The organism is Streptomyces silvae, from assembly GCF_016745505.1.
Classification (GTDB): domain Bacteria; phylum Actinomycetota; class Actinomycetes; order Streptomycetales; family Streptomycetaceae; genus Streptomyces; species Streptomyces silvae.
This window is the reverse complement of the sequence record NZ_JAERUC010000016.1, coordinates 57,672-114,513: the sequence shown is the minus strand read 5'-3', so window position 1 is coordinate 114,513 and position 56,842 is coordinate 57,672. Positions and strand designations below refer to the sequence as shown.

General features: G+C 72.2%; 50 protein-coding genes and 1 pseudogene (1 of these 51 running past the window's edge). 21 read left to right on the top strand and 30 right to left on the bottom strand.

Annotated features, from left to right (window positions below; translation table 11 throughout):
- Positions 1–702, top strand: the 3' portion of a protein-coding gene (locus JKV81_RS02870; protein WP_202074842.1) for a coenzyme F420-0:L-glutamate ligase. 621 nt of this gene lie to the left of the window's left edge; the window shows 702 of its 1,323 coding nt (coding positions 622–1,323); the start codon falls outside the window, past its left edge; its stop codon occupies positions 700–702.
- A gap of 21 nt (positions 703–723) precedes the next feature.
- On the opposite strand, the gene JKV81_RS02865 is transcribed toward JKV81_RS02870, so the two are convergent.
- From JKV81_RS02865 to JKV81_RS02855, 3 genes are all read right to left on the bottom strand, one after another.
- Positions 724–1,734 (bottom strand): DNA-3-methyladenine glycosylase family protein, encoded by a 1,011-nt coding sequence (locus JKV81_RS02865; protein WP_129263758.1) that lies wholly within the window; start codon positions 1,732–1,734, stop codon positions 724–726.
- Between the two features lie 107 nt (positions 1,735–1,841).
- A complete protein-coding gene (gene manB / locus JKV81_RS02860) occupies positions 1,842–2,933 on the bottom strand; it encodes a mannose-1-phosphate guanylyltransferase (protein WP_099177222.1) in 1,092 nt (363 codons plus the stop codon).
- 78 nt (positions 2,934–3,011) lie between these two features.
- Positions 3,012–4,469, bottom strand: a complete 1,458-nt coding sequence (locus tag JKV81_RS02855) for an N-acetylmuramoyl-L-alanine amidase (protein ID WP_129263760.1) — start codon at positions 4,467–4,469, stop codon at positions 3,012–3,014.
- Between the two features lie 140 nt (positions 4,470–4,609).
- Between JKV81_RS02855 and JKV81_RS02850 the strand changes: the two genes are divergently transcribed.
- The 4 genes from JKV81_RS02850 (at position 4,610) to JKV81_RS02835 (ending at position 10,563) form a co-directional block, all read left to right on the top strand.
- Entirely contained in the window at positions 4,610–5,362 is a 753-nt protein-coding gene (locus tag JKV81_RS02850; protein ID WP_202074841.1) for a TIGR03089 family protein, read from the top strand.
- Between the two features lie 186 nt (positions 5,363–5,548).
- A complete protein-coding gene (locus tag JKV81_RS02845; protein ID WP_202074840.1) occupies positions 5,549–6,910 on the top strand; it encodes an LCP family protein in 1,362 nt (453 codons plus the stop codon).
- 223 nt (positions 6,911–7,133) lie between these two features.
- The gene (locus tag JKV81_RS02840) at positions 7,134–8,837 is read left to right on the top strand and encodes an LCP family protein (protein ID WP_202074839.1); all 1,704 of its coding nucleotides are present in this window, start codon (positions 7,134–7,136) and stop codon (positions 8,835–8,837) included.
- 49 nt (positions 8,838–8,886) lie between these two features.
- Entirely contained in the window at positions 8,887–10,563 is a 1,677-nt protein-coding gene (locus JKV81_RS02835) for an LCP family protein (protein WP_129263768.1), read from the top strand.
- 69 nt (positions 10,564–10,632) lie between these two features.
- Here the strand turns inward: JKV81_RS02835 and JKV81_RS02830 are convergent, their stop codons facing one another.
- Complete coding sequence (locus JKV81_RS02830) at positions 10,633–11,655, bottom strand: glycosyltransferase family 2 protein (protein WP_099177228.1); 1,023 nt, start codon at positions 11,653–11,655, stop codon at positions 10,633–10,635.
- A gap of 141 nt (positions 11,656–11,796) precedes the next feature.
- Here JKV81_RS02830 and JKV81_RS02825 point away from each other — a divergent pair, with 141 nt between their 5' ends.
- The gene (locus tag JKV81_RS02825) at positions 11,797–13,353 is read left to right on the top strand and encodes an LCP family protein (protein WP_443742733.1); all 1,557 of its coding nucleotides are present in this window, start codon (positions 11,797–11,799) and stop codon (positions 13,351–13,353) included.
- Between the two features lie 26 nt (positions 13,354–13,379).
- Here JKV81_RS02825 and JKV81_RS02820 read toward each other — a convergent pair whose 3' ends face one another.
- Together JKV81_RS02820 and JKV81_RS02815 are read right to left on the bottom strand one after the other, a co-directional pair.
- Positions 13,380–14,807, bottom strand: a complete 1,428-nt coding sequence (locus tag JKV81_RS02820; RefSeq protein WP_129263772.1) for an MFS transporter — start codon at positions 14,805–14,807, stop codon at positions 13,380–13,382.
- 5 nt (positions 14,808–14,812) lie between these two features.
- A complete protein-coding gene (locus JKV81_RS02815) occupies positions 14,813–16,066 on the bottom strand; it encodes a M20 metallopeptidase family protein (protein WP_129263774.1) in 1,254 nt (417 codons plus the stop codon).
- 59 nt (positions 16,067–16,125) lie between these two features.
- Here JKV81_RS02815 and JKV81_RS02810 point away from each other — a divergent pair, with 59 nt between their 5' ends.
- Positions 16,126–17,253, top strand: a complete 1,128-nt coding sequence (locus JKV81_RS02810; protein WP_129263775.1) for an Lrp/AsnC family transcriptional regulator — start codon at positions 16,126–16,128, stop codon at positions 17,251–17,253.
- An 87-nt stretch (positions 17,254–17,340) separates the two neighbouring features.
- Here JKV81_RS02810 and JKV81_RS02805 read toward each other — a convergent pair whose 3' ends face one another.
- Entirely contained in the window at positions 17,341–17,889 is a 549-nt protein-coding gene (locus JKV81_RS02805) for an acyl-CoA thioesterase (RefSeq protein WP_099177233.1), read from the bottom strand.
- Between the two features lie 119 nt (positions 17,890–18,008).
- On the opposite strand from JKV81_RS02805, the gene JKV81_RS02800 reads away from it, so the two are divergent.
- Positions 18,009–19,280, top strand: a complete 1,272-nt coding sequence (locus JKV81_RS02800) for an LCP family protein (RefSeq protein ID WP_129263777.1) — start codon at positions 18,009–18,011, stop codon at positions 19,278–19,280.
- Positions 19,281–19,360: 80 nt separating this feature from the next.
- Here the strand turns inward: JKV81_RS02800 and JKV81_RS02795 are convergent, their stop codons facing one another.
- Both JKV81_RS02795 and JKV81_RS02790 read right to left on the bottom strand, forming a co-directional pair.
- Complete coding sequence (locus tag JKV81_RS02795) at positions 19,361–19,912, bottom strand: ferritin-like fold-containing protein (RefSeq protein WP_124277285.1); 552 nt, start codon at positions 19,910–19,912, stop codon at positions 19,361–19,363.
- 175 nt (positions 19,913–20,087) lie between these two features.
- Positions 20,088–21,245, bottom strand: a complete 1,158-nt coding sequence (locus JKV81_RS02790; RefSeq protein WP_099177236.1) for an acyl-CoA dehydrogenase — start codon at positions 21,243–21,245, stop codon at positions 20,088–20,090.
- A gap of 220 nt (positions 21,246–21,465) precedes the next feature.
- Here JKV81_RS02790 and JKV81_RS02785 point away from each other — a divergent pair, with 220 nt between their 5' ends.
- Positions 21,466–22,809, top strand: coding sequence for a UDP-glucose dehydrogenase family protein (locus JKV81_RS02785; protein WP_202074838.1), 1,344 nt, complete (start codon positions 21,466–21,468; stop codon positions 22,807–22,809).
- 54 nt (positions 22,810–22,863) lie between these two features.
- Here the strand turns inward: JKV81_RS02785 and JKV81_RS02780 are convergent, their stop codons facing one another.
- Genes JKV81_RS02780 through JKV81_RS02770 form a run of 3 tightly spaced genes read right to left on the bottom strand, consistent with a single transcriptional unit; the run spans position 22,864 to position 25,739 of the window.
- Entirely contained in the window at positions 22,864–24,057 is a 1,194-nt protein-coding gene (locus JKV81_RS02780; protein WP_129263781.1) for a dipeptidase, read from the bottom strand.
- 9 nt (positions 24,058–24,066) lie between these two features.
- Positions 24,067–24,603 (bottom strand): 5-(carboxyamino)imidazole ribonucleotide mutase, encoded by a 537-nt coding sequence (gene purE / locus JKV81_RS02775; protein WP_124277288.1) that lies wholly within the window; start codon positions 24,601–24,603, stop codon positions 24,067–24,069.
- Positions 24,600–25,739 (bottom strand): 5-(carboxyamino)imidazole ribonucleotide synthase, encoded by a 1,140-nt coding sequence (locus tag JKV81_RS02770; protein WP_129263783.1) that lies wholly within the window; start codon positions 25,737–25,739, stop codon positions 24,600–24,602. The genes purE and JKV81_RS02770 overlap by 4 nt, the downstream gene beginning before the upstream one ends.
- Before the next feature lie 177 nt (positions 25,740–25,916).
- Between JKV81_RS02770 and JKV81_RS02765 the strand changes: the two genes are divergently transcribed.
- Complete coding sequence (locus tag JKV81_RS02765) at positions 25,917–26,438, top strand: GtrA family protein (RefSeq protein WP_129263785.1); 522 nt, start codon at positions 25,917–25,919, stop codon at positions 26,436–26,438.
- A 25-nt stretch (positions 26,439–26,463) separates the two neighbouring features.
- Here JKV81_RS02765 and JKV81_RS02760 read toward each other — a convergent pair whose 3' ends face one another.
- Positions 26,464–27,732 carry a sensor histidine kinase gene (locus JKV81_RS02760; RefSeq protein WP_129263787.1) on the bottom strand — a complete coding sequence of 423 codons (1,269 nt, stop codon included), beginning with the start codon at positions 27,730–27,732 and terminating at the stop codon, positions 26,464–26,466.
- 14 nt (positions 27,733–27,746) lie between these two features.
- Positions 27,747–28,424, bottom strand: a complete 678-nt coding sequence (locus JKV81_RS02755; RefSeq protein ID WP_031098784.1) for a response regulator transcription factor — start codon at positions 28,422–28,424, stop codon at positions 27,747–27,749.
- 487 nt (positions 28,425–28,911) lie between these two features.
- Here JKV81_RS02755 and JKV81_RS02750 point away from each other — a divergent pair, with 487 nt between their 5' ends.
- Positions 28,912–30,402, top strand: a complete 1,491-nt coding sequence (locus JKV81_RS02750) for an oligopeptide:H+ symporter (RefSeq protein ID WP_129263789.1) — start codon at positions 28,912–28,914, stop codon at positions 30,400–30,402.
- A 110-nt stretch (positions 30,403–30,512) separates the two neighbouring features.
- On the opposite strand, the gene JKV81_RS02745 is transcribed toward JKV81_RS02750, so the two are convergent.
- The gene (locus JKV81_RS02745) at positions 30,513–31,004 is read right to left on the bottom strand and encodes an ATP-binding protein (RefSeq protein WP_124277291.1); all 492 of its coding nucleotides are present in this window, start codon (positions 31,002–31,004) and stop codon (positions 30,513–30,515) included.
- A gap of 199 nt (positions 31,005–31,203) precedes the next feature.
- Complete coding sequence (locus tag JKV81_RS02740) at positions 31,204–31,572, bottom strand: STAS domain-containing protein (RefSeq protein ID WP_099177246.1); 369 nt, start codon at positions 31,570–31,572, stop codon at positions 31,204–31,206.
- Between the two features lie 294 nt (positions 31,573–31,866).
- Between JKV81_RS02740 and JKV81_RS02735 the strand changes: the two genes are divergently transcribed.
- The 3 genes and pseudogenes from JKV81_RS02735 to JKV81_RS02725 all read left to right on the top strand — a co-directional run.
- On the top strand, positions 31,867–32,850 hold the full coding sequence (locus tag JKV81_RS02735; RefSeq protein ID WP_202074837.1) for an RNA polymerase sigma factor SigF: 984 nt from the start codon (positions 31,867–31,869) through the stop codon (positions 32,848–32,850).
- Positions 32,851–33,047: 197 nt separating this feature from the next.
- Entirely contained in the window at positions 33,048–34,196 is a 1,149-nt protein-coding gene (locus JKV81_RS02730; RefSeq protein ID WP_129263791.1) for a DegT/DnrJ/EryC1/StrS family aminotransferase, read from the top strand.
- Positions 34,189–35,502 (top strand): annotated as a pseudogene (locus JKV81_RS02725) (lipopolysaccharide biosynthesis protein); the annotation flags it as partial. The gene JKV81_RS02730 and the pseudogene JKV81_RS02725, both read left to right, overlap by 8 nt.
- A 7-nt stretch (positions 35,503–35,509) precedes the next feature.
- On the opposite strand, the gene JKV81_RS02720 reads toward JKV81_RS02725, so the two are convergent.
- From JKV81_RS02720 to hutU, 10 genes are all read right to left on the bottom strand, one after another.
- Positions 35,510–36,622 (bottom strand): glycoside hydrolase family 26 protein, encoded by a 1,113-nt coding sequence (locus JKV81_RS02720; protein WP_241748461.1) that lies wholly within the window; start codon positions 36,620–36,622, stop codon positions 35,510–35,512.
- Positions 36,619–37,041 (bottom strand): DUF1616 domain-containing protein, encoded by a 423-nt coding sequence (locus JKV81_RS02715; RefSeq protein ID WP_241748462.1) that lies wholly within the window; start codon positions 37,039–37,041, stop codon positions 36,619–36,621. Before JKV81_RS02715 ends, JKV81_RS02720 begins: the two co-directional genes overlap by 4 nt.
- 31 nt (positions 37,042–37,072) lie before the next feature.
- A complete protein-coding gene (locus JKV81_RS02710) occupies positions 37,073–38,962 on the bottom strand; it encodes a hypothetical protein (protein WP_307820479.1) in 1,890 nt (629 codons plus the stop codon).
- A gap of 131 nt (positions 38,963–39,093) precedes the next feature.
- Entirely contained in the window at positions 39,094–39,876 is a 783-nt protein-coding gene (locus JKV81_RS02705; RefSeq protein ID WP_307820481.1) for a polysaccharide deacetylase family protein, read from the bottom strand.
- 26 nt (positions 39,877–39,902) lie between these two features.
- Complete coding sequence (locus JKV81_RS02700) at positions 39,903–41,195, bottom strand: glycosyltransferase family 2 protein (RefSeq protein ID WP_372444057.1); 1,293 nt, start codon at positions 41,193–41,195, stop codon at positions 39,903–39,905.
- Between the two features lie 87 nt (positions 41,196–41,282).
- A complete protein-coding gene (locus JKV81_RS02695; protein ID WP_307820480.1) occupies positions 41,283–42,365 on the bottom strand; it encodes a GNAT family N-acetyltransferase in 1,083 nt (360 codons plus the stop codon).
- 143 nt (positions 42,366–42,508) lie between these two features.
- Positions 42,509–43,690, bottom strand: coding sequence for an imidazolonepropionase (gene hutI, locus JKV81_RS02690; protein WP_129263797.1), 1,182 nt, complete (start codon positions 43,688–43,690; stop codon positions 42,509–42,511).
- 161 nt (positions 43,691–43,851) lie between these two features.
- Complete coding sequence (locus JKV81_RS02685) at positions 43,852–45,222, bottom strand: formimidoylglutamate deiminase (protein ID WP_202074834.1); 1,371 nt, start codon at positions 45,220–45,222, stop codon at positions 43,852–43,854.
- Positions 45,213–46,424: an allantoate amidohydrolase gene (locus JKV81_RS02680; RefSeq protein ID WP_236055077.1), complete on the bottom strand. Its 1,212-nt coding sequence runs from the start codon at positions 46,422–46,424 to the stop codon at positions 45,213–45,215. Before JKV81_RS02680 ends, JKV81_RS02685 begins: the two co-directional genes overlap by 10 nt.
- A gap of 17 nt (positions 46,425–46,441) precedes the next feature.
- On the bottom strand, positions 46,442–48,106 hold the full coding sequence (gene hutU, locus JKV81_RS02675) for a urocanate hydratase (RefSeq protein ID WP_124277296.1): 1,665 nt from the start codon (positions 48,104–48,106) through the stop codon (positions 46,442–46,444).
- Positions 48,107–48,233: 127 nt separating this feature from the next.
- Between hutU and JKV81_RS02670 the strand changes: the two genes are divergently transcribed.
- The 5 genes from JKV81_RS02670 (at position 48,234) to JKV81_RS02650 (ending at position 51,959) form a co-directional block, all read left to right on the top strand.
- Positions 48,234–49,592, top strand: a complete 1,359-nt coding sequence (locus JKV81_RS02670; protein WP_147984876.1) for an APC family permease — start codon at positions 48,234–48,236, stop codon at positions 49,590–49,592.
- Positions 49,593–49,793: 201 nt separating this feature from the next.
- Positions 49,794–50,198 carry a hypothetical protein gene (locus tag JKV81_RS02665; protein ID WP_124277298.1) on the top strand — a complete coding sequence of 135 codons (405 nt, stop codon included), beginning with the start codon at positions 49,794–49,796 and terminating at the stop codon, positions 50,196–50,198.
- A complete protein-coding gene (locus tag JKV81_RS02660) occupies positions 50,195–51,001 on the top strand; it encodes a helix-turn-helix domain-containing protein (RefSeq protein WP_129263805.1) in 807 nt (268 codons plus the stop codon). Before JKV81_RS02665 ends, JKV81_RS02660 begins: the two co-directional genes overlap by 4 nt.
- 38 nt (positions 51,002–51,039) lie before the next feature.
- Positions 51,040–51,507, top strand: a complete 468-nt coding sequence (locus JKV81_RS02655) for a roadblock/LC7 domain-containing protein (protein WP_124277300.1) — start codon at positions 51,040–51,042, stop codon at positions 51,505–51,507.
- Between the two features lie 77 nt (positions 51,508–51,584).
- On the top strand, positions 51,585–51,959 hold the full coding sequence (locus JKV81_RS02650; RefSeq protein ID WP_099177260.1) for a hypothetical protein: 375 nt from the start codon (positions 51,585–51,587) through the stop codon (positions 51,957–51,959).
- Positions 51,960–51,969: 10 nt separating this feature from the next.
- Here the strand turns inward: JKV81_RS02650 and JKV81_RS02645 are convergent, their stop codons facing one another.
- Positions 51,970–52,509, bottom strand: coding sequence for a hypothetical protein (locus JKV81_RS02645; RefSeq protein ID WP_129263807.1), 540 nt, complete (start codon positions 52,507–52,509; stop codon positions 51,970–51,972).
- Positions 52,510–52,645: 136 nt separating this feature from the next.
- Positions 52,646–53,494, bottom strand: coding sequence for a MurR/RpiR family transcriptional regulator (locus JKV81_RS02640; RefSeq protein ID WP_124277303.1), 849 nt, complete (start codon positions 53,492–53,494; stop codon positions 52,646–52,648).
- 153 nt (positions 53,495–53,647) lie between these two features.
- Here JKV81_RS02640 and JKV81_RS02635 point away from each other — a divergent pair, with 153 nt between their 5' ends.
- Positions 53,648–54,229: a thioredoxin domain-containing protein gene (locus tag JKV81_RS02635; RefSeq protein WP_202074833.1), complete on the top strand. Its 582-nt coding sequence runs from the start codon at positions 53,648–53,650 to the stop codon at positions 54,227–54,229.
- Between the two features lie 31 nt (positions 54,230–54,260).
- Here JKV81_RS02635 and JKV81_RS02630 read toward each other — a convergent pair whose 3' ends face one another.
- A complete protein-coding gene (locus tag JKV81_RS02630) occupies positions 54,261–54,743 on the bottom strand; it encodes a MarR family winged helix-turn-helix transcriptional regulator (protein WP_129263811.1) in 483 nt (160 codons plus the stop codon).
- Positions 54,744–54,870: 127 nt separating this feature from the next.
- Here JKV81_RS02630 and JKV81_RS02625 point away from each other — a divergent pair, with 127 nt between their 5' ends.
- Complete coding sequence (locus JKV81_RS02625; RefSeq protein WP_202074832.1) at positions 54,871–55,986, top strand: epoxide hydrolase family protein; 1,116 nt, start codon at positions 54,871–54,873, stop codon at positions 55,984–55,986.
- Positions 55,987–56,011: 25 nt separating this feature from the next.
- On the opposite strand, the gene JKV81_RS02620 is transcribed toward JKV81_RS02625, so the two are convergent.
- Complete coding sequence (locus JKV81_RS02620; protein ID WP_129263815.1) at positions 56,012–56,815, bottom strand: maleylpyruvate isomerase family mycothiol-dependent enzyme; 804 nt, start codon at positions 56,813–56,815, stop codon at positions 56,012–56,014.
- Positions 56,816–56,842: the final 27 nt, after the last annotated feature.

The window sequence follows — 56,842 nt, the reverse complement described above, 5'->3', positions numbered from 1 at the left end:
GTGGTGCGCGGACTCCCCCATGTGGTGGCGGACGCGTCCGGGGACGAGGGCGCCCGCGCGATGGTGCGGGTCGCGGCCGACGACATGTTCCGGCTGGGTACGTCCGAGGCGGTGCGGGAAGCGCTGAACCTCCGGCGCACGGTGCGGGAGTTCACCGACGAACCGGTCGACCCCGGCGCCGTACGACGGGCGGTGGCGGCGGCCGTGACGGCTCCGGCTCCCCACCACACCACCCCGTGGAGGTTCGTCCTGCTGGAGTCGGAGGAGTCGCGACACCGGCTGCTGGACGCCATGCGGGACGCGTGGATCGCCGATCTGCGGCGCGACGGCCGCAGCGAGGAGTCGGTCGCCAAGCGGGTCCGGCGGGGCGACGTCCTGCGCAACGCGCCGTATCTGGCGGTGCCGTGCCTCGTGATGGACGGCTCGCACCACTACGGGGACGAGCGCCGGGACACCGCGGAGCGCGAGATGTTCGTGGTCGCGGCCGGTGCGGGCGTGCAGAACTTCCTGGTGGCGCTCGCGGGTGAGCGGCTCGGTTCGGCGTGGGTGTCCTCGACGATGTTCTGCCGGTCCGTGGTCCGTGAGGTGCTGGACCTGCCGGAGTCCTGGGACCCGCTGGGCGCGGTGGCCGTGGGACACCCGAAGGGGACTCCTCCGCCGCGGCCCGCCCGGGACGCGGGCGCCTTCATCGCGGTGCGCTGAGGCGGGCCCCGCGGCCGCCGGTCACAGCCGGGCGATGTTCCGGGGCGTCATCCGGGGGGCCCGGCGGGCCGGGGTGCGGCCCGAGAGCATGATCAGGCGGGTCGCTCGGTGGCGCTGGCCCTCGTACGGGGCGAGGAGCGCGAGCATCTCCTCGTCGTCGGCGTTCCTGTTGTCCGCCAGGGCGTGGCCGACGATGCCCGGCAGGTGGAGGTCGCCGACCGTCACCGCGTCCGCCGCGCCGTTCGAGCGCTGGAGGGTCTCCGCCGCCGTCCAGGGGCCGATGCCCGGGATCAGCTGGAGCCGGGCCGTCGCCTCGGGGAGCTCCATGGCCGCCGCCTCCTCCATGCGCCGGGCCACCCGGACCGCGCGCAGGATCGTGGCGGAGCGTTTCGCGTCCACGCCCGCCCGGTGCCACTCCCAGGACGGGATCAGCGACCAGGTCCTGGCGTCGGGCATGACGTACAGGCCGTACGTGCCGAACGTCACGTCGGCGGGGCCGGGCGCGGGGGTGCCGTAGGTGCGGAGCAGCAGCCGCCAGGCGCGGTAGGCCTCGTCGGTCGTGACCTTCTGTTCCAGGATCGACGGGATCAGGGACTCCATGACCAGCCCGGTGCGCAGCAGCCGCAGCCCGGGCCGGCTGCGCTGGGTCAGGGCGAGCAGCCGGTGGCGCGGGCGGAAGTCCTCAGGGGTGTCGCCCGCGCCGAGCAGCGCCGGGAGCCCGTCCAGGAGCCACTGCGCGCCCGGCCCCCAGGCCGCCGCCGAGACGCTGCCGCCGGAGGACGCCGAGACGCGCAGGGTGCCGGGGCCCGCCGGGGTGCGGGTCGCCCGCCAGAAGGATCCGTCGGGCAGCGCACGGTAGGCCGGGTCCGCGGGGCCGCGCCGCAGCGGGCTCAGGACCAGCCGGAGGTCGAGCGGGCCCGGCGGGGTCCAGGTCCGGGTCCGGGGCGGGCCATCCGTCGGACCGGTACCGGCACCGGTCCCCGGATCCTGCCGGGGCACAGCGGTGGTGCGGGGTACGAAGCGTCCTGCCACGGGTGAGGTCCTCGGTCGTCGGGGTGCCTAACGAGGGTAAGGCCGACAGGGACCTTTCCGGCGCCGCAGGTGCACCGGGTCACCGGTCGCGGGTCACCGGTCGCGGGTCACTGGTCGGAGGAGAAGCGGACCGAGGCGTCCGGCAGGACCGCGCCGCACCAGACGCGGATCCCGTCCCGCAGTTCGTTGTCGGCGCCCACTCGGGCCCCGTCGCCGATGACCGCGCCCGTGAGCACGGACCGGGCCCCGATCCTGGCACCGGCTCCGACCAGCGAGTCGGTGATCACCGCGCCCGGCTCCACGACGGCGCCGTCCAGCACGGTGGAGCCGGAGATCCTGGCGCCCTCGCCGATCAGCGCGCCCTCGCCGATGACCGTGCCGCCGGTGAGCTTGGCGTCGGCGGCCACCGAGGCGGTGGGCAGGACGAGCCGGTCGCCGCAGCGGCCGGGGACCGCGGGCGACGGGGCGCGGCCGAGGACCAGGTCGGCGGAGCCGCGGACGAACGCCTGCGGGGTGCCGAGGTCCAGCCAGTACGTGGAGTCCACCATGCCCTGGAGATGCGCGCCGTCGGCCAGCAGCCCGGGGAAGGTCTCGCGCTCCACGGAGACCGGCCGGCCGGCCGGGATCGTGTCGATGACCGACCGGCGGAAGATGTACGCCCCCGCGTTGATCTGGTCGGTGACTATCTCCTCGGGGGTCTGCGGCTTCTCCAGGAAGGCCGTCACCCTGCCGGTGGCGTCCGTCGGCACGAGACCGAAGGCGCGCGGGTCCTCCACCCTGGTGAGGTGCAGCGAGACGTCCGCTCCCGAGGTGGCGTGCGCCCCGACCAGGGCCCGGATGTCGAGGCCGGTGAGGATGTCCCCGTTGAACACGATGACGGGTTCGTCCGGGCCCGAGGCCAGGCGGGACGCCACGTTCCGGATGGCTCCGCCGGTACCGAGGGGTTCGTCCTCGGTGACGTACTCGATGGAGAGGCCGAGCGACGAACCGTCACCGAAATACGGTTCGAACACCTCCGCGAGGTAGGACGTCGCGAGCACGATGTGCTCCACCCCGGCCGCCCTGGCACGCGCCAGCTGGTGCGTGAGGAAGGGCACCCCCGCCGCCGGGACCATCGGCTTCGGGGTGTGCACCGTGAGCGGGCGCAGCCGGGTGCCCTTGCCACCGACCAGGAGGATCGCTTCTTTTGCCTCTGTCACAGCACCGTCTCTGCTTCCTGCTGGGGCCGGGCCTCGTTTCGGCTGGCCAGTGTATGCAGACCGTTCGGAGCCTCCCGGTCAGCGGCCCTGCAGCTTCGCCGAACTGGTCCGGGCCGTGCCGAGCTTGTTGTAAAGACGGATTCCGGGGCATTCGGTTGCGAACCCGTCGCGGTGCCCGGAGATGACGTTGAGTTTGGCCTTCGCACCCTTCTTGTACTTCCCGCTGCCGCCGGAGACGAGCGTGACCTTGCCCTTGGGGTTGCGGCCGAACAGGCCGAGCTTCCAGGCGGTGAGCTTGGCGATGGCGGTGACCGCCGCCGCGGGCGGGTTCTTCGAGCTGTACGTCCCGAGTACCGCGATGCCCATGCTGTTCGTGTTGAAACCGAGGGTGTGGGCGCCGAGGACCGCCTTCGTCACGCCTCCGGCGCGCCCCTCGTAGATGTTCCCGCACTTGTCGACGGCGAAGTTGTAGCCGAAGTCGCGCCAGCCGCTGCTCTTGACGTGGTAGCGGTAGATACTGCGCAGGACGGAGGGCGCCTGGGCGCAGGTGTAGTTGTTGCCGGTGGCGCTGTGGTGGATGAACGCGGCCTTGACCGTCGAGGTGTACGCGAAGGCGCGCTCACGCAGGCTCTCGTCGGCGCCCCAGCCCTTGCGGGTGACGATACGCGGGCGCGGCCCCACGAACGGCTTGGCGCCCGCCGCGACGACCGCCTGCTCCTCCGACTCGGCCTTGCTCAGGGCGGGGATCTCGGCGGCACCGAGCGGTGCCAGGTCGGCGTTGACCGCAGAGCTCTCGGCGGCGGCCGTGCTGAGGGCCGGGGCCTCCGGGAGCGCGCCGGGCTGGGCGGCCGAGGCGGGCGTCGCCGTCGCGGGGGTCGCGGTGCCCGCCGAGGGAGTGACGGCGGACGGGGCGCCGGTGGCCGGGGTGGCCCCGGCGGTTTCCGGCTCCGGGTCGTCGCCCGGGTCGACCAGCTCCACCTGGAGGCCCTTGGGGAGGGGCGCGGTGTCGGGGGCGCCGCTCCGCGGTCCCGCGGTCTCGGACCGTACGCGCACCTCGACGCCGTCCGAGTCGCCGACCCAGAGGGGGGCGGTGGAGCCGCGCACGGTGCCCGACTCGCGTTCGGGGCTGCCCGCGTCGGCGGCGTGGTCGGTGTTGTGGGTCTCCAGGGACTGCCAGCCCGACCACTTGGTGGTGCCGGTGGCCCGGGTGCGGACCTGGACGGTGCCGTGCAGTTCGGTGTCGGCGTCGTCCCAGACCACGCCGACGAGCGAGAAGCGGTGCGAGTCACGCCGCAGCAGCCCTTGTGCGGCCGAGGGATTCAGGGATTCGGTGGGTTTGCCGGTGGACCGCGGGACCGCGTCGGTGAGCGGCCGCAGGGGCAGTGACTGGGTCGAGCCCGCGGGTTCGGCGGGAGCGGCCGCGGGCGCCTGCGCGACCGGGGCCTGGGCGGGGGCGGCGGGAGCGGGCGCGGCGAGCGGGAGGGTGAGTGCCGTCGCGCAGGTGACGCCGATCGAGGTTGCAAGAAGTGCACGCATACAGGAAATCCTTGACAGAGTCCGGCATTCCCGGCTACTGGAGTAAAGCCGCCAGCAGTTGACGCACCGTCTGCCGAACCGGTGTACGGGCCACTCGTCGCACCCGCCCGGGCCCGCGCGCGCCGCGTACCCTTGCGCGGATGAACGCCAGTGATCGCACCCCCGCCGACCTGCTGCGATCCGCGCTCGCCGCGGACCCCGCCCGTCCCCTCGTCACCTTCTACGACGACGCAACCGGAGAGCGCGTCGAACTGTCGGTGGCCACCTTCGCCAATTGGGTGGCCAAGACCGCCAATCTGCTCCAGGGCGACCTGGCCGCCGAGCCCGGCGACCGGCTCGTGCTGCTGCTCCCCGCGCACTGGCAGTCGGCCGTCTGGCTGCTCGCCTGCTCGTCGGTGGGGGTCGTCGCCGAGGTGCAGGGCGACCCGGCCTCGGCCGATCTGGTCGTCAGCGGGCCGGACACGCTCGACCGGGCGCGCGCGTGCCGTGGTGAGCGGGTCGCGCTGGCCCTGCGTCCGCTGGGCGGCCGGTTCCCGCAGGCTCCCGAAGGGTTCGCGGACTACGCGGTCGAGGTGCCCGGCCAGGGCGACCGCTTCGCCCCGTACGCCCCGGTGGACCCGGCGGCCCCCGCGCTGTCGGTGGGCGGCGCCGTCCTGACGGGGGACCAGCTCGTCGCCCGCGCCCGCGAGGACGCGGTGGAGCGGGGACTCGGCCCGGGATCCAGGCTCCTGACGGGCCGTACGTACGACACCTGGGAGGGGCTGTCCGCCGGACTCCTCGCGCCGCTGGCCGCCGGGGGCTCCGTGGTCCTCTGCCGCCACCTGGACCGGCTGGACGCGAACGGGCTGGCCAAGCGCGTCGAAAGCGAGCGGATCACCGCCACCGCGGTATGACAAGCGCTCCGAGCGCCACCCGTCCGGCCCACGGCGGGCCGAGCCCCCGGGACTGTGCACCGGCGGCGGTACATGATCGGGCGGTACGAAGCACCGCCGAGAACGCCGCCTGAATGCACAACCAAGCGTGAGGTTCAGCCGTCTACTTCTGCGACCGGCGGCCCATCGCGCCGCCGAACGTGAAGGATGGACGCAGACGTGAGCGACAGCCCCGGCACCCCGGCCGACCCGGACCGCCCGGACCACTCGGCCGGGGGCGGACCTGCGGACGAGCCGCAGGACGCGTCCGGGGCGGCCCCGCGGGACGACGCCGCCGGGACCCCGAAGGACGAAGGCGACGGACCGGAGGCGGACGGCGACGGCGGGCGGGCGGACGGCACCTGGAGCGCGCGCCCCGCGCGCGGCCCCCGGGGCCGCGGACGCCCCTGGCTCCGCTGGACCGCCCTCGCCGCCTCCCTGGTCGTGCTGGCCGCCGCCGGTGTCGGCTGGTGGCTGTACAGGAAGCTCGACGGCAACATCACGACGGACACGAGCGCCGCCGCCGAACTCAGGGCGTACGAGAAGGAGCGCCCCCGGCCGATCGCGCGGGACGCGCAGAACATCCTGCTGATCGGCTCCGACACCCGCTCCGGCGAGAACAGCGCGTACGGGCGGGACGACGGCGGCAGCCAGCGCTCGGACACCACGATCCTGCTGCACCTCGCGGCCGATCGCGGGAGCGCGACCGCGGTGTCCATCCCGCGCGACCTGATGGCCGAGATCCCCAGCTGCCACACGGACGACGGCAAGGCCACGACGAAGCGGTTCGGCCAGTTCAACTCGGCCTTCGAGCTCGGCGGCACGGCCTGCACGATCCGTACGGTCGAGAAGATGACGGGCATCCGCATCGACCACCACATGGTCATCGACTTCAACGGCTTCAAGGACATGGTCGACGCCGTGGACGGCGTGGAGGTCTGCCTCAAGGAGCCGGTCGACGACGCCGACGCCCACCTCAAGCTCCCCGCCGGCCGCCAGAAGCTCGACGGCGAGGAGGCCCTGGGATACGTGCGGGCCCGTAAGTCGATCGGGAACGGCAGCGACACCGAGCGCATGGACCGTCAGCAGAAGTTCCTGGGGGCCCTCGTCAACAAGATGCAGAGCAACGGCGTGCTGCTGAACCCGACGCGGCTCTACCCGGTGCTGGACGCGGCGACGAAGTCGCTCACCACGGACCCCGGCCTCGACTCCCTGCGGGACCTGTACGACCTGGTGCGCGGGATGCGGAACGTACCCACGGAGAAGGTGCAGTTCCTGACCGTGCCCCGCCGGTCCTACCCGTCCGACCCGAACCGCGACGAGCTCGTACAGCCCGCCGCGGGCCAGCTGTTCACGCAGCTGCGCAAGGACGAACCCGTCACCGTGGTCCCCCCGGAGGAAATCAAATCCGGGGATGCACAGGCAGACCACAGCTCCGGGAACGAGACATCGGGCGATACGACCGCGAGCCCGACGCCCGCGCCCACCTATTCGGGGTCGAATGCCGCGGATGACCTGTGCGGCTCGTAAAGCAATTCCCAAGAGATGGACGGCAATCGGAGCGGAATAGGCAGAATGCCCGGTTGTAAAGAGCGTGGAATGTGTCACGCGCGCCCCCTGTGGCCGATTCCGCCGGATAGTGTGACGCGATCCGGTGCTCGCGGCGCTCAGACCGCGCACGGCCGGACCGGACAACCGAGCGCCCTGCCGGGGGAGGCGCCTCGCGTGGCACCGACGGAGGATTCAGGAAACCGTGGACGCGCATAGCCGTGGGCGGGCGGACGAAATCGATCCCGCCGACCAGTGGGTGCTCAACCCGCGGACCGGTAATTACGAATTGCGACTGAACCACTCCGGAACAGAGTCGTCCAGCCCTTCCGGCCCCCCGAATCCCGTCGCCGGCCGGGGCGAATCCCGCGTCGCGGTACCCGCTCAGCGAAGCCGCCGCACGACCGGGGGCGGCAGGGACGGCGGTGACCGGACGCCGCCGGCCGCCCGCCGGGGAGGCAAGCCGCGGAAGTCACGGCGGAAGAAGGCCCTGCTGTGGACCGGCGGGGTCATGGCCTTCGTGGTCGTCGCCGGATCGGCGGGGGCCTACGCGCTCTACCAGAAGTTCAACGGGAACCTCGCCACCGTGGACGTCGGTGACGCCGGCAGCAAGAGCGTCGCCGCCGACGGCCCGCTCAACATCCTGATCATCGGCACCGACAAGCGGACCGGCGAGGGCAACGAGGGGTACGGCGACAAGGGCAGCACGGGCCACGCCGACACCAACATCCTCTTCCACGTCTCCGCCGACCGCACCAACGCGACGGCGATGAGCATCCCCCGGGACCTGATCACCGACGTCCCCGACTGCACCACGAAGCAGGCGGACGGTTCGGAGACGTCCATACCCGGGTCGCAGAACGTGCGCTTCAACGTCAGCCTCGGCCAGGAGGGCCGCGACCCCGGGTGCACGATGCGCACGGTCAAGGAGATCACCGGCCTGTCGGTCGACCACTTCATGATGGTCGACTTCAACGCGGTCAAGACGCTCTCCACGGCCGTCGGCGGCGTCACGGTCTGCCTGGACAAGGCGGTCAAGGACCCGGACTCGCACCTCGACCTGCCGGCCGGCGAGTCCACGATCCAGGGCGAGGACGCACTGGCCTTCGTCCGCACCCGGCACAGCTTCGGGAACCAGAGCGACCTGGACCGGATCAAGGTCCAGCAGCAGTTCATCGGCTCGATGATCCGCCGGATGAAGTCCGACGACACGCTGACCGACCCGGCCAAGCTCTTCAAGCTCGCCGACGCGGCGACCAAGGCGCTCACCGTCGACTCCGGCATCGGGTCGATCAAGAAGCTGACCTCGCTCGCCAAGGAGCTCGGCAGGATCGACACCAAGAACATCACCTTCGTCACGATGCCGGTGAAGGACAACCCGGCCGAGCCGACGCCGGTCACCGTGGTCGTGGACCCGCAGAAGTCGCAGCAGCTGTTCTCGATGATGCGCTCCGACACCTCCCTCACCGAGGTGAAGAAGAAGGAGCAGGCGGCCAAGGACAAGCAGGAAGCGGTCCTCCGGGGCAGCAGGGCCGAGGCCGCCGACATCCGTGTCGACGTCCTCAACGGCGGCGGCATCACCGGCGCGGCGGCGGAGACCGTCACCTGGCTCCAGGGCGAACAGGGCGTCACGGGTGCCACGAACAAGGCGAACGCCCCGGCGAAGATCGACCGTACGACGCTGGCCTACGCGCCGGAGCAGGCCGACCAGGCCCGCGCGCTCGCGGACATCATGGGCCTGCCCGCCACCGCGCTCAAGCAGGGAACGGCCAGCAGCGAAGGGCTCCAGCCGATGGTGCTGACCCTGGGGGCGGACTTCGAGGGCGCGGGGGTACCCGTCACCGGTCCGGCGAAGGCGCCGGAAGACATTCAGAGAGCAAGCGCCGACAAGGCGGAATGCGCGAAGTGACGACGGGTCCTCGCGCCACAGCGGAATTCATAGGAGCAGGGGGGTCCTGGTGGGACGGAGCAGTACGCGCGGGGAGGGGACACGGTCACGTGGCCGGCACGACGGGCCGCCGGGCCGCAGCGGTGGTGAGGCGTCCGACGGCACCAGGCCGAAAAGCCACGGCCGACGGGAGCGCTCCACCCCCGCGGGGAGCGGCCGGGGACCGGCACGTGCCGACCGGCGGCGCGCCGCCGGCAAAGGCAAAGGCGGCAAACGGCGTGTCCTGCGCTGGGTGGCGTCCGTACTCGCCCTGCTGATACTCGGCACCGGCGGCGCCGGTTATCTGTACTACAAGCACCTCAACGGCAACATCAGGAAAGAGGACCTGACGCTCGGCGACAAGGCGATGGCCGACCACAAGGCCAACGCCGCCGGTCAGACACCTCTGAACATCCTGCTCATCGGCTCCGACGCCCGGGACTCCAAGGCCAACCAGGAGCTGGGCGGAGCGAAGGAGACCTTCGGCGGCACGCCGCTCGCCGATGTGCAGATGCTGCTCCACCTCTCCGCGGACCGCAGCAACATCTCGGTCCTCAGCATGCCGCGCGACACCATGCTGAAGATGCCCAAGTGCACCGACCCCAAGTCCGACAAGGTGTATCCGGCCAGCACGGTCGACGTCCAGACCAACGAGAGCCTGGGCCGCGGCGGCCCCGGATGCACGGTGGCCACCTGGTACGAGCTCACCGGCATCACGATCGACCACTTCATGATGATCGACTTCGAGGGCGTCGTCTCCATGGCCGACGCGGTCGGCGGTGTCCCCGTCTGTGTCGACGCCAACGTCTACTCGCACACCAGCACCGGCAAGGGATCCGGGCTGAAGCTGAAGGAGGGCACCACCTCCGTCCAGGGCAAGCAGGCCCTCCAGTGGCTGCGCACCCGGTACGGCTTCGAGGACAACACCGACCTCGGCCGGACCAAGGCCCAGCACCAGTACCTGAACTCGATGGTCCGCGAGCTGCGCAAGGGCACCAAGCTCACCGACCCCGGAAAGCTGATGGACCTCGCCGAGGCGGCCACCGGCGCGCTGACCGTCGACAAGGGCCTCGACACGGTCAAGAAGCTGTACGACCTGGCCGAGGAGCTCAAGAAGGCGCCGACCGACCGCATCACCATGACGACCATGCCGAACGTCTACGGCACGGGGCAGTTCAGCGGCCGGGTGTACCCGAAGGCCGAGGAGGCCGAGCAGGTCTTCCGGATGATCCGTGAGGACATCCCGCTCGACGGCAAGGCGTCCAAGCGCAAGACGCCCGTCGTCAAGGACCAGGCCGCACCCACCGCCGAGATCGCGGTCAGTGTGCGCAACGCGACCTCCACGGACACCCTCGGTCCCGCCCAGGGCCGTGCGACCACGGTCAAGGACCTGCTCACGGACGCGGGCTTCGCCAAGGCGACCATCGACTCGCAGAACGTCGAGGCGGAGGCCAGGACCGGCGTCCTGTACCCCAGCGCGGACCTGGAGGGCGACGCGCAGGCCGTCGCCAAGGCGCTCGGGATCCCCGTGTCGCAGGTGAAGAAGTCGACCGACGTCTCGGGCATCGTGCTGTCCGTGGGCGCCGACTGGCGCAAGGACGAGGCGTACCCCGCCAAGGCCGCCGAGGAGAAGACACCGGAGTCGGCGAACCCGCTCAACGGCGCTGAGAAGGCGTGCATGCACGTCAACCCGGACTTCACCTGGTGACGTCGTACGTACGGGAAGGGCCCCGCCGTCACCGGCGGGGCCCTTCCTCGCTTCCTGCGGGTACGGCGGTCAGACCGTCTGCTCCCGCACGGCCGGGCGGCGGCTGGCGATGACCCGCTTCGCCAGCGAGCGGGGGCTGGTCAGGAAGCCGTACCCCCAGGACATGTGCATGGTGGCCAGCGCCACCGGGATCTGCGCCCGGGCCTTGAGCGGCAGGCCCTTGCCCGCGGGCAGCGACCCGGCCACGATGGCCGCGACGTACCCGGCGGGCACGACGAACGCCCACGGGGTGACGGCGGCGCCCACGACGATGCCGGCGGCTATGGCGCAGACCGCGGTGGGCGGGGCCAGGTAGCGCAGGTTGATCGAGCCCGAGTGGTAGCGGGCGACGACGTGGCGCCAGCGGCCGTACTCCTTGTACTGCTTGGCGAGCGCGCGGATGCTGGGCCGCGGGCGGTACTGCACCTTCAGCTCCGGCGAGAACCAGATCAGGCCGCCGGACTCGCGGATGCGGAAGTTCAGCTCCCAGTCCTGGGCGCGGATGAACTCCACGTTGTAACCGTCGGCGCGCTCCAGCGCCTCGCGGCGGAAGACCCCCAGATACACGGTCTCGGCCGGGCCCGCCTTCCCCCCGGTGTGGAAGGCCGCGTTGCCGACGCCGATCTTCGACGTCATCGCCGCGGCGACGGCGTCCTCCCAGGCGTTCTCACCCTCGGCGTGCATGATGCCGCCGACGTTCTGCGCGCCGGTCTCCTCCAGGAGGCGGACGGCGGTCGCGATGTAGTTCGGCGAGAGCATGCCGTGGCCGTCCACGCGTACCACGATCGGGTGATGTGACGCCTTGATCGCGGCGTTGAGCGCGGCGGGGGTCCGGCCGGTCGGGTTGGGCACGGTGTGGACCCGGGAATCCTCCCGGACCAGCTCGGCGGCGATCTCGTCCGTACGGTCGTTCGAGGGGCCGAGGGCGATCACCACCTCCATCTCACCGGCGTACTCCTGCTCCAGGATGTGCCGGACCGAGTTCCTGAGATGGCGTTCCTCGTTGAGCACCGGCATGATCACGGAGACGGCGGGGTACTGCGCGGCAGACATGTGGTCCTCGGGGGGTCCTCGGGGGTGCCAGGGTTCCGGGGGTTTTCGCACCCCAGGAGGCGGCGTGATTCGGCCGCCACGTTACCGCGAACGGGGGACAGGGGCGCGCGCCGCCGGGTCTCCTCCCGGTCTGCAGATCGTATGGGCCTACCGTGCGAAAGTCCCACTCGCACCGCGGAGGTGTCCCTCGTGCCCACGCCGCACCGATCGCCCCGTCCACCGCACCCCCGCACAGCTGCCCCGCAGCGCAGGCCCGCACGGCAGACCGGAGCCGGTGGCCGCGCCACGCGGCGGAACCGGACCGGGGGACGGAAGCCGCCACCCCGGTGGGGCATGCGGATCGCCACCGGGCTGTCCGTGCTGGTGCTCGGCGCCAGTGGCATCGGACATGCCGTCGTGAGCGGTCTGGAGACGGGGATCGACCGGGTCGACCCGTTCAAGGACATGAAGAACCGCCCCCAGGGCGGCCACGGCATGAACTTCCTGCTCGTCGGCACCGACGGCCGCGACAAGATCACCGCGGCCGAGAAGAAGAAGTACAGGCTGGGCGGCGCCCCCTGCCACTGCACGGACACCCTCATGCTCGTCCATCTCTCGGCGGACAAGCAGCGGGCCAGCGTCGTCAGCCTGCCGCGCGACAGCTACGCCGAGCTCCCGGCCCACACCGACGCCACCACGGGCAAGGAGCACTCCCCCCACCCGGTGAAGCTGAACGCCGCCTACGCCGAGGGCGGCCCGCATCTCACGGTGCGCACCGTCGAGCAGATGACGGGCGTCAAGATCGACCACTATCTGGAGGTCGACTTCACCAGCTTCATGAAGACGGTCGACACCCTGGGCGGGGTGGAGATCTGCACCGCCAAGCCGCTCAAGGACGCGTACACCGGTCTGGATCTGACCGCCGGCACCCACAAGCTGGACGGCGGCCAGGCTCTTCAGTACGTACGCTCCCGGCACCTGGACGGGGCGGCCGACCTGAGCCGGATGCAGCGCCAGCAGAAGTTCATGGCGGCGCTGATCAAGCAGACGACCAGCAGCGGTGTGCTGATGAACCCGATGAAGTTCCAGCAGGTCGCGTCGTCGATGCTCGAATCGGTACGCGCCGACAAGGGCTTCGGCACCGACGAGATGCTGGAGCTCGGCAAGGCCATGCGGGGCTTCACCCCGGCCTCGTCGGAATTCGCCTCGGTGCCCCTGGAGGAGAAGGGCTTCCCGGTCAAGGGGATCGGCTCCACCGTGAAGTGGGACGCCGAGAAGTCGAAGCAGATGTTCCAGGCGCTGCGCGAGGACCGGCCGCTCGCCCCGCACCTGCCGAAGCAGCCCAAGGCGACGCTCGTCGACGTGGCCCCGGAGCAGATCCGGGTGCAGGTCTACAACGGGACGCCGAAGGACGGGCTCGGCCAGGACGTCGACGAGGCGCTGCGCGCCACCGGGTTCAACACCACCCGCGCCCCGCTCAACGGCGGACCGCACGATCTGCGGCGGACGCTGGTCACCTACGACCCGCGCTGGGACCGGTCGGCCAAGTCCCTGGCCACCGCGCTGCCCGGCTGCGAGCTCAGGGCGGTGCAGGGACAGGGCGGGACCATGAAGGTCACGGCGGGGTCGGACTTCACCAAGGTGCAGCGGGTGAAGGCCGAGAACCCGCAGACCGGCGAATTCGGCACGGTGACGGGCGACCAGGTGGTCTGCCCCTGACCTGGACCCGGCGCCGCGGGGCGAGGTCACCCCTCGCGGCGCCGTGAGAACGCCGTCGCCACGAGGGCGAGGACCGCTGCGGCGGAGGCGGCCAGCCAGAGCGCCGTGTAGCCGCCCTCCCCCGGTTCGCCGGTGGCCGGCGACAGGAACGCGCCGAGCAGGGTGGCGAAGACACCGCCCGCCACGGCTCCGCCCAGCGTCTTCACGTTGTTGTAGAGCGCGGCGGCGATGCCCGTCCTGGTCGGGTCGGACGCCTCGACGATCACCGTCGGCATGGCGCCGAGCGCCAGCCCGATCCCCAGGCCGGTGAAGGCGGACCCGGCCGCCATCTGCCAGATCTCCTCGTGCAGGAACGCGAACTGCAGGAAGGTCACGGCGACCAGCCCGAACGCCGTCATCAGCGTGGGCCGGTAGCCGATCCGCCGGGCGACGGCGGCCGTGCCCAGCGAACCGACGACGCTGCCGACGGCCCCCGGCAGCAGGACCAGGGAGATGGACAGCGCGCTCAGCCCGAACCCGTAGCCGGTGGCCTCCGGATCCGCCGCGTAGAAGGTGGAGTTGGGGGCCTGGCTCCCGAAGTAGAAGACGCCGAAGAGGAACGCCGCGCAGTAGAACGGGGCCGTGGTCCGCGCCGCCAGCGCCCGTACGTCGACAAGGGGCTCGGCACTGCGCAGCTCCACCCGCACCCACACCGCCAGCAGCACCAGCCCGAGCACCACGGGCCCCAGGACCCGCACGGAACCCCAGGAGCCGCTCTCCGCCCCGGAGACCCCGCCGAGCAGGGCGACCATGGCGCCGCCGAGCAGCACCACCCCGGCCTTGTCCACCCGGCCGCCGGCCCTGTTCCGCGACTCCGGCACCGCGACGAAGGAGACGGGCACACAGATCACGGCGAGCGCGGCGGGCACCAGCAGGGTCAGCCGCAGATCGCCGAACGCGGAGTCGACGAGCCCCATCACCACCCCGCCGGCCATCGCGCCGAGCGTCAGGGCGCCCACCAGACGGGCGATGGCCCGCCGTGCGTCGGCGACCGGGAGCCGGTCCCGTACGAGGGCGATCTCCAGGGGCAGCAGGGCGGCGACCGGTCCCTGGAGCACCCGGCCGGCGAGGAGCGTGCCGTAGTCCGGGGCGAGCGCGACCACGAGGGTGCCCGCCGCGATCAGCGCCAGGGCGATGCGGAGCATCCGCCGGTGGCCGTGGAGGTCACCGAGGCGGCCGAACAGCGGGACGCAGACGGCGGCGGCCAGCAGCTGTACGGAGACGACCCAGTTCAGGGCGGCCGAGCCGATGCCCAGGTGATCGGCGAGGTCGGGCAGCAGCGGGGCCAGCCCGACCTGGAGGAAGCCGCTGGTCACCTCGAAGAGGACGAGGAGGCCGACGACGGCGGTGACGGAGGCGGGTAGGGGTTCCTGGCCTGCGGGGGCGTCCGGCGGCGGGGTGGCGGTGGCGGTCATGGGGGCTACTCCTGCGGGGAGGGGACGGGCATGGCCACGGCGGAGGCACCGGGCTCCGGCCGGGTGAGCGGGGTGCCGAGACGGCGCAGGGCCAGTCCGGCGAGGAGGGCGGCGGCGTACGGCAGGGCGTCGTCGTCGTAGACCGCCTGCGCGGAGTGGTTCATCGGGGCGGTGGCCGGGTCGGTGCCGGGCGGGCAGGCGCCCAGGCCGACGAAGGCACCCGGCACCTTCCGGAGCACGAAGGAGAAGTCCTCGGCCCCCGCCATCGGCTTGGGCGCCTCGAAGACGCGCCCCTCGCCCAGGACCTGCCGCGCGGTCTCCAGTGCGAACGCCGCCTGATCCGCGTCGTTGACGGTCGGCGGGTACTGCTCGACGTAGTCGACCTCGGCGCTCACCCCGTGGGCCGCGGCCACCCCGTGCACGGTCCGCTCGAAGGCCGCGCGCACCCGGGCCCGGGAGGCGTCGGAGAAGGTCCGTACGGTGGCGGCGAACCGGGCGGTCTCCGGGATCACGTTGGCCGCCGTGCCCGCCTCGATCCTGCCGACCGTGACGACGGCCGGGTCGAAGACGTCGATCTCCCGGGTGACGGCGGTCTGGAGTGCCGTGACCATGGCGCACATTGCGGGCACCGGATCGGCGGCCGAGTGCGGCGAGGAGCCGTGCCCGCCCCGCCCGCGCACCGTGACCTCCACGGCGTCCGAGGCGGCGAGCATGGGCCCCGGCCGGGTCGCGGCGAACCCGGTGGGCGCGCCGGTGGAGATCACATGCAGGGCGTACGCGGCGACGACCCGTTCCCCGGCGGCGTCGAGCACCCCCTCGTCGATCATGATCCGCGCGCCGCCCTGGCCCTCCTCGCCGGGCTGGAACATGAGGACGACGTCCCCGGCCAGCTCCTCCCGCCGGGCGGCCAGCAGCCGCGCGGCGCCGACGAGGCCGGTGACGTGCAGGTCGTGGCCGCACGCGTGCATCCGGCCGTCGACGACGGAGGCGTACGGGAGCCCGGTGTCCTCCTGGACCGGCAGCGCGTCCATGTCGCCGCGCAGGAGAACGGCGGGGCCGGGGCGGCCGCCGCGCAGCACGGCGGTCACGGAGCTCAGCGCCGTACCGGTGCGGATCTCGAGACCCAGGCCGTCCAGCGCGGCGAGGATCTTGGCCTGGGTCAGCGGGAGGTCGAGACCGAGCTCGGGTTCACGGTGCAGGGCGTGGCGCAGTTCGGTCAGGGCGGGGGCGAGGTCACGGGCCTCGTGGAGCAAGGACATGGGCGTATCGTGCGGAGCGAAACACCTCAACCATGATCGTCCGCAGGAAAGCGCTCCTCATGAGCCGATCGACGCATGAATCCACCGGGCTCCCCGAACGCCTGCTGAGCACCGGGCAGCCCGAGCCCCTGGACGAGCTGGACTATCTCCTCATCACCGCGCTCCAGACCTCGCCCCGGGCGGAGTGGGCGCAGATCGGGAAGGTCCTCGGGGTGGACGCCTCGACGGCTGCGCGCCGCTGGAACCGGCTCACGGAGGCGGGCCACGCCTGGCTCAGCTGCTACACGGTGGCGGTCGGGCCCGCGGTGCCGATCATCGCGTTCATCGAGGTGGACTGCGCGGCCGGCGCCCTGCACGAGGTGGCGGCCGAGATCGCGGACGACCCGCATCTGATCACCATCGAGCACGTCACCGGCGCCAGGGACCTGGTCCTCACCGCCGCCTTCCCCGATCTGGCGATGCTGGCCCGCTACGTCGGCTTCCGTCTCGGCCGGCTGCCCGGGGTCTCGGCCACCCGGTCCCAGACGGCGACCGCCGTCCACACCGAGGGCAGCCGCTGGCGGCTGGACCGGCTGGACCCCGACAGCCAGGACCTCCTGGCGAGGGACCGGGCGCCGGCCATGCCACGGCGTGGGCTGCCCGCCCCGGACGCACTGGACACCCGGCTCTACCTGCTGCTGAGCGAGGACTTCCGCCAGCCCGCCGCCCGGCTCGCCGAACGCCTCGGGGTCAGCCCCAACACCGTGCGCCGCAGGCTCGACCGTATGCACCGGCAGGACGCGCTGATCTACCGCTGCGAGGTGGCCCGCCATCTCTCCGGCTGGCCGATCTCGGTCACGCTCTGGGGCATCGCCCCGGCCGGTGAGGCCGCCCGCATCGCCTCGCAGCTGATCCGCATGCGCGAGACCCGGCTCTGCGCGTCGCTGACCGGGCCGCACAATCTGATGCTCACGGTGTGGCTGCGCTCCGCCGAGGACATCGGCGCCTTCGAGGCCAGGCTGGCGGACCGCTTCCCCGAGCTGACCGTCGCGGACCGGGCGGTGGCCCTCTGGCAGCTGAAGATCGCCGGCCATGTGCTGGACCCCCTGGGCCGCCACATCAGAGGGGTTCCCGTGACGTTCTGGGAGGAGCCCGGCGCCGAGCAGGCCGAGGACGCGCTGCTGCGACGGCTGCGCGTCCCGCGCTGACCCCGTACCGGCCGGCAGGCCCGCGCGACCGGGACTCGGCTCGCGTGCCCGGCCCGTGGCGGGGGCCGCGGGCCCGTACGGCCGGGGTCAGTCGTCGATGCCCTCGGCGGCCCGCTGCTCCCGCAGCTCCTTGATCGCGCGGCGGCGGGCGAGGCGGTGCGTACGCCGGATCTGGGCCTCCTGGTAGCGGCGCTTGTCGCGCTCGGTCTCCGGGGCCACCTGCGGTACGCGGCGCGGCTTGCCCTCCTCGTCGACCGCCGCGAACACCAGATAGGCGCTGCCGACCTGCTGGGCCGGGGTCGACTCGTTCCACCGCTCGGCCATGACGCGGACGCCGACCTCCATCGAGGAACGGCCGGTCCAGTTCACCTGGGCGCGGACGTGAACAAGGTCACCCACGCGGACGGGCTCCAGGAAGACCATCTCGTCCATCGAGGCCGTCACGGCCGGTCCGCCGGAGTGCCGGCCGGCGACCGCCCCCGCCGCGTCGTCGACCAGCTTCATGATCACCCCGCCGTGCACCGTACCCAGGAGGTTGGTGTCGTTGCCGGTCATGATGTGGCTGAGGGTGGTCCGGGAGGCCGAGGTCGGCTTGACCGGAATATCGGCCTCCGGCGGCTGGGACTGATCTGTCATGCCGTCCACCTTATGCGGGGGCTTGCACCCGGTTGCATTGCATCAGCTTCGCAACAGCCGTGCCCCGATCCCCGCTACACCCTGTAAGAGCCACAGGCCGAGACGGCACACTGGTCCGCATGAGCGATTGGCCCGAAGGACGGAACGGCGGACCCGGCGAACGCTACGGGCGGGGCAGCGCGAGCCCCCGGCCGGAGAGCGCCCGCGCCATGCCGCACGTCCGGCGGCGCCCCGCGCCGCCGCAGTCCCCGCCCCACATCCCCCCGCAGCAGGGACCGGGCTACGAGGACGGCCCCGGTTACGACAGCGGCTACAACACGGGCCAGGTCTACGGCGGCGGCGGTCAGCGCGGCGGCGGCCACGGTGGCGGCCGCGGCGGTGACAGCGGATACGTCCAGCCCCGCCCGGCGCCGAACTGGGGCCGGCGCCTCAAGGTCGGCGTGCTCTCCCTGGTCGTCGTGGTGCTCGCCGTCTCGGTCGGCACGTACTTCTGGGCCGACGGCAAGCTCAAGCGCGAGGTCGACCTCTCCAAGGTCATCGACCGCCCCTCCGAGGGCGACGGCACGAACTACCTGGTCGTCGGCTCCGACAGCCGCGAGGGCATGACGGCCGAGGACAAGAAGAAGCTGCACACCGGCTCCGCCGAGGGCAAGCGGACCGACTCGATGATGATCCTGCACGACGGCTCCAACGGCCCGACGCTGATCTCGCTGCCCCGCGACTCGAACGTCGAGATCCCCTCGTTCGTCGGCTCCGAGTCCGGCAAGAAGTTCGCGGGGACCGGCCGCCAGGTGAAGCTGAACGCGGCGTACGCCGAGGACGGCCCCGAGCTGCTGGTCCGCACGGTCGAGTTCAACACCGGGCTGCGCATCGACCACTACGTCGAGATCGGCTTCGGCGGCTTCGCCAAGATCGTGGACGCCATCGGCGGTGTCGAGATGGACATCCCGAAGGCCTTCAAGGACAAGAACTCCGGCGCCGACTTCCAGGCCGGCAAGCAGACCCTGAACGGCGAGCAGTCCCTCGCCTTCGTCCGCACCCGGTACGCCTTCGCGGGCAGCGACCTGGACCGCACGAAGAACCAGCAGAAGTTCCTCGCGGCCCTGGCCTCCCAGACGGCGACCCCGTCGACGATCCTCAACCCGTTCAAGCTCTACCCGACGATGGGCGCGGGTCTGGACACCCTGATCGTGGACAAGGACATGTCGCTCTGGTCACTCGGCAACATGTTCTTCGCGATGAAGGGCGTCACGGGCGGCGAGGGTACGTCGATGAACATCCCGCTCACGGGCCAGAGCGTGAACGGCAACCTCGTCTGGGACAAGGCCAAGGTCAAGCAGCTCGTCGAGCAGCTGAAGAACGACGAGAAGGTCACGGTCAAGGGCAACTGACCGCCGCCGCCCGAGGCCTTCGGAGGCCCCTCACCCGCAGCCGGGTGAGGGGCCTCCCGCCGTTCCGGCCGGCGCCGCCGTCACGCGCCCCCGGCCCCCGCGGGCTGGTAGAGGTCGTTCAGCTCGTCGGCGTGGTCCTCCTCCTCCTTGAGGATGTCCTCGATGAGCCGCCGCGTCGTGGGGTCGCTCTCGCCGATCCAGCGCACGATCTCGGTGTACGTCTCGATGACGATCCGCTCGGCGACGAAGTTCTCCCGGATCATCTCCTGGAGGTCGGTCTCCGCGGGCGTCTCGTACTCGGTGTGCGAGCGGGCCACCAGGGTGCCCGGGTCCATGTCGGGGCTGCCGCCCAGCTGGTTGATCCGGTCCGAGACACGCTGGAAGTGGTCGAGCTCCTCGCCGGCGTGCTCGCGGAACAGGTCGGCGACCTGCTGCCGGTTGATGCCCTGGGCGACGATCGCGTTCTGCGTGTAGCGCAGGTAGCAGACCATCTCGGTGGCGACCACCTGGTTGAGCACGTCGATGAGACGCTCCAGGTCGGCGGTGTTCGCGGGGGTGACCGGGCCCTTGGTGATGTCCCTGCGGGCCTCTTCGCGGATCTTGGTGACATCGAGGGCGAACTGGTTCGGCACGGGATTCCCATCTGTCCGGTTTCGAGCCCTTATCGGCAGGCATCGGAATCGTAAGGGGAGGAGCCCGCCGGGACCCGCCTCCGACTCGCTCGCTCTCCGCACCCCGGGGAAACCGCCCCGGACGCACGTGTGGCCCCCGGCACCGGGGTGCCGGGGGCCACACGGAGGAGCGCCGTTACGGCAGGTTGCGGGCCATGACGATCCGCTGGACCTGGTTGGTGCCCTCGTAGATCTGCGTGATCTTGGCGTCGCGCATCATGCGCTCGACCGGGTAGTCACGGGTGTAGCCGTAGCCGCCGAGCAGCTGGACGGCGTCCGTGGTGACCTCCATCGCGACGTCGGAGGCGAAGCACTTGGCCGCCGCTCCGAAGAAGGTGAGGTCGCCGTCGAGGCGCTCGGACTTGGCGGCGGCCGAGTAGGTGAGCTGGCGGGCCGCCTCCAGCTTCATCGCCATGTCGGCGAGCATGAACTGGATGCCCTGGAAGTCACCGATCGGCTTGCCGAACTGCTTGCGCTCCTGGACGTAGCCCTTGGCGTAGTCGAGGGCGCCCTGGGCGATGCCGAGGGCCTGGGCCGCGATGGTGATGCGGGTGTGGTCCAGGGTCTTCATCGCCGTGGCGAAGCCGGTGCCCTCCTCGCCGATCATGCGGTCCGCGGGGATACGGACGTTGTCGAGGTAGACCTCGCGCGTCGGGGAGCCCTTGATGCCGAGCTTCTTCTCCGGGGCACCGAAGGAGACACCCTCGTCGGACTTCTCGACGACGAACGCCGAGATGCCCTTGGAGCGCTTCGTCGGGTCGGTGACGGCCATCACCGTGTAGTACTCGGACTCGCCCGCGTTGGTGATCCAGCGCTTCACACCGTTGAGGACCCAGAAGTCCCCGTCACGCACGGCCTTGGTCTTCATGCCGGCCGCGTCGGAACCGGCGTCCGGCTCGGACAGGGCGTACGAGAACATCGCGTCGCCCTTGGCGAGCGGGCCCAGGTACTTCTTCTTCAGGTCCTCGGAACCGGAGAGGATCACCGGCAGCGAGCCCAGCTTGTTCACGGCCGGGATGAGGGAGGAGGAGGCGCAGACACGGGCCACCTCCTCGATCACGATGACCGTGGCGAGCGCGTCGGCGCCCGCGCCGCCGTACTCCTCCGGGACGTGCACCGCGTGCAGGTCCGAGGCGACCAGGGCGTCCAGCGCCTCCCTCGGGAAGCGCGCCTCCTCGTCGACCGCGGCGGCGTGCGGGGCGATCTTCGCCTCGGCGAGCGAACGGATCGTCTCGCGGAGCATCTCGTGCTCCTCGGCCGGACGGTACAGGTCGAAATCGGTCGAACCCGCCAAGACGTTCACTCCCCAAGGATGCTAACTACCGTTAAGTAACCCAATTTTAGTGGCCCTGCCGAGCGCGGGCATACGGGCGGGGCACGTGAGCTTGCCGACACGGCGGGGGCGGCCCTCGTGCGCAGTGGCGCGGCAGCCCCGGAGGGCGCCGGAAAACAGCGTTCCGCACGCACGGTTATGCTCGGCTCCGCACGTCTGTCCGCATCGTTCAGGAGCACCCATGGCCCTCAGGATCACCGTGATCGGCACCGGCTACCTCGGCGCCACCCATGCCGCGGCCATGGCGGAGCTCGGCTTCGAAGTCCTCGGGCTCGACGTCGTGCCCGAGAAGATCGAGATGCTCTCGGCGGGCAGGGTCCCGATGTACGAGCCGGGGCTGGAGGAGATCCTCCAGAAGCACGTGGCGGGCATCGAGGGCTCGACCGGGCGGCTGCGGTTCACCACCTCCTGGGAGGAGGTCGGCGCGTTCGGCGACGTCCACTTCGTCTGCGTGAACACGCCCCAGAAGCACGGCGAGTACGCCTGCGACATGAGCTACGTGGACAGTGCCTTCGAGTCGCTGGCCCCGCAGCTGACCCGGCCCGCCCTGGTCGTGGGCAAGTCCACCGTCCCGGTGGGCTCCGCCGCACGGCTCTCCGCGCGGCTGGCCGAGCTGGCCCCGGTGGGTACGGACGCGGAGCTGGCCTGGAACCCGGAGTTCCTGCGCGAGGGCTTCGCCGTGAAGGACACCCTGCACCCGGACCGGATCGTCGTCGGTGTGGAGAGCGAGCGGGCCGAGAAGCTGCTGCGCGAGGTGTACGCGGGCCCCGTCGCCGAGGGCTCGCCCTTCGTGGTCACGGACTTCCCGACCGCCGAGCTGGTGAAGACCTCCGCCAACTCCTTCCTCGCGACCAAGATCTCCTTCATCAACGCGATGGCCGAGGTCTGCGAGGCCGCCGACGGCGACGTGGTGAAGCTCGCCGAGGCGATCGGCCACGACGAGCGCATCGGCAAGAAGTTCCTGCGGGCCGGGATCGGCTTCGGCGGGGGCTGTCTGCCCAAGGACATCCGGGCCTTCATGGCGCGCGCCGGCGAGCTCGGCGCCGACCAGGCCCTGACCTTCCTGCGGGAGGTCGACTCCATCAACATGCGCCGGCGCGGCCACATGGTCGAGCTGGCCCGCGAGGCCGTGGGCGGGGGCTCGTTCCTGGGCACGCGCGTCGCGGTGCTGGGCGCCACCTTCAAGCCGGACTCGGACGACGTACGCGACTCCCCGGCCCTGAACGTCGCCGGGCAGATCCATCTCCAGGGCGGCCAGGTCACGGTCTTCGACCCCAAGGGCATGGACAACGCCCGCCGCCTCTTCCCGACCCTCGGCTACGCGGACACCGCGCTGGACGCGGTGCGCGGGGCGGACGTCGTGCTGCACCTGACGGAGTGGCGCGAGTTCCGGGAGCTGGACGTGGCGGCGCTGGGCGAGGTCGCGGGGCGCCGGATCATCCTGGACGGCCGCAACGCGCTGGACCCGGCGGTGTGGCGCGAGGCCGGCTGGACGTACCGGGCGATGGGCCGCCCGAAGGCCTGACGCGAGAAGGCGGCGGCCCCGGGGCCGCCGCCTTCCTGCCATGCCGTACGGAGATCAGCCCTCCGGACCGTCCAGCTCGTCGATCGTGGCGTGGGACGGGCCGACGCGGGTGCTCAGCTCGCGGGACACCGCCTCCGCGTCACGCAGGACCCGTACGGCGTTCTGCCAGGTCAGCTTGGCCACATCGGCGTCCGACCAGCCGCGCGTGAGCAGCTCCGCGATCAGGTACGGGTAGCCGGACACGTCCTCCAGCTCCAGCGGGAGGAACGCCGTGCCGTCGTAGTCGCCGCCGACGCCGATGTGGTCGATCCCGGCGATCTCGCGCATGTGGTCGAGATGGTCGGCGATCGTGCCCACGGTGGCCATCGGGCGCGGGTTGAGCGCCTCGAAGTCCGCGTGGATCCGCATGGCGGCCGGGGTCGTGTCCAGGTGGTGCAGGCCGTGTTCCCGCATGTTGCGGTCGGCGGCGAGCGTCCACTCCACGGCCGCCGGCAGGACGAACTTCGGCACGAAGGTCGCCATGGCCACACCGCCGTTGGCGGCGAGCATCCGCAGCACGTCGTCGGGGATGTTGCGCGGGTGGTCGCAGACCGCCCGGGCCGAGGAGTGCGAGAAGATCACCGGCGCGACGGACGTGGCGAGCGCGTCCCGCATGGTGGTGGCCGCCACATGGGAGAGGTCGACCAGCATCCCGACGCGGTTCATCTCGCGTACGACCTCACGGCCGAACTCCGACAGGCCGCCGACCCGCGGGGAGTCGGTCGCCGAGTCCGCCCAGTCGGTGTTGTCGTTGTGCGTGAGCGTCATGTAGCGGACGCCGAGGGTGTGCAGCGCGCGCAGGGTGGCCAGCGAGTTGTTGATGGAGTGGCCGCCCTCGGCCCCCATCAGGGAGGCGATACGGCCCTCGGCGCGGGCCTTCTCCATGTCGTCCGCGGTCAGGGCGCGCCGCAGGTCCTGCGGGTAGCGGGCGAGCATCTCGCCCACCACGTCGATCTGCTCCAGCGTGGCGCTGACCGCGTCGTCGCCCGCCAGGCGGGGTGCGACGTAGACGGACCAGAACTGCGCGCCGACACCGCCGGCCCGCAGCCGCGGGATGTCGGTGTGCAGGGTGCCGGTCTGGTCCTGGGAGATGTCACGGGCGTCAAGGTCGTAGCCGACCTGTTCGCGCAGGGCCCAGGGGAGGTCGTTGTGGCCGTCGACGACGGGGTGGTCGGCGAGGAGCAGCCGGGCGCGGTCCAGGTTGTCCATCGTGACCGCCTACTTCCCGAAGCCGAAGGAGTCCGCGCCCTGGGTCTTGGCGCGCAGCCGCTTGCCCTTCTCCGTCGCCTGTTCCTTGAGCTCCTGCTGGAAGTCCTTCATCCGCTCCAGCAGCGCGCTGTCGTGGGCCGCGAGGATCCGGGCCGCGAGCAGACCGGCGTTACGGGCGCCGCCGACGGAGACCGTGGCGACGGGGACCCCGGCCGGCATCTGGACGATGGAGAGCAGGCTGTCCATGCCGTCGAGGTACTTCAGCGGGACCGGGACGCCGATCACGGGCAGCGGCGTGACGGAGGCGAGCATCCCCGGCAGGTGGGCGGCCCCGCCCGCTCCCGCGATGATCGCCTTGAGACCGCGGTCCGCGGCCCTCTCGCCGTACGCGATCATCTCGTGCGGCATGCGGTGGGCGGAGACGACGTCGACCTCGTAGGGGATCTCGAACTCGCCGAGGGCCTTGGCGGCCGCTTCCATCACGGGCCAGTCGGAGTCGGAGCCCATGACGATGCCGACGACGGGGGCGGAGCCTGGTGCGGTCATTCGGTGATCGTTCCTCGCAGGTAGTCGGCCGCGTGCCGGGCGCGCTCCCGCACGTCCGCCAGATCGTCGCCGTAGGTGTTGACATGGCCCACCTTGCGGCCGGGCTTCACGTCCTTGCCGTACATGTGGATCTTGAGCTGCGGGTCGCGGGCCATGCAGTGCAGGTAGGCCTGGTACATGTCCGGGTAGTCGCCGCCGAGGACGTTGCACATGACCGTCCAGGTGGCGCGCGGGCGCGGGTCGCCGAGCGGGAGGTCGAGGACCGCCCGTACGTGGTTGGCGAACTGCGAGGTGACCGCGCCGTCCTGGGTCCAGTGCCCGGAGTTGTGCGGGCGCATGGCCAGTTCGTTCACGAGGATGCGGCCGTCGCGGGTCTCGAAGAGCTCGACCGCGAGGTGGCCGACCACGCCCAGCTCGGCGGCGATCCGCAGGGCGAGCTGCTGGGCCTCGCCGGCCAGGCGCTCGTCCAGGCCGGGTGCCGGGGCGATGACGGTGTCGCAGACCCCGTCGACCTGGACGGACTCCACGACCGGGTAGGCGACGGCCTGGCCGTGCGGGGAGCGGACGATGTTCGCCGCCAGCTCCCGCACGAAGTCGACCTTCTCCTCGGCGAGCACCGGGACACCGGCCCGGAAGGGCTCGGCGGCGTCCGCCTCGGAGCGGACCACCCAGACTCCCTTGCCGTCGTAGCCCCCGCGGACCGTCTTGAGGATGACCGGGAAGCCCCCCACCTCCTCGGCGAAGGCAGCGGCGTCCGCCGGGTCCGCGACGATGCGGTGGCGGGGGCAGGGCGCGCCGATCTCCGTGAGCTTGGCGCGCATCACCCCCTTGTCCTGGGCGTGCACGAGGGCGTCGGGGCCGGGGCGTACGGGGATGCCGTCCGCCTCCAGGGCCCGCAGGTGCTCGGTGGGCACGTGCTCGTGGTCGAAGGTGATCACGTCACAGCCGCGTGCGAAGGCGCGCAGCGTCTCCAGGTCGCGGTAGTCGCCGACGACGACGTCGCCCACCACTTGGGCGGCCGAGTCCTGGGGCGTGTCACTGAGGAGCTTGAATTTGAGGCCGAGGGGGATGCCCGCCTCGTGGGTCATCCGGGCGAGCTGGCCGCCGCCGACCATGCCGACTACAGGGAACGTCACGCCTCCAGGGTATCGGGCCGTACGAGGGGCTCCCCCACCCTCTCCGGGGCGGGCCCCGGAGCCTCCGGGAAGCACGCCTCGTCACGCGGGCGGGAGCCGGCTCACGGGCATCACACGGGAGGGCTGGTTAGCATGGCCGGGTTGACGAAACCGACCGGACGGGGCTGAGCGATCACCATGAGCGAACGGGGCGCACTGCGGGCCCGGCTTGATCTGCTGGCCCGGGAGGTCGCCAAGTTCGGCGCGGTCGGCGCGCTCGGGCTGGTCGTGAACATCGTCGTCTCCAACCTGATCTGGCGCACCACGGACATTCCGGTGGTGCGGGCCGGGCTGATGGGGACGGTCGTCGCCATCCTCTTCAACTACGTCGGCTTCCGTTACTGGACCTACCGGGACCGCGACAAGACCGGCCGGACCCGCGAGCTGATGCTGTTCCTGCTGTTCAGCGCCGTCGGCGCGGTGATCGAGACGGGCGTGCTCTACGTGGCGACGTACGGCTTCGGGTGGAACAGCCCGGTCCAGAGCAACGTCTTCAAGATCCTCGGCATCGGGATCGCCACGCTGTTCCGCTTCTGGTCCTACCGCACCTGGGTGTTCCGGGCGCTGCCGGCCAAGGAGGCCGTGCTCGACGCGGAACGATTTCTGGAGCAGCGACGACCCTCCGCCGACGAGGTGACCCCCGGCCCCGTGCCCCGCTGACGCGGGCGCGGGCGGTACGGGGCGTTCAGCGCACCGGGCGTACGGATTCCTTGCGGCTCGGCGCGACCCGGCTCAGGAAGAGGGCGAAGACCGGGGGCTGCTGCTGGAGCAGCTCCAGCCGGCCGCCGTCGGCCTCGGCGAGGTCCCGGGCCACGGCGAGGCCGATCCCGGTGGAGTTACGGCCGCTGATGGTGCGCTCGAAGATCCGCGCGCCGAGGTCGGGCGGGACGCCGGGGCCCTCGTCCGTGACCTCGACGACGACCTGGTTGCCGGTGACGCGCGTGCGCAGCGCGACCGTGCCTCCCCCGTGCATCAGCGAGTTCTCGATCAGGGCGGCGAGCACCTGGGCGACGGCGCCCGGGGTGCCGACGGCCTCCAGGCCCTGCTTGCCCGAGCAGACGACGGCCCGGCCGGCGCTGCGGTAGGCCGGGCGCCACTCCTCGATCTGCTGCTTGACGACCTCGTCGAGGTCGAAGACGACGGCGGAGCCGGTCCGCGGGTCGCGGGCGTTGGTCAGCAGCCGCTGCACCACGTCCGTGAGCCGCTCGACCTGGGTGAGCGCGATGTTCGCCTCCTCCTTCACCGTGTCCGGGTCGTCGGTGACGGAGATCTCCTCGATCCGCATGGAGAGGGCGGTCAGCGGCGTACGGAGCTGGTGCGAGGCGTCCGCGGCCAGGCGCCGCTCCGCGGTCAGCATCCGGGCGATGCGCTCGGCGGAGGAGTCCAGGACGTCGGCGACCCGGTCCAGCTCCGTCACCCCGTACCGCTTGTGCCGGGGGCGCGGGTCGCCCGAGCCGAGGCGCTCGGCGGTCTCGGCGAGGTCGGTGAGCGGGGAGGTGAGCCGGTTGGCCTGGCGTACGGCGAGGAGGACGGCGGAGATGATGGCGAGCAGCGCCACCGCTCCGATGATCAGCAGGGTCCGTCCGACCTCACGGGTCACGGCCGAGCGGTCCTCCTCGACGGTGACCTTCTCGCCCTGCTCCCCCGTCTCCGTGCTGCGGATGGCGTCGCCGTCCGCGGGGCGCTCGCCGACCTCGATGGGGGCGCGCCCGGGGATCTCGACCCGGGCGTAGCGGCTGGGGTCCACCTGCTCGGAGAGCACCTGCGGGGTGATCCGCTCCTCGCCCAGCAGCCGGCTCTCGACGACGCTGATCAGCCGGAAGGCCTCGGAGTCCACGCTCTCCTGGGCGCTGTTGCTGATGGTGCGGGTCTCGACGATGACGAGGGAGACGCCGAAGACGGCGATCACCACGAGCACCACGGCGAGCGTGGAGTTGATCAGTCGGCGGCGCATGACTGTTCTGTACGTCAGCTCTTCTCGAACCGGAAGCCGACGCCCCGGACGGTGGCGATGTAGCGCGGATTGGCCGCGTCGTCGCCGAGCTTCTTGCGGAGCCAGGAGATGTGCATGTCGAGGGTCTTGGTGGAGGACCACCAGGTGGTGTCCCAGACCTCGCGCATCAGCTGGTCGCGGGTGACGACCCGGCCGGCGTCCCGCACGAGGACCCGCAGCAGGTCGAACTCCTTGGCGGTGAGCTGGAGTTCCTCGTCGCCCATCCAGGCCCGGTGGGACTCGACGTCGATCCTGACGCCGTGCGTGGCGGGCTGCGGGGCGGGCTCGGTGGCGCCGCGGCGCAGCAGGGCGCGGACCCGGGCGAGGAGCTCGGCGAGGCGGAACGGCTTGGTGACGTAGTCGTCGGCCCCGGCGTCCAGGCCGACCACCGTGTCGACCTCGTCGGCCCGGGCGGTCAGCACCAGGATCGGTACGGCGTGGCCGTCGGCCCGCAGCCGCCTGGCGACCTCCAGGCCGTCCATGCCGGGCAGCCCCAGGTCGAGGACGACCAGGTCGACGCCTCCCTGGAGGCCGGCGTCGAGGGCGGTCGGACCGTCCTCGCGGACCTCGACCTCGTAACCCTCACGACGCAGGGCGCGGGCCAGTGGCTCCGAGATGGATGCGTCGTCCTCGGCGAGCAGTACACGGGTCATGCAGTGATGGTAGTCCGCGCAGGCCCGGCGGGGTGAGGCACTGGGCAGGCCCTGCGGGTCAGGGCCACGAATCGGTCATCCTCCTTCGAATATGGGACCGTGGTTCCACGGACACCTGTGATCCATGTCTCAAGTCCTTTCATATCCCCGTGTGTCGTGTCGTATGGTTGCTCGACGCCTGTTGCACCGCCGAAGGACCTTTGGGCAGCTTTTAGCGCCAAGGGTCACTTTTGTGTACGGGCCGGTTCCCGCCGGCCCCGACCAGTGAATGACCTGTGGGCCGGGCCCGGAGCGCGAGGACGCGTACCGGGCGTGGATCCCGGAGCGGTCTGTCCCACGACCCCGCCCCCGCGCTCCTCACGGAGCGGTGGCCGGATCGGATCCCCTCGAGGCGTCAGGGGTGGGGCGTGTCCGCCCGGTGCCGGCTACCCCCCACCGGGCGCGTACCGCTCACGAGGCGGCGCGTCCCGACCAGCAAGGATCGACCATGGCGTCCAGCCTGACGAAGGACTCTGCCAGTACTCCTGGTTCGGAGAAGACCTTCTTCGGCCACCCCCGCGGCCTGGCCACTCTCTTCATGACGGAGATGTGGGAGCGCTTCAGCTACTACGGCATGCGCGCCCTTCTCCCGCTCTACCTGATCGCTCCCAACGGGCTTCACATGAACCCCGCCACGGCCACGGCGATCTACTCGGTCTACCTGTCGCTGGTGTACCTGCTCGCCATGCCGGGCGGATGGTTCGGCGACCGCGTCTGGGGTCCCCGCAAGACCGTCGCCATCGCGGGCGGCGTGATCATGCTCGGCCACCTGACGCTGGCCCTGCCGTCGGAGGGCACCTTCTTCGCCGGTCTCGGCCTGGTCGCCATCGGCTCCGGGCTGCTGAAGTCGAACATCTCCACGATGGTCGGCCACCTCTACGACGGCCCGGACGACCCGCGCCGTGACGGTGGCTTCACGATCTTCTACATCGGCATCAACCTGGGCTCCTTCGCCGCCCCGCTGGTGATCGGCACCGTCGGCGAGAGCGTCAACTGGCACCTGGGCTTCGCCCTGGCCGCGGTCGGCATGGGCCTCGGTGTCGGCCAGTTCCTGCTCGGCACCCGCCACCTGAACGAGCGCAGCCACCTCGTGCCGAAGCCGCTCTCCGCCGACGAGCGCGCCTCCACGCTGCGCAAGTCGATGATCTGGCTGGGCATCGCCGCCGTCTTCTACATCGGCGCGGTCGTCACCGGCGTCTACACGCTGAACTGGCTGCTGGTCCCGATCACGATCGCCGGTCTGGTCATCCCCGTGATGGTCCTGGCGCGCATCAAGCGCGACAAGGAGCTCAGCGAGACCGAGCAGAAGAAGGTCTCCGGCTACATCTGGTTCTTCGTGGCCGCCGCCATCTTCTGGATGATCTACGACCAGGGTGGCTCCACCATGGCCATCTTCGCCGACTCCTCGGCGGAGAACTCGGTCCTCGGCTGGGCCTTCCCGGTCTCCTGGTACCAGTCGGTCAACCCGGTCCTGATCATGGCGATGGCCCCGGTCTTCGCCGCCTTCTGGCTGGCGCTGAACCGGCGGGGCAAGGAGCCCAGCACGATCGTGAAGTTCAGCTCCGGTCTGGTGCTGATCGGTGCGTCGTTCTTCCTCTTCCTGGCACCCCTGGCCATCGCGGGCGACGGCCACAAGGCCGCCGCGATGTGGCTGGTCGCGATCTACTTCGTGCAGACCGTCGCGGAGCTGACGCTCTCCCCGGTGGGCCTCTCGGTCACCACCAAGATGGCCCCGGTGAAGTACGCCAGCCAGATGATGGGTGTCTGGTTCCTGGCCGTGACCGCCGGTGACTGCGTCACGGGCCTGCTGTCCATCGCGGGTGTCGGCCTCAACGGCAGCGGCGTGGTCGCGCTCCAGGCCACGCTCGCGGTCGTCGCGGGTGTCGCGATCTTCGTCTACCGCGGCAAGGTCAAGGGGCTCATGGGCGACGTCCACTGACCCGGACCCCGCCCGCACACGGCCGAGGGCCCGCACCGATCGAGATCGGTGCGGGCCCTCGGCCGTTCGTACGGGGTGCGCGGATCACGCGTCCGTACGGGAAAAGCGTGCTACGCGGGAGCGGCGAGCTCCGCCCAGACGGTCTTGCCCGGCTGTTCCGGCGTACGTGTCACGCCCCAGTCCAGACAGAGCCGCTGCACGATGAACATGCCGTGCCCGCCGGGCCGCCCCGCGCGGTGCGGGGTGCGCGGCGCCGGCTGCCCCGCTCCGGCGTCGACGACCTCGACGCGGAGCATCTTGGACGAGCAGGCGATGCGGAGCTCCTCAGGACCGTCCGCGTGCAGGCAGGCGTTCGTGACGAGCTCGGACACGACCAGAAGGACGTCCTCGGCGGCCGCTCGCCGGTCCGCGCTCGACGCGGGCAGCCAGCCCCAGTCGTGGAGCGCCTGCCGTGCGAAGTCGCGGGCCATCGGCACGATGCCGCTGGCCTGTCTCAGCGAGAGCGTGCGCCACTGCCGGTCAGCGGGTACGGCAGAGGCGGTGCCCGTGCCGTCCGGCTCGCGGCCGAGGCCGCCCGGCGGATGCTGCCGGGTGGTGCTCATCAGCGCTTCACCTCACCGATTCACCGTGTTGCCAACGAACAGAACTGATCAGATACAGAGTGTGCGGGTTCCATGACCCCGACGGGATGTCTCCTGCCCGGCCGAATGGTGACAACACCCTTTTCGCCTACGCCATCGGCGTGACTCGTGCGACAGCGGGGGCTCCCGGAGCCGGGCATACGCATGGTGGACGCCGCTGTCAGCCGCTCAGAGCGTCTGCGAGCGAGGCGTGGACGGTGAAGACCGCCTCCGCCCCCGTGATCTCGAAGACACGGGCCACCACGGGCTGCATTCCGGCCAGGTGGACCCCTCCTCCGGCGGCCTCCGCCTTCAGACGCGCACCGAGCAGCACGTTGAGCCCGGTGGAGTCACAGAAGTCGAGCCGCGAACAGTCCACGACCAGGCGCGTACGCCCTTGCGCGACCGCGCTCTCCAGGGGCTCCCGAAGCAGATCGGCCGTGTGGTGATCGAGCTCACCCACCGGCGTCACGACCTCGCTCAGCCCCTCGGTCCGGACCTCGACATTCAGCCGACCCCGGTTCGCACTGCCGACCGTCCCGCGGTCCATTGACTGTCCCTCTTCGCCGTCCGTCACTACCCACGTCCCTGTGTACGCGGCTTCATCGTGGCTGGCCCCCGACGTGCGTAAAACATTACGCGTTTCCCTCGCCACACGGTAGTCGAAGAACTCAACAAACCGGACATATAGGCGTATTTGGCGCTTGTAACTCACGGCTGGAAACCGGTAAGGGTAGAAGGGACATCTGCACGAATCATTTCGATCGGCTTCGGAGGCGCCGCTTCACCGCAGGAAGACGTATGGGCATCGGCAGCCATATGCCGAGAACGATGGAGGAGAACCATGTCACCCCGGCTCGACGTATCGCGTACCCACATCGCGACGTCGGCATGTCCTCAGGGACCGACCGATTCCGACTCCGCTGCTGCGAGCGCCGTACCCGGCCCGCGTACCAGCATCGGCACCACCCCCGGCCTCATCGCCGACGACCACATCCCGGACGAGGGATTCGAGGGTCTCGAGGGACTTCCCGAGATCCCGCCCTACGCCGAAGTCGGCGCGCTGGACGCCAGGGCCCTGTCGAAGACGCTCTTCGCGCGGCTCGAAGCCCTCGAGGAGGGCACCCACGAGTACGCGTACGTACGCAACACCCTCGTCGAACTGAATCTGGCCCTGGTCAAGTTCGCAGCCGCCCGGTTCCGCTCCCGCAGCGAGCCCATGGAGGACATCGTCCAGGTCGGCACCATCGGCCTGATCAAGGCGATCGACCGCTTCGAGCTCAGCAGGGGCGTCGAGTTCCCGACGTTCGCGATGCCGACCATCGTCGGTGAGATCAAGCGCTTCTTCCGGGACACCAGCTGGTCCGTGCGCGTCCCGCGCCGGCTCCAGGAGTTGCGGCTCGACCTCGCCAAGGCGGGCGACGAGCTGGCCCAGAAGCTGGACCGCGCACCCACCGTCCTCGAACTCGCCGACCGCCTCGGCATCAGCAGGGACGAGGTCGTCGAGGGCATGACCGCGAGCAACGCGTACACCGCGAGCTCGTTGGACGCCAAGCCCGAGGACCACGGCGACGGCAACGACGGCGCACTCGCGGACCGCATCGGCTACGAGGACAACGGCCTCGAAGGCATCGAGTACGTCGAGTCCCTCAAGCCGCTCATCGCCTCGCTCCCCCTGCGCGACCGGACGATCCTCTCCATGCGGTTCGTCTCCAACATGACGCAGTCGGAGATCGGCGAGGAGCTCGGCATCTCGCAGATGCACGTGTCCCGGCTGCTGTCGCGGACGCTCGTCAAGCTCAGGAAGGGCCTGACCGTGGAGGAGTGACCCCGCGTCATTCGCACCACCGGTACGGCATTGCGGAAGGACCTGCCCGGCACGACGGGCGGGTCCTTCCGCATTGTTGACGAAGTGCCCGGACTGGGCCACATTGGGCAGGGTTCTGGGGGGAACACATGGCTCATGGGGCAAGCGGTCCTGAGGACCGTGCCGTTCGGGAAGCGACACGAGCTGCGGAAGCGACGATGGGGGCCCGGCTCGGCCGGGAATGCCTGTACGTCCCGTCCTGCCGCTTCGGCCTCTATCTGGCGCTCCGTCACTGGTGCGCACCCGGTGGCAGGATCCTGATGTCCCCGGTCAACGACGACGTCATCCTCTTCGTCGTCCTCGCCGCCGGCCTGCGGCCCGTCCAGGCCCCGCTGTCCCCGGCGGACGGCTCGATCGACGTGGACGCCGTGCCCGACTCCGTGTGGGCGGGCCTGTCGGCCGTCCTCACCACCAATCTGTACGGGAACCCGGACCGGGCCCGGCGGCTGCGCGAGCGCTGCGACCGCCTCGGCGTCCCGCTGATCGAGGACGCGGCGCACGCCATCGGCAGCTCCACGGACGGGAAGCCCGTCGGCTCGTACGGGGAGGCGGCCGTCTTCAGCCTCTCCAAACACGTCGGCGCGAAGGCCGGAGGCTTCCTCGCCGTCGCCGACCCCGCCCTGCGCGCCCCGCTGGAGCAGGCCCGCGACGCCCTGCTCGACCCGGCCCGGCTCACCGCCGAACTCACCTACGCCGTACGCCCGTACGCGGAGGCGGCCGTGCGCGGGCTCCGGCTCGCGCCCGCCGCCCGGCGGGCCCTGCGGCTCCTCGGGCTCCAGGAACGGGACGGGATCCGGATGCCGTTGCGGCCCGCGGAGCTGCGGGAGGCGCTGACCGCCGCGCCCTCGCTGGCGGACTTCCACCCCTGGGTCCGCGTCGACCTGCACGACTACCGCATCGCCCCGGGCCGCTTGCGGATGCGCCGCGTCCGGCGCCTGCTGGCCGGCCTCGACGAGCGGCTCGACGCGCACCGGGCGGGCACCGAGCGCCTCCTCCGGACCCGCTGGGCACCGCCGGCCACCGCCGGGGCCCCCGTACAGCCGCTGTTCCGGGTGCCGTTGCTGGTGGCCGACCGGGACGCGGCCGTCGCCGCGCTCGCCCGCCACCGCATCACCGTCGGCTATCTCTACGACCCGCCGCTCGACACCTACGCGGGCACACCGTTCACCGACCCGTCCCCCTCCCCCGCCGGAGCGGCCTGGTTCGCCCGGCACACCCTGCCCGTCGACCCGCTGCGTGCCGGCCGGGTCATCGAGGTCCTGGCCTCGGCGGGTGCCGGGCCCGCCGAGGAGCGGCCCGGTGGCTGACACGGCGAGAGCCGGCCGGCCGGGGGAAGCGGTTCCCCCGGCCCCCGGGGGCGGTGCGGGCGGCGACTCGATGTTCCGCAACGCCTACGCCCTGATGCTCTCCACCGGTGTCTCCGCCGCGCTCGGCCTCGGCTTCTGGCTGGTCGCCGCCCGCTACTACACGGAGGAGGCCGTCGGCCAGGGCTCCGCCGCCATCGCCGCGATGCGGCTCCTCGCCTCGGTCACCGCGACCACGATGATCGGCGCCGTCGTCCGCTACGTGCCCCGCGCGGGGCGTGCCACCGGCTCCCTGGTCGCCCGTACGTATCTCGCCAGCTCCGTCGTCGTGACCCTCGCCTGCACGGTCTTCCTGCTCACGCTGGACCTCTGGGGCGACTCGTACGCCCCGCTCGGCACGCTCTCCGCCGGGCTCGTCTTCACCGGCTCCTGCGTCGCCTGGGCGGTCCTCACCCTCCAGGACGGGGTGCTGACCGGGCTGCGCAAGGCCGTCTGGGTCCCCGTCGGCAACGCGGTGTTCTCCCTCGGCAAGCTGCTGCTCCTCGCCGTGTTCGCGGGCGCCCTTCCCGTCCTCGGCGTCTTCGTCTCCTGGGCCGCCGCCATCGCGCTGTCCGTGCTGCCGCTCGGCTGGCTGGTCTTCCGCCGGCTGATCCCGCGCCAGGCCGGGGACGACCGGGACCGGGAGCCGCCCCGGATGCGCGAGATCGGCAGGTTCCTGGCCGGGGACTCCGTCGGCGCGCTCTTCAGCCTGGCCATGATCAATCTGCTGCCGGTGATGGTGGCGGTGCGCTTCGACGCCGCGCACAACGGCTTCTTCTACATCGCCTACACCGTCGGCGGCACCATGGAGTTCATGGCCGTCAACATGGCCTCCTCCCTCACCGCGCACGCCTCGCACAGCCCCGGCCGGCTGGCCGACGGGGTGCGCGGGGCGCTGCGCCGCATGGCGGTCCTGCTCGTCCCCGTCGTGGCCGTCCTGGTGATCTTCGCCCCGCAGATCCTCAGCCCCTTCGGCCCGGGCTACGCCGTCCACGGCGCCCTGGTCCTGCGGCTGCTGGCGGCGGCCGCCCTGCCCCGGGTCGTCGTCGAGCTGTACATCGGCGTGCTGCGGGTGCAGGGCCGCACCGGCGCGCTGGCCGTCCTCCAGGGCGCGATGTGCGTCCTCGTCCTGGGCGGCGCGGCCGTGCTGCTCGGCCCGGCCGGGATCGCCGGGGCGGGCTGGGCGATGCTGGCGGCGATGACCGCCGTGGCGGCCGTGTCCGCGCCGGGGCTCCGCTCGGCCCTCACCTCCCGGGCGCCCGGGAGGAGGGGGCGGGTCAGCGGCCGGGCACCGGCTGCCTGAACCAGCTGTCCCGGCCCGCCGTGCGGTACCCCTCCAGGCCCGGACCGTCGTCGACCGTGAGATCACAGCCCTCGCCCGGGACCGCCCGGTTCCAGTGCACCAGCGCCTTGGCCCCGGGCATCGTCCGGGCGGCCTCGGGGATCTCCTCGTACCACTCGCGCTGGCGGTCCTCGTCCGCCGGATCGGGGACCGTGGCGAACTCGGCGAACATCAGCGGCTTGTCGGCGCTGATGTGGGTGCGCAGCCACTCGTAGGCCGGCCGCTGGCTGCGGTCGAAGTCCTTCCAGTCCGTGGTGTCGTGGCAGGTGAAGTAGTTGTACTGGTCCATGCCGATCCAGTCGACGTACGCGTCGCCCGGGTAGAGCCGTTCGAAGAGCTTCGCGTTGGCGAGGTAGCCGGAGACCGTCCACACCCACACCACGTTGTCCACGCCCAGCTCCTCGAACCGGTCGTGGAGGTGGCGGTAGGCGGCGACGTACTCCTCGGGGGTGCCCGCGTCACCGACCCGGGCGTCGACCTCCTGGTCGAAGGAGAAGAACACCCGCTTCCCGTACGCCTTGACGCGCCGCGCCTGCGGGTCGATGATCTCGCGGTCGTACGCCCCCGAGGCGATCTTCGCCCAGCCGAGCTGGTCCTCGGTCCAGCCCGCGTGGTGGGGTTCGCGCCAGACCGTCGACTCCCAGGCCAGCATCAGCAGCCGGTCCCGGCCGAGCACCTGCTCGTCGGGGGTCAGGAGCTGACCGTCGAGCTCGGTGCCCGACATGTCGTGGTACGTGTACAGGAGGTCGAGCTTCCGGCCGATCTTCTTCTCGAAGGCGTACACGGCGTCCTTGAGCGAACCGTTCTCCGCGTACGGGATGTACGCACCCCACCAGGCGCCGCACGGCGGTACGAGCGTGGCGGTGGGGGCGCAACTCCCGCCGGGCACCGGGCCGGTGGCGGCGTCGGCGGGGAGGGCGCCGGCCGACGGCACGCCCTCGTCGTCCCCCGGGGTGGGCGGGCCGAACCAGGCGAGGAGCCCGGTCAGCAGCGCGGCGGCGGAGAGCAGGGCGAGCACCGCGTACGGAGGGGGACGGCGGCGGGTCACCGGCGCCTCACCGGTGTCGCCCCGGCCCGCTCGACGGCGCCCCGGGTGGCCGCGGGCAGCGGGAGTCCGGGGAGCGCCGAGGCGAGGGTGGTGAGCGCGGCGAGGGTCACCAGGAACGCCGTACCCGAGAAGCTCCGCACCAGGAACAGCGCGGTGGCCGTGAGGACGGCCAGGGACAGCCCGACGGGTGCGGCGAGCGCCGCCGCTTCCAGCCGGGCACCCGGCCTCAGCGGCCCCGGCTGCGGATACAGCAGGGCGAGGCCGGGGCCGAAGCAGACGAAGAGGAGCCCGGGGATCCAGCGCAGGGGCGCACCCCCCGGCAGCGCGGTCGCGGCGAGCGCCACCCACCCGGAGAGCGCCAGGGCGGCTCTGATCAGGGTCCGGCGGGCGGGGAGTGCCGGTTGCCGGTTCTCGGACACGTGGCTGCCTTCCTGCTCTGGGGCGTGTGGCTCAGGGGCTGTCGTAGCGCAGGACGACGCCGTATCCGGTCCGTTCGACCACGTGGAAGAGCGGCGAGGCGGTGAGGTCCCGGGTCAGTGCGGCGAAGCCGCCGGGGGGAAGCAGTCCCTCGCCGGCGGTGTAGATGTCCTGGGTGCGCGTGAGGATGACGTAGGCCGTGGTGGCGGGCGGCAGCCGCGTGGAGAGATAGCCCGCCGGGTCCTTGAGCATCCCGACGTTCTCCGGGAGCTCCTGCTCGGCGAAGAACCAGTGCTCCAGCCGGTCGTAGCGGTGCAGCGCCTGCGGGAAGGAGCCCGTGGTGGCCAGGATCAGCGACCCCTCGGGGGCCCGGTCGAGGGTGCGGGTGACGAGCGCGGTCTCGGCGGGCGGGGTGTAGTTCATCCGCTCCTTGCCGTAGTACGAGGGCATGAAGCCGGCCAGCAGCGCGACCAGCGTCACCGGGAGGGCGACCGCGCAGATCCTGCGTACGGCGGGCCGGACCCGGTGCGCCCCGGTACCCCCGGCGGCGGGGACGAGCGCCGCGGCGGCGAAGAAGGCGGCGCCCGGGAGCGCGAACAGGTAGACCCGGAAGAGCATCTCGCCGCCGTAGTCGTTGACCACGAACAGGGGTACGGGCGCGACGGAGGCCAGCAGCAACGGCAGGGCGCTGTGCACCAGGCGGCGTCGCAGCAGGAGGGCCGCGCCCGCGAGGACGGCGACGGCCAGCACCATCAGGACGTTGGCGCGGCCGGCGAGTTCGGGGCCGGCGCCGGTGAGCTGTCCGGCGTATCCGGCGCGGGAGTTCTGGGTGAGCTGTCCGAGCGAGTCGCGCAGCGTGCCCAGCGTCTCGGTGAACAGGGGGCGGCCCATGGTGAGGTCCCAGGCCAGCATGAGCGCCCCGGCGACGGCCAGGAGCCCGAGGTTGCGGTAGCGCCGGGTGAGGCTGAAGGCGAGCAGGGTGACGCAGAGCATCACCGGGGTCAGCTGGTGCACCGCGTTGATCGCCACGAGCAGGGGCACCAGGACCACGACGCAGACCGCGCGCTGCCGGGTGCCGGTGGGCGGCGGGACGGCCGCGGCGGCCGGGTCGGGCCAGGAGCGCGAGCGCAGCCGCCCCGCCGCGCCGGGGCGTACGAAGTGCCGTACGACGACGGCGAGTACGGCGAGGTGGAGGAGGTAGGCGAGGCCCTGCGGGGCGAAGTAGTCCTGGCCCACCCAGTTGGCGAGCTGGAAGATCCAGACGGCGGTCCACACGAGCCGCCGGTCCTCGCTGAAGGTGCGGTAGATCAGGATCAGGACCGGCATCGTCAGCAGGCCGAGGACGATGGGCGCCCAGTTGAGGTACGTGGCGGCACCGTCGGCCCCGAAGGCGCGGACGAGACCGCCGTTGAGCGTGAAGAAGCCGGGCCACTGGTCGTAGGCGGACATGTTGCCGGACAGGTGCTCGTCCGGGCGCAGTTCGCCGTTGGCCAGCAGGTGGTTGACGACGGCGTCGTGCTTGGAGGCCCAGGGGTAGCGCTCCGAGTCGTACAGGACGGCGGGCACGCCCTTGAGCGCCATCAGGAGCCCGGCGCAGTACAGGGCGGGCCACCAGGGGGCCGTGCCCGCGCGGCGGAGGGCGGCCAGGAAGCCCGCGGTCAGGACGAGCAGGGAGAGGTAGTAGGTGACGGGCAGCCGGTCCAGGAGGCCGTACTCGCCCATCGAGCGGAACCCGATGTGCGGCAGCGAGAGGCCCCAGAGGGCGGCTGCCAGGAGTAACGGCAGCCCGGTGAGCAGTGCCCGGGGTCCCCGCGCGCCGGGGACGCGGCGGGGCGTCTCTCCGGGGACGGCGCCGGGAGGCGGCACCGGCTCGGCGCTCCCCGCGGTGTCCCCCTCGACCTGCGCGGGCACATGCTGTGGCACGGTGCGACTCCCCCCACGGATGTGGTCGCGGCCGTCACGCCGCTGTCCTGTCCCCTTAAGCGAAGTATAGGAATCTGCTTCGCCTTTGTGGCGCTCTCCGCCCTTTCTCCGTCCCGAGCGGTCCGCCCGCTTCACCCCGCGAAGACGGGCCCCCGTGCGGCGGCCCGTGCCCGCCGGTACCAGCGCCAGCCGACCGTGGGCGGTGCGTCGCGGAACGGGGCCGTCCGTGCGCCCTCGCCCGCCATCCAGCGCTCGACGTCCCGCACCGTGTGGCTCCGCCGCAGGATCAGCCGGGCGATCCGGTACGGCTCGTCCCGGTCCGAGCTGAGCGCGTGCCGGACGGCCACCGCGGACTCGTAACCGGCGTCCCGGGCGGCCCGGCGCACCCGCGCGCTGTTGTACCCGTGCGGATAGGCGAGATGGACCACCTCATGGCCCAGGACGTCCTCCAACGCTGTCCTGGAGTCGACGAGTTCGGTGCGCAGGGCCGCTCCGGGCAGCGTGTCCAGCTGCGCGTGCGTGACGGTGTGCCCGCCCACCTCCATGCCGTACTGCTCCAGCAGGGGCGCCTGCTCCAGGCACATCATGGGGGCGGGCGGCAGCAGGCTGCCCCCTTTCCCCGAGCGTGCCAGCGCGCCGGTCGTGAGATAGGCGGTGGCCGGCATCGACCGTCCGGCGAGCGCCTCGGCGGTCGGCCCCGGCAGGTCCGCGAAGCCGTCGTCGAAGGTCAGGACGACCGGCCGGTCCGGCAGCGCCCCCCGTCCCACGAGATGCGCGGCGAGGGCGCTCACCGGGACCGGCGTACGGCCGCTGGCGGCGACCGCGTCCAGCTGGGCGGCGAACTCCCCGGGTCTGACGGTGAACTCCGCGATCCACTCCGGCGGGTCGTCCATCACCGCGTGGTACAGCAGCACGGGTATCCGGGACGCCCCGCGCGCGCTCACGCCCCCTCCCAGGGAAGGGGCGCACCCCGGACGGCCAGCCGGGCCCGTACGTACCCGAGGGGGCCGTACAGCAGACCGCGCCGCTCCAGGCGGGACAGGTGCCGGGGCCACGGGTGGGTGGACGCGCCGTGCGTGCCGGGGACACCGGTGCGGCCCACGGCACCGGCCGTACGCGCGGCCGTCATCGCGCGGGCGTGGGCCAGGCCGCGCGGCAGCCGGGCCAGCAGCGGCGGCAGCAGGGCGGGCCTGCGGACCAGGAGCGCGGTGAGGGAGGCGGTGAGCCCGGCGCCGTAGCCGTACGCCTGCCCGCACAGGTCCTCCCAGCGCTCCCTGTGGTGGTGCCAGACGATCGCGTCGGGCGTGTAGTGCAGCGGGTGCCCCTCGGCGAGGAGCCGTACGAACGCGTAGAGGTCGTCGCCCCCCTTGGCCGCGGTGCCGGTGCCGGTCGCGGGGTCGAAGCCGCCGATCGCGCGCAACGGCCCGGCGCGGAACGCCATGTTGGCCCCGGAGCCGAACCGTCCGGCGGTGAAAGGGAAGAGCGGCTCGTCGGCCGGCGGGTGCGCCGGGTCGTAGCGGCGCTCGGTGAACCCCTTGGCGAATCCGCCGTGGCTCTCCAGCAGGACCTGGGCGGGGGTGGTCAGCCTGGCCGGCAGGATCAGGCCCGTGACACAGGCCGGCCTGGGGTGCTCACCGAAGGGCCGGGTGAGCGCGGTCAGCCAGTGCGGGTCGGCGATGACGTCGTCGTCGGTGAAGGCCAGGATCTCGGAACCGGCCACGGCGACACCCCGGTTGTGGGCCGCGGCCAGGCCGGGCACCGGCTCCAGGACGTAGCGCACACCCCGGCCGGCGTAGGCGGAGGCGATCAGCTCGCGGGTGGCGCCGGTGGCCGGGGCGTTGTCGACAACCACGATCTCGAAGTCCGGGTGGTCCTGGGCGAGCAGCGAGTCGAGGGCGCGGGCCAGCTGCTCGGGGCGCTCCCGGGTCGCGACGACGACGGTGGCCCTCGGCACGTCCCCGGCCGGGCGCTGCGGGGCTGCCGAAGCGTCCGAAGCGTCCGGCACGACGATCTCGTCCGCCGCCTGCTCGGCCAGCACGGAGGCCGGGTCGTCGCCCGCCCTGACGCGCCCGACGACCGTGCCGACGGGGCGCCCGCGCAGCCGTACGAGGGCGAGGAACCGCTGGTCACCGCCGTCGCGCGGGGCGGTGTCCAGGGGCGGCCCGCCGGGCACTTGCCCCAGTCGTACGCCGGTGCCGTCGGCCGCGTCGAGCTCCAGCTCGGCGACGGCCAGGCCACTGAGCCGGCCGATGTCGGGTGACGGCGGTGTCTTCCCTGTCTGTCCGTTCCGGTGCCGCATCCGGTCCCCCCGGTCGTGACGCTATGGACGTTTCGGTTCGCGCAGCCGGCCGGCCCGTTCGAGGCCGCGCTGCGCCAGGCCCGCCAGCCGGGGCCGGTTCCGTACGAAACCGTGTGCGCGGCGGGAGGGTTCGCGGCCGATCCACTGGAGCGCCGCGCCCGCGCCCGGCCTGACGGAGGCTCCCTCGTACACCGTGAGTTCACCGGTCCTCAGGGCGTCCTTGTACTCGGCCGCCCCGCGCCCCATGTCGAGCATCCCGATGCCGTCGTCCGCGGCCGCCCGTGCCATCCGCAGATGCAGGATCAGGCCCGGCGAGTACTTCGCGAACGCCGGGTCGTACGCCGGGAACCAGCACGAGAGCACCGTCCGCGAGCGCAGCCCGAAGTGGGCGGCCACCGGCCGGTCACCGGCGTACAGGACGGAGAGCAGGCCCGAGCAGCCGGGCGCCCCGGTGTGGAAGAGGAACTCCGTCAGGCCGCGGATCCACTCCTTCGCGAAGCGGTCGCGGCGGCCGGTCCTGCGGTACTGGGCGGACTTCCACCCCATCAGGGTCCCCAGCACCTCCGGGTCCCGCTCGTCGAGGACGAACCGCACCTCCCCGGCGTCACGGCCGAGCTTGCGCTCCTTGGCCAGCGTGGTCCTGAGGAACTTCGGCGCCTGCGCGCGCAGGGTCTTCTCGTACGCCGCGTACCCGTCGCCGACATCGATGACGTACGAGGCGTACGCGCGCGCCGCGTCCGGCGCGAAGAGACCCTGGCCCTCCTCCAGGTTGTCGAACTCCCAGGCCGAGAGCCCGCAGGCCCGCAGCAGCTCCTTCGCGTCCAGCTCGAGCCCGGGGCGCAGCACGGCGCCCTGGACGTCGGAGACCCCCAGGCCGATGGCCCGGCCGTGGCCGAGCGGGCCCCGCTCGAAGGGCAGGAAGCCGGCCGTCGCCCCGGACTCCTCGCCGATGACCGCCACCCGTGCGCGCGGCCGGACGCGGCCGACGGCGAGGGTGAACTCCGGTTCCATGAACGGATGGGCCGGGGCCCCGGACCTGGCCCGCAGCTCCCGCCAGCTCTCGATGTCCCCCGCGCCCAGATCCCCGGGCCTGACCACACGTATGCGCCTGCCGCTCACCAAGACCCCCCGGTCCTACCCCCTGAGCCACGCTGCCCAGAACGGTACCGGGCCCCGTCACCCGGCGGTAGACGACCGCGACATCCCGTGACCGACCGGTCAAAACCGGATCCGCCGCCGCCGGACCGTCAGAGAGCCCGCTCCCCGGCCCGCCACACCGCGCGGACCAGCGGGACCCCCGGCCGGTAGGCGAGGTGGACATGGCTCGGCGCGTCCAGCATCACGAGGTCGGCCCGGGCGCCGGGGGTGAGGCGGCCGACGTCGGTGCGGCGCAGCGCCGCGGCCCCGCCGGCGGTCGCCGACCAGAGCGCCTCGTCGGGAGTCATGCCCATGTCCCGTACGGCGAGGGCGATGCAGAACGGCATGGAGGAGGTGAACGAGGAGCCCGGGTTGCAGTCCGTGGACAGGGCGACGGTGGCGCCCGCGCCGAGGATGCGGCGGGCGTCGGGCCACTGCGCGCGTGTGGAGAACTCGGCGCCCGGGAGCAGGGTGGCGACGGTCCTTCCCTGGCCGAGCGCGTCGAGGTCGGCGTCGTCGAGGTGGGTGCAGTGGTCGGCGGAGGCCGCGTCCAGCTCGACGGCGAGCCGGACCCCGGGGCCGTGGCCCAGCTGGTTGGCGTGGACACGGGGGTGCAGGCCCCTGGCCGCTCCGGCGGTGAGGATCGTGCGCGCCTGGTCCTCGTCGAAGGCGCCGCGCTCGCAGAAGACGTCGATCCAACGGGCGTACGGGGCGCAGGCGTCCAGCATCGGCCCGGTGACGAGGTCCACGTAGCCCGCGGGGTCGTCGGCGTAGTCCGGGGAGACGATGTGGGCGCCGAGGAAGGTGACCTCGTCGGTGTGGGTGGCGGCGATGCGCAGGGCGCGTGCCTCGTCCTCGACGGTGAGGCCGTAGCCGGACTTGGTCTCGAAGGTGGTGGTGCCCTGCCGGAGCGCCTCCGCGAGGTAGCGGGCGACGTTGGCGGAGAGCTCCTCGTCGGAGGCGGCGCGGGTGGCGGCCACGGTGGTGCGGATGCCGCCCGCGGAGTAGGGGCGGCCGGACATACGGGCGTTGAACTCGGCGGTGCGGTCCCCGGCGAACACCAGGTGGGAGTGGGAGTCGACGAAGCCGGGGATCACCGCCCGGCCGCCCGCGTCGACGGCGTTGTCGGTGGCGGGTGCTTTGCTGGATTCACCGGTCCACGCGATGCGGTCGCCGTCGATGACGACGGCCGCGTCCTGGATCAGGCCCAGGGGGGTCCCGTCGCCGAGGGAGGGGTCGTTGGTGACCAGGTTCGCGATGTGGGTGATGGCGGTCGTCGTGGTCGTCGTCATCCGGACACAGCTTTCTTCTGACGCGGGCACGGGCCCGGGGCGGTCTTCCGGGACGGGCTCGGGCCCGGGGCGGTCTTCCGGCACGGGCTCGGGCCGGTCCTCCGGCCCGGGCGCGGGCCCGGGGTGGGCTCGGGTTCGCGGTGCGGGGCGGGGCCGGGCTCTCAGCCGTACAGCGCGGCGACGGCCGAGGCGAGCGCTCCGGGCACGTCCTCGATCCGTGTGTGCCGGCCGTCCCGGACGATGTGCCGGCCCGCCACCACGGTGTGCCGCACATCGGCGGCCGTGGCGGCGAATACGGCCGCTTCGGCTGCCATCCGCGGCACCGGCCCCGCCGTTCTGACGGAGTCCAGCGCGACGGTGGCGAGGTCGGCCCGCGCGCCCGGTTCGAGCACACCGGCGTCCGGGCGGCCGAGCGCGGCGTGGCCGTCGGCGGAGGCCGCCCTGAGCAGGGCCGCCGCCGTCCAGTGGCCGCGTACATGGGTGCGCAGCCGTTCGTTCAGCTCCATCGCCCGGGCCTCCTCGAAGAGGTCGATCACGGCGTGGCTGTCGCTGCCCAGCGAGAGGGGGGAGCCCGCGCTCTGGAGCGCGGCGGCGGGGCCGATGCCGTCGGCCAGGTCGCGTTCGGTCGTGGGGCACATGCAGGTGCCGGTCCGGGAGGAGCCCAGCAGCTCGATGTCCTCGGCCGTGAGGTGCGTGCTGTGGACGGCGGTGGTGTGCGGGCCGAGGACCCCGTGGTCGGCCAGGAGCCGGGTGGGGGTGCGGCGGGTGGCGGCGAGGCAGGCGTCGTTCTCCGCGGTCTGCTCGGAGAGATGGACGTGCAGCGGGACGCCCCGCTCCTGGGCCCAGCCGGCGACGGTGGCCAGCTGCCCCGCCGGCACGGCGCGTACGGAGTGGATCGCGGCGCCGATGACCACCTGGTCGCCGTCGCCCTTGAGGAGGGAGGCCCGTTCGGCCCAGGCGTCGGCGGTGGTGTCGGAGAAGCGCAGCTGGTGCCGGCTCGGCTTCTCGCCGAACCCGGCGGCGAGATAGGCGGTGTCGAGGAGGGTGATGCGGATGCCGGCCTCGGCGGCCGCCGCGATGAGCGCCTCGCCCATGGCGTTCGGATCGTCGTAGGGCGTGCCGCCGGGCGCGTGGTGCAGATAGTGGAATTCGCCGACCGCGGTGATCCCGGCCAGCGCCATCTCGGCGTACGCGGCACGGGCCAGGTCGTAGTAGGTGTCGGGGGTGAGGCGGGCGGCCGTGCGGTACATCAGCTCGCGCCAGGTCCAGAAGGTGCCGGTGCCCACCTGGACGGTGGAGCGCAGCGCGCGGTGGAAGGCGTGCGAGTGGGTGTTCGCGAGCCCGGGGACGGTCAGGCCCTCCAGCACGGTGGCGCCGGGCGGCGGTGCGTCGATGCCGGTCCGGACACCGGCGATGCGCCCGTCGGCCACGTCCAGGAGGACCCCTGGCTCCACATGGGTGCCGAGCCAGGCGTGCGACATCCAGTACGTCGCGGTGACCGGTGTGCCCGTCGGTTGCGTTGTCAGCTGCACGCGAGACCTTCCAGTACGTCGGCGAGTGCCCTCACCCCGGCCACGCAGTCGTCCTCCGTGGCGTGCTCGGCGGGTGAGTGCGAGATCCCGGTGGGGTTCCGTACGAACAGCATGGCGGTCGGCACGGAAGCGGACAAAATACCCGCGTCGTGTCCGGCCCCCGTGCCGAGCAGGGGCACCGTCGCCGCGCCGTCGGCGCCCCGCTTCTCCAGGACCCGGCGGATCTCGTCCCGCAGCGCGTGCTGGAAGTCCACCACGGGCGTGAACGACTCGCGTACGACGTCGAGATCGATGCCGGCCCGCTCGGCGTACTCCCGCGCGGCCCGCTCGACACCGCTGACGACGGCGTCGAGCGTGTCCTGGTCGGCGGCCCGTGAGTCGAGCCAGCCCCGCACCAGGGAGGGGATCGCGTTGACCCCGTTCGGCTCGACGGCGATCTTGCCGAAGGTCGCGAGGCCCCCGGCCAGCTCGGCCTCGCGCCGGGCCGCGAGCACGGTCTCGGCGTACGTGAGCATCGGGTCGCGGCGGTCGGTGAGGCGGGTGGTGCCGGCGTGGTTGGCCTCACCCCGGAAGTCGAACCGCCAGCGGCCGTGCGGCCAGATGGCGGAGGCCACCCCGACCGGGTCGCCGCTCAGGTCGAGGGCGCGTCCCTGCTCCACATGGAGCTCGACGAACGCACCGATCCGGGCGAGGCGTTCGGGGTCGGGCCCGATGGCGTCGGGGTCGTACCCGGCGGCCTCCATGGCCTGCGGGAGCGAGACGCCGTCCCCGTCGCGGAGCCGGTGCGCGTGCTCGGTGGTCAGCTGCCCGGCGGCGAGCCGGGAGCCGACGCAGGCGAGCCCGAAGCGGGCCCCCTCCTCGTCGCCGAAGTTGGTGATGGCCAGGGGCCTGGTGAACACCGCTCCCCTGCGGCGGAGTTCGTCCAGGGCCGCGAAGGAGGACACCACGCCGAGGGGGCCGTCGAAGGCGCCGCCGTCGGGTACGGAGTCGAGGTGGGACCCGGTGACCACGGCGTCCCCGGCGAGCGGGTCGCCGAGCCAGGCCCACTGGTTGCCGTTGCGGTCGATCTCGTGGTCGAGGCCGCGCGCCTCGGCCTGCGCCTGGAACCACAGGCGGCAGTCGGCGTCGGCGCCGGTCCAGGCGTAGCGGCGGTAGCCGCCGGAGGCGTCGCTGCGGCCGATGGGCCGCAGCGAGCGCCACATGGCGTGGAAGGTGTCGCTCACGCGGTTCCTTCCTCCCGCATCGGGATGCGCACGCCGCGCTCGTCCGCCACCGACTCGGCGATGTCGTAACCCGCGTCCACGTGCCGGATGACACCCATGCCGGGGTCATTGGTGAGGACGCGGCGGATCTTCTCGCCGGCCAGCTTCGTGCCGTCGGCGACCGAGACCTGGCCCGCGTGGATGGAGCGGCCCATGCCGACGCCGCCGCCGTGGTGGATGGAGACCCAGGAGGCGCCCGAGGCGACGTTCACCATGGCGTTCAGGAGCGGCCAGTCGGCGATCGCGTCGGAGCCGTCGAGCATGGCTTCCGTCTCGCGGTAGGGGGAGGCCACCGAACCGCAGTCCAGGTGGTCGCGGCCGATCGCGAGCGGGGCGGCGAGGGTGCCGTTGCCGACCATGTCGTTGAACATGTCGCCCGCCTTGTCGCGCTCGCCCTGTCCGAGCCAGCAGATGCGCGCGGGCAGACCCTGGAAGTGGACGCGCTCGCCGGCCATCCGGATCCAGCGGTGCAGCGACTCGTTCTCCGGGAACAGGTCCAGGAGCGCTTTGTCCGTCTTGTGGATGTCCGAGGCCTCGCCCGACAGCGCCGCCCACCGGAAGGGCCCCTTCCCCTCGCAGAAGAGGGGCCGGATGTAGGCGGGGACGAAGCCCGGGAAGTCGAACGCCCGTGTGTACCCGGCGAGCTGGGCCTCGCCCCGGATCGAGTTGCCGTAGTCGAAGACCTCCGCCCCGGCGTCCATGAAGCCGACCATCGCCTCCACGTGCGCGGCCATCGACTCCCGGGCGCGCCGGGTGAAGTCGGCGGGCTTCTCGGCCGCGTACGAGGCCATGTCGTCGAAGTCGACGCCCACCGGCAGATAGGCGAGCGGGTCGTGCGCGCTGGTCTGGTCCGTGACGATGTCGACGGGGGCGCCCTCGGCGAGCATCCGGGGCAGCAGCTCCGCCGCGTTGCCGAGCAGGCCGATGGAGAGCGGCCGCCGCGCGTCGCGGGCCTCGACGGCCAGCTGGAGCGCGTGCTCCAGGGAGTCGGCCCTCACGTCCAGGTACTTGTGCTCGATGCGGCGCTCGATGGCGCGCGGGTCGACGTCGATGCAGATCGCGACGCCGTCGTTCATGGTGACGGCCAGCGGCTGGGCGCCGCCCATGCCGCCGAGGCCGGCGGTGAGCGTGATGGTCCCCGCCAGCGTCCCGCCGAACCGCTTCGCGGCGACCGCGGCGAAGGTCTCGTAGGTGCCCTGGAGGATGCCCTGGGTCCCGATGTAGATCCAGGACCCGGCGGTCATCTGCCCGTACATGGTGAGCCCGAGGGCCTCCAGCCGGCGGAACTCCTCCCAGTTGGCCCAGTCGCCGACCAGGTTGGAGTTGGCGATCAGGACGCGCGGTGCCCACTCGTGGGTCTGCATGACGCCGACCGGCCGCCCGGACTGGACGAGCATCGTCTCGTCCTGCTTGAGCGTCCGCAGCGTACGGACCATGGCGTCGAAGGACCGCCAGTCGCGGGCGGCCTTGCCCGTACCGCCGTAGACGACGAGCTTGTCGGGGTGTTCGGCGACCTCGGGGTCGAGGTTGTTCTGCAGCATGCGGAGGGCGGCTTCCTGCTGCCATCCCAGGGCGCTCAGTTCCGTACCGCGCGGTGCCCGTACGGGGCGGGGTCCTGACATGGCGGTGCCTCCTCGCGATGTGGCTCTCTTATTCACATCCTGTCCTCCTGAATAGTCCTAGTCAACAGGTGAGGCCCCGCCCTCCCCCGGGCAGGCCTTCAAGTCACCACACCCCCGGGGAGGCCCCGTGTCCGCATCGCAGCCCACGAACGCATCGACCACGTCCGGTGAACCCCCGCTCAAACGGGCCATCGGCCCCAAGCTCCTCATCCTGTTCGTCATCGGCGACATCCTCGGCACCGGCATCTACGCCACCACCGGCAAGGTCGCGGGAAAGGTCGGCGGGGCGCTCTGGCTGCCGTTCCTCATCGGTTTCGTGGTCGCGATGCTCACGGCCGCCTCGTACGTCGAGCTCGTCGGCAAGTACCCCAGGGCGGCCGGTGCCGCGCTCTACGCCCAGAAGGCGTTCAAGGTCCCGTTCCTGACCTTCGTCATCGCCTTCATGGTCATGTGCTCGGGCCTCTCCTCCGCCAGCGCCGCGGCCCTCGCCTTCAGCGGCGACTACCTCGGCGAGTTCACCGACGCCGTGCCGCCCACCCTCGTCGCGATCCTCTTCGTCCTCGCGCTCGCCGCGATCAACCTGCGCGGGGTCGCCGAGTCGGTGAAGGCCAACGTCGTCCTGACGCTCGTCGAGCTCAGCGGCCTCGTGGTGATCCTCTCGATCGGCGCCTACGCCGTGTTCGCCGGCGGGGGCGAGCCCTCCCGGCTCACCGACCTGGAGACGGGCGGCACCGGATACGCCCTGATGACCGGCGTCCTCGGCGCGACCGCGCTCGGCTTCTTCGCCTTCGTCGGCTTCGAGGACTCGGTGAACATGGCCGAGGAGACCCAGGACCCGGCCCGGACGTTCCCGCGCGCCATCTTCATCGGCGTCACCGTGACGGGCACCATCTACGTCCTGGTCGCCCTGGTCTCGTCCCTGCTGGTCGACTCCCGCACCCTGGAGGGTTCCAGCGGGCCGCTGCTCGAGGTGGTGAAGGCGGGCGGCGTCGACTTCCCGCCCAAACTCTTCGCGCTCATCGCCCTGTTCGCGGTCACCAACTCGGCGCTGATCAACATCATGATGGCCTCGCGGCTCTGCTACGGCATGGCCAACGAGCGCATCCTGCCCCGCGCGATGGGCAGCGTCCTGGCGAGGCGCCGCACCCCCTGGGCCGGCATCGTCTTCGTGACCGTGCTCGCCGTCGGCCTCGTCTCCACCGGCGAGATCGAGGGCCTCGGCGACACCACGTCCTTCCTCCTCCTCTGCGTCTTCGCCGTCGTCAACATCGCCGTACTCGTGCTGCGCAAGGACCGGGTGGACCACGCCCACTTCCGTACGCCGACGGCGCTGCCCGTGCTGGGGGCGATCACGTCCCTGATCCTGGCCAGCCCGCTGGCCGACCGGGCCGCGGACGTCTACATCCGCGCCGGGATCCTCCTCCTGATCGGAATCGGTCTCTGGGCGGTCAACAAGGCGGTGATGTCGGCCCAGAAGAAGGCCTGACCCCGCGCGGAGGCGGACCGGAACCACCAGGGAATGTCAGCCGGCCGGACACGTTCCGGCCGGCTTCCGCACGTCCGGCCTGCCGCCCATTACACGGTCCGCCGCATGTACCTATGGAAAATGCCAGAACTCCCACCAGCCGCGCACACGTTGCGTAGCCTCTCCATTACATCCGCACGCCACGTCGGGAGGGAGTTCGCGTTGCCCGGGATCGACGAATGCCTGATCGAAGTCATGAGGCTGCCCGGTGCCCGGGGTGCCGCGGTGGTCGACTGGACGAGCGGTCTCGCGCTCGGCACGATCGGCGAGTCGCCCAACGGCGACCACGAGGCCACGGCCGCCGAGACGGCCGAGGTGGCGAGGATGGCCGCCGAACAGCCGGTCTTCGGCCAGGCCGACGCGCCCACCGGGTTACCGGGGCCGCCCGCCTCCGCCGTCGAGGACGTCATCGTCACCACCGCCCCCGGCTACCACATCCTCCGCTTCGTCGAGACGGCCTTCGACAGCAGCGTCTTCCTCCACCTCTGGCTGGACCGCGCCGAGGGCAACCTCGCCCTGGCGCGCATACGGCTCGGCGAGATAGCGGAGCGGCTGGTCCTGGCATGAGACCCACCGCCACCGCCCGGCCCGTCCCACTCGAACGGGCCGCGCCCTCCCCGATGCTGCAGCGGCTCGAGGCGGAGCGCGCCACCGGCGCACTGATGCGCGACCGCGGCACCCTGTATCTCGCCGACGGCCAGGTCGTCCACGCGGAGAGCCCCGCCACCCCCGGCATCGACGTCCTGCTCACCACGGGCGGAGCCCTGCGCTCCGAGGGCTGGTGGGACGCGGTCGCCCAGGCGGGCGCCGGACAGCGGGTCGGCCGCTACCTCGTGGACAGCGGCCGGGTCCCCGGCGGAGCCCTGGAGCTCTGCCACCTGGGCGCCCTGTACGACGCGGCCTTCTTCGCCCTGGCCCCCACGCACACACCGGCCCGCTTCCGTTACGGCGTCTCCCACTGGATCGGCCCGGTCCGCCCCGTGCCCGTGCACGCCGTGCAGCGCGAGACGCTCCGGCGCCGGGAGCTCCTGGACCGGATCTGGCCGGACGCGCTCACCGACAGCGCGCCGCTCGCCCCGACGGCCCACCCGGTCGACGCCCCGGTCCCGCCGCGCCAGCGCCGCGTCCTCGCCCTGGTGAACGGCGAGCGCACGGCCACGGACATCGCCCAGGAGCTGGGCCGGTCCGCCTTCCACATCCTGGTCGACCTGCGCCGGCTGGCGGCCGCCGGACTGGTCGAAGCGGTCCGCCCCGCCCCGGCCGGGTCCGCATCGGTGTCCGGGCACGGCCGCATCGCGCTGCCCGACGTCACGACCGACCCCGATGTCGCCCTGCTGCGCCGGCTCAGAGACGCATTGGAGGCCTTGTGATACGCGCGCTCAGACAGCGTGCCGGGAGGAGACAGCTGATGGTGCCCGAGGCAGAGGTGAAGGACGTCCTCGACGAGCTCCAGCGGTTACGCGCCCGGGTGCCGCTCCTGACCGGCGCGCTGGCCGCCAGCACGGACGGCCTGATCGTCGCCCAGGACACCCCGGGCATCGAGGCGGAGGGTGTCGCCGCGCTGACCGCCGCCGCGCTCGGCGTCTCGATCCGGATGACTGACGCCACCGGGCGGGGCGGCTTCCGCGAACTCCTGATCCGCGGCGAGAGCGGCTACATCGCCACCTACGCGGCGGGCTCCTCCGCCGTCCTCACCCTGCTCGCCGAGGACCGCATCAACGTCGGCCGCCTGCACCTCGAAGGCCGCCGCGCGGGTGCGCGTATCGGCGAGGTCGTCGACGCCGCGCAGGACCGCCCCGACCGGCCCGTGCCGCCTCCGCGGCCGCAGCAGGCGCGGGCGCTGCCCCGCCGCACCACCCCACCGGATGCCACGTGACACCCCGCACCACCCGGCAACGCACCACCCAGCAGCGGACCGGCCACCGGGCCGGCCAGGGAAAGGAAACGAGCACTATGGCCAACACCGAAGCGTCACTGAAGGATGCGATGGCGTCGATCGAGGGGACCGTCGGTGTCGCACTCGTCGACTACACCAGCGGCATGGCGCTGGGCACCCTGGGCGGCGGCAAGGACTTCAACCTGGAGGTCGCCGCGGCAGGGAACACCGATGTCGTCCGCGCGAAGCTCCGGACCATGGAGCACCTGGGCATCAAGGACGAGATCGAGGACATCCTGATCACCCTCGGCGCCCAGTACCACCTGATCCGGCTCCTCAAGACCCGCGGCAGCAACGGCCTGTTCCTCTACCTCGTCATCGACAAGGCCAGGTCCAACCTGGCGATGGCCCGCCACCAGCTGCGGAAGATCGAGGCGGAACTGGAGGTCTGATCCGGCTCCCTCAGCGGCGGCGACGCCGTGCCCCTCCGGGCGCGGCGTCCCCCGCCATGGGGCCGGTCGTCCGGTACGCCTTCACGTGCTTTCCCGCGGGCCGGCCGCGCTCCACCCAGTCGGTGCGCACCCAGTACAGGACGTCGTCCCGCCCCTCCCGCCGGCCGATCCGGGCGGCCTTGAGCCAGAGCCCGGCGCCGGCCCCGGCCAGCACGAGCCCGCCCGCACCGGGCAGCACGTACGCACTGGCGACCGCCACGAGGAACGCGCCGGCCAGCCACCAGCGGTAGCCGCGCCGCCAGTTTCGTACGGTCACGTCCCGGTCCTGGAGGAAGTCACCGCGCCCGGCCCGGGTGGCGGCCCTCGCGAGCTCCGCGTACCGCCCCGTACGGGTGAACGCCACGGCGGCCAGGGTCACCAGGAACAGCGCGGCGCCCGCCAGCAGCCCGATCCGCCGGCCGGTGAGCCCGGGGACGAACGCGCCGACGGCCGCCGCCAGCAGCCCCGGCCACCACAACGGCGCGGCCCCGGCCCGTACGATCACGGCCACCCTCGCCAACGACTGCGCTCCGCGCCCCACGTCCGTACCCCTCTCCGCGGTTCCCTGTGGACCTTCTGGGCGCGGAGATTAATAGGCACAGATGAGCGATGTCTGAGAAACGGCGAAGCAGCCGCCCGTCTTCCGCCTACTCGACGAACAGGCCCCGCGCGGCGGCCCTCGCGTCGAACTCCTCCAGCCGGGCCTGTGCCTCGGGCAGCCCGTCGCACATGGCCTCCAGCAGCACCCGCCCCAGCAGCATCGGCGCGCACGCGGTGTCGAAGGCCAGTCCGGTCCCGACGGCGGCCGGGATCAGCAGATCGCTGTGGGCCGCCACGGGCGCGAACGCCGAGTCGGCCACGGTCACGACGGTCAGCCCCTGCTCCCGGGCGTACGCCAGCGCGTCCACGACCTCGCGCGGGTGCCGCGGCAGCGCGAAGCACAGCAGCACGCTCGCACCGGCCCGCCGGGCGGCGTCGACGCGGTCGTGCAGCATGCTGCCGCTCTCGTCGAGGACCCGCACATCGGGGTGCACCTTGGCGGCGAAGTACCCGAACCCCCGGGCCTGCGAGGACGCGGCCCGCAGCCCGAGCACGAGCAGCGGCCTGGACCCGGCGAGCAGCCGCCCCGCCCGCTCCACCGGGGCCGGATCGGCGAGCAGCTCGGACAGCTGCCGCAGATTCTCGATCTCGGCCCGCACCGCCTGCTGGTACTCGTTGAAGCTCTCCTCGACGCCGTCCGCGCCGGCCGCCCCCTCCGGGGTGACGTCCCTGAGGTGCTTGCGCAGCGCGGGGTACCCGTCGAAGCCGAGCGCCACCGCGAAGCGGGTGACGGACGGCTGGCTGACCCCCGCCAGCTCGGCCAGCTCCACGCTGGACAGGAACGGTGCATCGGCGGCCCGCCGCACCATGGAGTGCGCGATCCGCCGCTGGGTGGGCGTGAGCCGCTGCCCCTCGAAGAGCCGCTGCAACCGCGCCGCCGGGCTGCTCCCGCTCATGCTGTCCCCTCCACCTGTCCACCGCGCCGGACCCGGCACCGAGGAATCCATTCAGCCAGCAAGCGGTCTGCATGTCCATATACAGTCCGCGCACGCCCCCGGCTCCCCGCCGCTCGCATTGCGGGACCGCCCCCCGCTGCCGACCCTGGGGGCATGATCCCAGCCAATACGAGAGGGCCGGGCGGCGTCATCGTCCGCTACGGCGACCCCGACGCCGCGCATGTGCTGAGCGTCTACGCCGATCTGCGCTGCCCGTACTGCAAGCGCATGGAGCTCGGCCTCGGGGCCGTGATGGAGCAGGCCGCCGACGAGGGCCGGTTCGCGGTGGACCACCATTTCGGCACCTTCATCGACGACTCCGCGGGCGGCAGCGGGTCCCTGGAGGCGCTGGCCGCGCTGGGAGCCGCCGCGGACGAGGGGCAGAAGCCGTTCATGCTCTTCCTGCGGGCCCTGTACGCCGATCAGCCCAGCGAGGACGTGGACGCCTTCGCCGACCGGGACACCCTGCTGCGGCTCGCCGACGAGGTCCAGGCACTGCACACCGACGAATTCCGGCGGAAGGTCATGGAGCGCACCTATCTGCCCTGGGCGGCGCAGGTGTCGGCGGCCTTCGAGACGAGCGGCGTGCGGTCCACCCCGACCGTCCTGTTCGACCGGGTCCCGGTCTCCGTCATCAACGCCATGGGGTACGCGGTCACCCCCGAGGCCTTCCTCGCCGAAGCGACCCCTCCCTGATCGCCGGGCCGCGGCCGTCCGCGGCCTGACGTCAGCGCGCGGGCTCCTCCGGGGTGCCGGCCGCCCCGCCCTCGTGGTGGTGCAGCAGCCTGGACAGCAGCCCGGTCAGCTGCTGCCGCTCCTCGGGCGACAGCGGGGCCAGCAGCTCGTCCTGCGAGGCGGCCAGCTGCTTCTCCAGCCGCCGCAGATGCCGCCTGCCGGCACCGGTCAGCGAGATGACGTTGCGCCGCCGGTCGGAGGGGTCCGGGGCCCGCTCGACCAGCTCGCGGTCGGCGAGCTCGTTCACCGTCGCCACCATGTCGCTGACGTGGATGCCGCTGCGGCGGCCCAGCGCGGCCTGGCTGGCCGGTCCGCCCTCCTCCAGCGTCGCCAGCAGACGGTAGTGGTAGCCGCGGGCACCGGCCGACGAGAACCCCTCGGCCACCAGCCGGTGCGCGTGCTGGGCGGTCTGGGTGAGCAGCCAGCTGGGCAGCCCCTTCCATCGGACGGGCGTCTCGTCTGCCGGGCTCTCCATGGGACGAGTCTAACTAATCGTTGGACGCACCTACGATTGCGAGTATCGTTCGGATGGTAAACGTTTGTCGCCCAAACGTTTGGCGCCCCACTGTTCGGGCGCGAATGAAGCCGTCTGGAGTGATCCCATGATCAAGCCGTTCCGCATCGCCGTACCCCAGGCCGATCTCGACGACCTCGACGACCGCCTCTCCCGTACCCGTTGGCCCGACGAAGTGACCGGCGCCGGGTGGGATTACGGCTTCCCGCTGGCACGGCTCAAGGAGCTGGCCGCACACTGGCGCACCCGCTACGACTGGCGTGAGCACGAGGCCGCGCTCAACGAACTCCCGCACTTCACCACCGAGATCGACGGCCAGAACATCCACTTCGTCCACGTCCGCTCCGCGAAGCCGGACGCTCTCGCGCTGATCCTCACCCACGGCTGGCCCGGTTCGTTCCTGGAGTTCCTCGACGTCATCGAGCCGCTCTCGCGCGACTTCCACCTGGTGATCCCGTCGATCCCGGGGTACGGATTCTCCGGGCCGACCCATGAGCGGGGCTGGGACACGGCCCGTATCGCCCGGGCCTGGGCGGAGCTGATGCGGCGCCTCGGTCACGAGCGCTACGGCGCGCAGGGCGGCGACTTCGGCGCGGGAATCTCGACGGCGCTCGGTGCCGTCGCGCCCGACCGGGTCGTCGGAGTGCACGTCAACTACCTGCCGACCCGGCCTGCCCCCGAGGCCGGCATCGCGCTGTCACCGGCGGACGAGGCCCGGCTCGACAGGATCCGCCGGCTGATGGCGAACCGGCCGCCCTACCAGGCCCTCCAGGCCACCACCCCGCAGACCGTCGGCTACGCGCTGACCGACTCGCCGGCCGGCCAACTGGCCTGGATCGCCGAACGGTTCGCCGAGTGGACCGACCCCCGGTCGACGATCAGCGACGAGCAGCTGCTCACCGATGTCTCGCTGTACTGGCTGACCGCCACCGCCGCCTCCTCGGCACGCCTGCACCGCGAGACGGCGCGGGGCGCCGCCCCGTGCCCGGTCCCGGTCGGCGTGGCGGTGTTCGCGCACGACATCACACAGTCGGTACGGCCGCTGGCCGAGCGGCTGTACGACATCAGGCACTGGTCGGAGTTCGAACGCGGCGGCCACTTCGCCGCGATGGAGGTCCCGGAGCTCCTCGCCGAGGACGTACGGACCTTCTTCCTGACCGTCCTCGCCACCCCGTCCGCCCAGGAACTCCCCGCAGGCGCATGACACCGGCCGCCCGGCGCGTGGGGGTTCAGAACACGACGCGGGCCGCCATCAGCGCGGCCCGCGCCCCGGGGTCGCCCTCCAGCTCCAGGCTGCCGCGCACCGGCCGCCCCGACACATGCCGGGCGAAGTCGACCGCCTCCGCGTGCAGCGTGGCCGCCGGACTGCCGATGCCGAGCAGCCGGCGCCCTCCCGCCGGTCCGTGGAGGTCGATCTCCACCGCGGGCCCCGTCCAGGTGAGCGCCAGGTCGAGCACCACCTGGTCCACGATCTCCCGGTCGTGCCCGTCCAGGACCAGGCCGGTCCCGAGGGCATCGCAGAGGTCCACCCGGTGCATCCAGGTGTCACGGGCGGCGAGCACGTTGCCGAGGTAGTCCACCGAGTCGTCGGGCAGGGCCTTCGCCTCCGGGTAGAGCAGGCTCAGCCGGACCCTGCGCCGGGCCGGGGCGGGCACCCGGCGCAGCGCGATGAGCGCCTGCGGGGCGAAGTGGGCGAGGGCGCCGATCAGTTCGCGGCCCGGGACGGCCTTCCGGTCCTCGATCTGGCTCTCGTTGTGCCCGTCCAGCGGACCGAGGTGCGGATGGGTCCGCGAGGCCCGCCGGATCCGGCGTACGGCGATCCAGGGACGCGGTATTTCCTCGTACTGGCCGACTGTGTGCGCCAGCATGTCCCGGACCGTCCAGCCGGTGCAGGCGGTCGGCCGCCTCCAGTCCTCGTCGGAGAGCTCGCGGTAGGTGGAGATGGTCGCCCGCAGCTCGGCCTCGTTGACCAGCCGGGCCCTCGTCCCGGACGTCCGGGGCACGGCACGGGCGGAGGATGTCGTGGTGGCCATGGGCGCGCCTCCCGTCTCCCGTGCTCC

What these genes read in the sequence shown, in the direction of transcription:
- hutI (WP_129263797.1), bottom strand. Translation starts at nt 43,690, where the DNA reads ATGACGACGACCACGACGACCGCCATCACCCACATCGCGAACCTGGTC.
- JKV81_RS02810 (WP_129263775.1), top strand. Translation starts at nt 16,126, where the DNA reads ATGAGCCGATCGACGCATGAATCCACCGGGCTCCCCGAACGCCTGCTG.
- JKV81_RS02640 (WP_124277303.1), bottom strand. Translation starts at nt 53,494, where the DNA reads ATGAGCGGGAGCAGCCCGGCGGCGCGGTTGCAGCGGCTCTTCGAGGGG.
- JKV81_RS02745 (WP_124277291.1), bottom strand. Translation starts at nt 31,004, where the DNA reads ATGAGCACCACCCGGCAGCATCCGCCGGGCGGCCTCGGCCGCGAGCCG.
- JKV81_RS02855 (WP_129263760.1), bottom strand. Translation starts at nt 4,469, where the DNA reads ATGCGTGCACTTCTTGCAACCTCGATCGGCGTCACCTGCGCGACGGCA.
- JKV81_RS02800 (WP_129263777.1), top strand. Translation starts at nt 18,009, where the DNA reads ATGAGCGATTGGCCCGAAGGACGGAACGGCGGACCCGGCGAACGCTAC.
- JKV81_RS02625 (WP_202074832.1), top strand. Translation starts at nt 54,871, where the DNA reads ATGATCAAGCCGTTCCGCATCGCCGTACCCCAGGCCGATCTCGACGAC.
- JKV81_RS02730 (WP_129263791.1), top strand. Translation starts at nt 33,048, where the DNA reads ATGGGGGCCCGGCTCGGCCGGGAATGCCTGTACGTCCCGTCCTGCCGC.
- JKV81_RS02630 (WP_129263811.1), bottom strand. Translation starts at nt 54,743, where the DNA reads ATGGAGAGCCCGGCAGACGAGACGCCCGTCCGATGGAAGGGGCTGCCC.
- JKV81_RS02740 (WP_099177246.1), bottom strand. Translation starts at nt 31,572, where the DNA reads ATGGACCGCGGGACGGTCGGCAGTGCGAACCGGGGTCGGCTGAATGTC.
- JKV81_RS02765 (WP_129263785.1), top strand. Translation starts at nt 25,917, where the DNA reads ATGAGCGAACGGGGCGCACTGCGGGCCCGGCTTGATCTGCTGGCCCGG.
- JKV81_RS02735 (WP_202074837.1), top strand. Translation starts at nt 31,867, where the DNA reads ATGTCACCCCGGCTCGACGTATCGCGTACCCACATCGCGACGTCGGCA.
- JKV81_RS02660 (WP_129263805.1), top strand. Translation starts at nt 50,195, where the DNA reads ATGAGACCCACCGCCACCGCCCGGCCCGTCCCACTCGAACGGGCCGCG.
- JKV81_RS02655 (WP_124277300.1), top strand. Translation starts at nt 51,040, where the DNA reads ATGGTGCCCGAGGCAGAGGTGAAGGACGTCCTCGACGAGCTCCAGCGG.
- JKV81_RS02635 (WP_202074833.1), top strand. Translation starts at nt 53,648, where the DNA reads ATGATCCCAGCCAATACGAGAGGGCCGGGCGGCGTCATCGTCCGCTAC.
- JKV81_RS02815 (WP_129263774.1), bottom strand. Translation starts at nt 16,066, where the DNA reads ATGTCCTTGCTCCACGAGGCCCGTGACCTCGCCCCCGCCCTGACCGAA.
- hutU (WP_124277296.1), bottom strand. Translation starts at nt 48,106, where the DNA reads ATGTCAGGACCCCGCCCCGTACGGGCACCGCGCGGTACGGAACTGAGC.
- JKV81_RS02785 (WP_202074838.1), top strand. Translation starts at nt 21,466, where the DNA reads ATGGCCCTCAGGATCACCGTGATCGGCACCGGCTACCTCGGCGCCACC.
- JKV81_RS02620 (WP_129263815.1), bottom strand. Translation starts at nt 56,815, where the DNA reads ATGGCCACCACGACATCCTCCGCCCGTGCCGTGCCCCGGACGTCCGGG.
- JKV81_RS02755 (WP_031098784.1), bottom strand. Translation starts at nt 28,424, where the DNA reads ATGACCCGTGTACTGCTCGCCGAGGACGACGCATCCATCTCGGAGCCA.
- JKV81_RS02805 (WP_099177233.1), bottom strand. Translation starts at nt 17,889, where the DNA reads ATGACAGATCAGTCCCAGCCGCCGGAGGCCGATATTCCGGTCAAGCCG.
- JKV81_RS02830 (WP_099177228.1), bottom strand. Translation starts at nt 11,655, where the DNA reads ATGTCTGCCGCGCAGTACCCCGCCGTCTCCGTGATCATGCCGGTGCTC.
- JKV81_RS02650 (WP_099177260.1), top strand. Translation starts at nt 51,585, where the DNA reads ATGGCCAACACCGAAGCGTCACTGAAGGATGCGATGGCGTCGATCGAG.
- JKV81_RS02845 (WP_202074840.1), top strand. Translation starts at nt 5,549, where the DNA reads ATGGACGCAGACGTGAGCGACAGCCCCGGCACCCCGGCCGACCCGGAC.
- JKV81_RS02760 (WP_129263787.1), bottom strand. Translation starts at nt 27,732, where the DNA reads ATGCGCCGCCGACTGATCAACTCCACGCTCGCCGTGGTGCTCGTGGTG.
- JKV81_RS02850 (WP_202074841.1), top strand. Translation starts at nt 4,610, where the DNA reads ATGAACGCCAGTGATCGCACCCCCGCCGACCTGCTGCGATCCGCGCTC.
- JKV81_RS02680 (WP_236055077.1), bottom strand. Translation starts at nt 46,424, where the DNA reads ATGTGGCGCTCGCTGCGGCCCATCGGCCGCAGCGACGCCTCCGGCGGC.
- JKV81_RS02750 (WP_129263789.1), top strand. Translation starts at nt 28,912, where the DNA reads ATGGCGTCCAGCCTGACGAAGGACTCTGCCAGTACTCCTGGTTCGGAG.
- JKV81_RS02780 (WP_129263781.1), bottom strand. Translation starts at nt 24,057, where the DNA reads ATGGACAACCTGGACCGCGCCCGGCTGCTCCTCGCCGACCACCCCGTC.
- purE (WP_124277288.1), bottom strand. Translation starts at nt 24,603, where the DNA reads ATGACCGCACCAGGCTCCGCCCCCGTCGTCGGCATCGTCATGGGCTCC.
- JKV81_RS02825 (WP_443742733.1), top strand. Translation starts at nt 11,797, where the DNA reads ATGGGCCTACCGTGCGAAAGTCCCACTCGCACCGCGGAGGTGTCCCTC.
- JKV81_RS02820 (WP_129263772.1), bottom strand. Translation starts at nt 14,807, where the DNA reads ATGACCGCCACCGCCACCCCGCCGCCGGACGCCCCCGCAGGCCAGGAA.